The organism is Burkholderia sola (assembly GCF_905400185.1).
In the GTDB taxonomy this organism is placed as follows: domain Bacteria; phylum Pseudomonadota; class Gammaproteobacteria; order Burkholderiales; family Burkholderiaceae; genus Burkholderia; species Burkholderia sola.
This window is the reverse complement of the sequence record NZ_FR989675.1, coordinates 56,206-113,323: the sequence shown is the minus strand read 5'-3', so window position 1 is coordinate 113,323 and position 57,118 is coordinate 56,206. Positions and strand designations below refer to the sequence as shown.

Here is a 57,118-nt window from a genome sequence, read left to right as displayed (position 1 = left end):
ATGATCGGACGCTCATATCGAACGAAACGAAGGAGGAGACGATGAAGACACTCGCCACGCTTGCCGCGCTCGCCACTGCCACCGCGTTTTGCTGCGCTGCCGCGCACGCGCAGGGAGCGGCCACGGCCACGGCCGCGCCCGCGGGCGCTGCGACCGCCGGCTCGCGGCTCGACGACGTGCTCGCGCGCGGCACGCTGCGCGTGTGCACGACGGGCGATTACAAGCCGTATTCGTACTACCGCGCGGACGGCCGCTTCGAGGGCATCGACATCGATATGGCGGAGTCGCTCGCGAAATCGCTCGGCGTGAAGGCGGACTACGTGAAGACGAGCTGGCCGAACCTCACCCACGACTTCGTCGCGAAGTGCGACATCGCGGTGGGCGGCGTGTCGACGACGCTCGAGCGCCAGAAGCGCGTGTTCTTCACGCAGCCGTACGTGGTCGACGGCAAGACGCCGATCGTGCGCTGCGCGGATGCCGACAAGTACCAGACCGTCGCGCAGATCGACCGGCCCGATACGCGCGTGATCGTGAATCCGGGCGGGACCAACGAGCGCTTCGCGAAGCAGTTCTTCGCGCATGCGAACCTGAGCGTCTATCCGGACAACGTGACGATCTTCAAGCAGATCCTCGCGGGCAAGGCTGACGTGATGGTGACGGATGCGTCCGAGACGCTGCTGCAGCAAAAGCTGAATCCGGGCCTCTGCTCGGTGCATCCGGACAAACCGTTCCAGTTCGGCGAGAAGGCGTATATGGTGCCGCGCGGCGACGTCGTGTTCCAGCAATACGTCGACCAGTGGCTGCATCTCGCGCTGTCCACCGGTGAATACCAGGCAATTGCGGACAAGTGGCTGAAGTAGTCGCGAGCGCGTGCGGCCTCGGCGGCCAATAATGGAAATCGTCCCCGTTGTTGCCGCCGACGAAGACTGAAAGCGGTGTGTTCTGCAGCCGGGCCGGCGCCCCGCCGTTACAGATTGCGGTGACGCCGACCGGCGTAAAACCGCGAAAATTGGCCGAATGGCCGACTACCACGTGCGCCGATCACGTTTCAAAATCTTTCTGACGAATGAATCGTCATGCGCGGTATCTATCGCGCGATGCACATTCACGCGTGCAAATGGGCAATTCACTGACGCGAAAACGCAGGAAAAACGCGTGATGCGCATACGATGAAAACTCTGCGGAAAAGACGGGTAAATATGACCTTTTTCAGGACCCCGAAAACAGCAAAAAATCCCGGAAAGCCTTATCTGGCGGGCGTTACAACCTGAAACACTTTGTTACCGCCACGGGTCATTAATTCGCCCACAATGGGCCTCAACGGTTTCAACACGGATGCGGTCTCGTGTGCCAAGTGTGAGCGGACGCGAAGCGCTGCGAGCCAGTCGGTCACGTACCGAAGCCCTTCCGAGGGGCATCCCTGTTGGAGTCGTTTCCGGCCCCCGCCGGATCCGGTTTCATCTTTGGTCTCCTCGCGCTAACCCCGTAGCGTGTGGTTTTTAGCGGGCTAATAAGCCCGCTTTTTTTCGTCCATCGAAAACGTAGCGACCTACAGGCCGCCACGTTTTTTCGCACCGTCTCCCTTCAAGCAGTCTTCTGCACGTCGAGCTTCAGTTCGTCGATCATCCGCTCGCGCATCACGAACTTCTGCACCTTGCCCGTCACCGTCATCGGCAGTTCGTCGACGAAGCGGATATAGCGCGGAATCTTGTAGTGCGCGATCTGCCCGTTGCAGAACGCGCGCACGTCGTCCTCGGTCATCTGCTCGTCCGCGCGCAGCACGATCCACGCGCACAGCTCCTCGCCGTACTTCGCATCGGGCACGCCGAATACCTGCGCGCTCTGGATCTTCGGATGGCGGAACAGGAATTCCTCGATCTCACGCGGATAGACGTTCTCGCCGCCGCGAATCACCATGTCCTTCAGGCGGCCGACGATGTTGCAATAGCCGTCCTCGTCGAGCGTCGCGAGGTCGCCCGTATGCATCCAGCCGTCGACCAGCACCTCGCGCGTCTTCGCGTCGTCATCCCAGTAGCCGAGCATCACCGAATAGCCCTTCGTGCACAGCTCGCCCGTCGCGCCGACCGGCACGATGTTGCCGCTCGGATCGACGATCTTCACTTCGAGATGCGGCTGGATGCGGCCGACCGTCGTCGTGCGCTTTTCCAGCGGATCGTCGGTCGAGCTCTGGAACGACACGGGGCTCGTCTCCGTCATCCCGTACGCGATCGTGATCTCCGACAGATGCATCTGCGCCACCACGCGCTTCATCGTCTCGATCGGGCACGGCGAGCCGGCCATGATCCCGGTGCGCAGCGTCGACAAGTCGAATCTCGCGAATTCCGGATGATCGAGCTCCGCGATGAACATCGTCGGCACGCCATGCAGCGCGGTGCAGCGTTCTTCGGCCACTGCCGCGAGCGTCGCGACCGGATCGAACGCTTCGCCGGGAAACACCATCGCGGCGCCCGTCGACACGCAGGCGAGCACGGCCAGCACCATCCCGAAGCAGTGATAGAGCGGCACCGGGATGCAGAGCGAATCCTGTTCGGTGAAACGCATCGCCATCGCGATCGAGCGCGCGTTGTTGACGACGTTGCGGTGCGAGAGCGTCGCGCCCTTCGGGCTGCCGGTCGTGCCGCTCGTGAACTGGATGTTGATCGGATCGTTGGCCGCGAGCGTCGCGCCGATCGCATCGAGCAGCGCCGGATCGACGGCCCGGCGGCCGCGCGCCATCACGTCCGCGAAGCGGAACATGCCGGCGGGCGCCACCTCGCCCATCGACACGATCGTGCGCAGGCTCGGCACGCGCGCCGCATGCAGGTCGCCCGGCGTCGCGGTCGCGAGCTCCGGCGCGATGGTCTGCAGCATCTCGACGTACGCGGAACTCTTGAAGCGCTCGGCCGCGATCACGGCCTTGCAGCCGACCTTGTTCAGCGCGTATTCGAGCTCCGACAGCCGGTAGGCCGGATTGATGTTGACGAGCACCGCGCCAATCCGCGCGGTCGCGAACTGCGTGAGCAGCCATTCGCTGCGGTTCGGCGACCAGATGCCGACGCAGTCGCCCTTCACGATCCCGAGCGCGGCGAGCCCCGCGGCCAGCACGTCGACCTCGTGTGCGAATTCGCGCCAGGTCCAGCGCACCTGCTGCTCGCGGAACACGACGGCCGGACGGTCGGGAAAGCGGCCGGCCGTGTCGAGCAGGAACCGGCTGATCGTCGCGTCGGATAGCGGCACGTCGGTCGCGCCGCGCACGTAGGACAGTCCGTTTTCGGGCGCGATCAGCGCCCCCTTGCCAAGGTCTGCTGCCATCGATGTCTCCGTCCGTTTTTGTCTGATCGGCCCGCGCGCGTGCTGCGCCTGCCTGCTGCGCGCGCGCCTCCGCCGCGACGATCGCGACGGACGGCCTCAGCGCGGATGATGCCGCGCTCCGCTGACGACACTCTGACATCGAATCGCGGCGGGCGGGTGAAATAGCACGACCGGACGATACGATCCGGCCCGCAAAAAGACAGACGAAAAAGCCGGGCGAAAAAAAGCAGCCCGAAGGCTGCTTTCTTTCGCGGGATACGCGGCGCGGCTCAGTGCCGGCTGCGGATCTTCGCCAGACGCTGGATCGCCTCGAGCTGCGCCATCGCGGTCGCGAGCTCGGATTGCGCTTTCGCGAGGTCGAGATCCGACTTCGCGTTCTGCAGCGTTTCCTCGGCGCGCTTGCGCGCTTCCTCGGCTTTCGCCGCGTCGAGGTCCTTGCCGCGGATCGCGGTATCGGCGAGCACCGTCACGGCGCCCGGCTGCACTTCGAGAATGCCGCCCGCGACGAACACGAATTCGTCGTTGCCGCCCTCGACCTCGATGCGCACCGCACCCGGACGAATCCGCGTGATCAGCGGCGTGTGACCCGGCAGAATACCCAGCTCACCCGTTTCGCCCGGCAGCGCGACGAATTTCGCCTCGCCCGAGAAGATCTGCTCTTCCGCGCTGACGACGTCTACTTTGATGGTTGCCATATCGACTCCAATCTCATCCACAGGTTGAGCGTATTGCGGCCGACGCGGGCGGCCGGCATACAAGTCATCGCTGACTCATTGCTCCGGCCGGCACACGCCGGCTTGCGCCCCACTCAAGCCCTTACTGGATCTTCTTGGCCTTTTCGAAGGCTTCGTCGATCGTGCCGACCATGTAGAACGCCTGTTCCGGCAGGTGGTCGCACTCGCCGTCGACGATCATCTTGAAGCCACGGATCGTTTCCTTCAGCGGTACGTACTTGCCCGGCGAGCCCGTGAACACTTCAGCGACGTGGAACGGCTGCGACAGGAAACGCTGGATCTTACGTGCACGTGCGACCGACAGCTTGTCTTCCGGCGACAGTTCGTCCATGCCCAGAATCGCGATGATGTCGCGCAGTTCCTTGTAGCGCTGCAGCGTCTGCTGAACGCGACGGGTGATCGAGTAGTGCTCTTCACCGATCACGTTCGGGTCGATCTGGCGCGACGTCGAGTCGAGCGGGTCGACCGCCGGGTAGATGCCCAGCGAAGCGATGTCACGCGACAGAACGACGGTTGCGTCAAGGTGGCCGAAGGTGGTCGCCGGCGACGGGTCGGTCAAGTCGTCCGCAGGGACGTACACGGCCTGAACCGACGTAATCGAGCCCTTCTTGGTCGACGTGATGCGCTCTTGCAGCTTGCCCATTTCTTCAGCCAGCGTCGGCTGATAGCCCACTGCCGACGGCATACGGCCGAGCAGTGCCGACACTTCGGTACCGGCCAGCGTGAAACGGTAGATGTTGTCGACGAAGAACAGCACGTCGAGGCCTTCGTCACGGAAGTGCTCGGCCATCGTCAGGCCGGTCAGCGCGACGCGCAGACGGTTGCCCGGCGGCTCGTTCATCTGGCCGTACACCAGCGCGACCTTGTCGAGAACGTTCGAGTCCTTCATTTCGTGGTAGAAGTCGTTCCCTTCACGGGTACGCTCGCCCACGCCCGCGAACACGGAGTAACCGCCGTGTTCCTTCGCGATGTTGTTGATGAGCTCCATCATGTTGACGGTCTTGCCCACGCCGGCACCGCCGAACAGGCCAACCTTGCCGCCCTTCGCGAACGGGCAGATCAGGTCGATGACCTTGATACCCGTTTCGAGCAGTTCGGTCGACGGCGACAGTTCGTCGAACGCCGGCGCCTTCTGGTGGATCGAACGCGTCGTTTCGCTTTCGATCGGGCCGGCTTCGTCGATCGGACGGCCGAGCACGTCCATGATACGGCCGAGGGTCGGCTTGCCGACCGGCACCGAGATCGGCTTCGCCGTGTTCTTCACGGTCAGGCCGCGGCGCAGGCCGTCGGATGCACCCAGACAAATGGTACGGACCACGCCGTCGCCCAGCTGTTGCTGGACTTCGAGCGTCAGTTCCGAGCCATCGAGAATGAGCGCGTCGTAGATCTTCGGCATGCTGTCGCGCGGGAATTCCACGTCGATAACGGCGCCGATGCACTGTACGATCTTGCCTTCTACCAAAGCAGCAGTACTCATCGCTTTTCCTTTAAATACCTGATTCTTTACTCGCGCAAAGGCGCAGTTGTCGTCCCGGGCGCACGCTTAAACAGCGGCTGCGCCGCCGACGATCTCCGACAGTTCTTTCGTGATCGCGGCCTGACGGCTCTTGTTGTATACGAGCTGCAGTTCGCTGATCACCGTCTTCGCGTTGTCGGACGCGGCCTTCATCGCGACCATGCGCGCCGATTGCTCGGACGCCATGTTTTCCGCGACGGCCTGGTACACCAGCGCCTCGACGTAACGCACGAGCAGTTCGTCGACGACTGCCTGCGCGTCCGGCTCGTAGATGTAGTCCCACGACGTCGCCGGCGTACCGTCATCGGCTTCGAAGTGTTCCGACGACAGCGGCAGCAGCTGCTCGATCACGGCTTCCTGCTTCATCGTGTTGACGAAGCGCGTGTAAGCGATATAAACCGCCGACAGCTTGCCTTCCGAGTACAGATCGAGCTGCGTCTTCACGGCGCCGATCAGCTTGTCCAGGTGCGGGGTGTCGCCGAGGTGCACGACCTGCGACATCACCTTCGCGCCGAAGCGGTTCAGGAACCCGAGGCCCTTGCCGCCGATCGCGGTGGCTTCGACCTTCTGGCCCTTCTCTTCCAGCTCCTTGAACTTCTGCACCGTCGCACGCAGCACGTTGGTGTTCAGACCACCGCACAGACCCTTGTCCGTCGTGACGAGGATGATGCCGGCCGTCTGCGCGCCGTCGTTCGCCACCATGAACGGGTGGCGGTACTCGGGGTTCGCACGGCTCATGTGCGCGGCGATGGCACGGACCTTGTCTGCATACGGACGAGCAGCGCGCATGCGTTCCTGCGCGCGACGCATCTTCGATGCAGCCACCATCTCCATCGCCTTCGTGATCTTGCGCGTGTTCTGCACGCTCTTGATCTTGCCGCGAATTTCCTTCATTCCAGCCATAGCTTGCTCCTTTGCGCCCCGAGTTAGCGCTTGAGCGCTTTACTCGGGGCTCATGCCTCGCTCACCGAAGCGGCGCGGGCGCATCATGCGCGCCCGCGCGGCCTCGGTGTGTCACTCGCGGATCAATAGGCACCGGACTTCTTGAAGGATTCGATCGCCGCGCGCAGCGCGCCTTCGTCGTCCTTCGAGAGATCCTTGGTGTCTTCGATGCGCTTGATGAGGTCAGCGTGGCTGGTCTTCAGGTTGTCGCGCAGGCCCTTCTCGAACGACAGCACTTGCTTGACGTCGAGATCGTCGAGGTAGCCGTTGTTCGCGGCGTACAGCGACACGGCCAGTTCCCAGACCTGCAGCGGCTGGTACTGCGGTTGCTTCAGCAGTTCCGTCACGCGGCGGCCGCGCTCGAGCTGCTTGCGGGTCGCTTCGTCGAGGTCCGATGCGAACTGCGCGAATGCGGCCAGTTCACGGTACTGCGCGAGGTCGGTACGGATACCGCCCGACAGCTTCTTCACGACCTTCGTCTGAGCGGCGCCACCGACGCGCGACACCGACACGCCGGCGTTGATTGCCGGGCGGATACCTGCGTTGAACAGGTCGGTTTCCAGGAAGATCTGGCCGTCGGTAATCGAGATCACGTTCGTCGGAACGAACGCGGTCACGTCGCCAGCCTGCGTTTCGATGACCGGCAGTGCCGTCAGCGAGCCGCTCTTGCCCTTCACTTCGCCGTTCGTGAACTTCTCGACGTACTCTTCCGACACGCGAGCCGCACGCTCGAGCAGACGCGAGTGCAGATAGAACACGTCGCCCGGGTACGCTTCACGGCCCGGCGGGCGGCGCAGCAGCAGCGAGATCTGACGGTATGCCCAAGCCTGCTTGGTCAAGTCGTCATAGATGATCAGCGCGTCTTGGCCGCGGTCGCGGAAGTATTCGCCCATCGTGCAGCCGGCGTACGGCGCCAGGTACTGCATCGCAGCCGAATCCGATGCCGAAGCGGCGACGACGATCGTGTATTCCATCGCGCCCGTTTCTTCGAGCTTGCGAACCACGTTCATGATCGACGAAGCCTTCTGGCCGATCGCGACGTAGATACAGATCAGGTCCTTGCCCTTCTGGTTGATGATCGCGTCGAGCGCCACCGCGGTCTTGCCGCACTGACGGTCGCCGATGATCAGCTCGCGCTGGCCACGGCCGATCGGCACCATCGCGTCGATCGACTTGATGCCCGTCTGCACCGGCTGCGACACCGACTTACGCCAGATCACGCCCGGGGCGATCTTTTCGATCGCGTCGGTCAGCTTCGCGTTGACCGGGCCCTTGCCGTCGATCGGGTTGCCGAGCGCGTCGACCACGCGGCCGACGAGTTCCGGACCAACCGGGACTTCGAGAATGCGGCCCGTCGTCTTGACGATGTCGCCTTCCGAGATGTGTTCGTATTCGCCGAGAATCACCGCGCCGACCGAGTCGCGCTCGAGGTTCAGCGCGAGACCGAACGTGTTGCCCGGAAACTCGAGCATTTCGCCCTGCATCACGTCCGACAGGCCGTGGATACGCACGATACCGTCGGTCACGGAGATCACGGTGCCCTGGTTGCGAACGTCTGCGCTCGCTTCAAGGCCCTGGATCCGGCTCTTGATCAGCTCGCTGATCTCAGAGGGATTGAGTTGCATTATTCGCTCCTGATAGTCAATTCTGTTGCGTGCCGGCGTGGCGCTCAGGCGGTCAAGGCAGCCTGCATCGATGCGAGACGCGCGCGAACCGAGGTGTCGAGCACTTCGTCGCCGACCGTCACGCGCACGCCGCCGATCAGCGACGAATCGACTTCGACCGTCGGTTTCAGCTTGCGCTTGAACTTGCGTTCGAGGCCCGAGACGAGACTGTCGAGATCCGCGCCGTTCAGCGGGAACGCGCTCACGATCTCGGCGTCGGCTGCACCTTCACGTTCGTTCTTGAGCGCCTCGAACTGCTCGGCAATTTCCGGCAGCAGCGCGATGCGATGATTGTCGACCAGCATCTGCACGAAGTTCTTCGCTTCGGCGCCGGCCGCGACGGGCGACTTCACCGCAGCAAGCAGCAGCTCGGCTACTTGCGTGCGCGTCACCTTCGGGCTCGACGCGACCGACAGCACTTCCGGCAGACGCGCAACCTGGGCCAGCTCTTGCACGAGCGTGGACCAGGCGGCGATGTCACCGCCCTCGGCCACGCGGAACAGCGCTTCTGCGTAAGGGCGGGCGATGGTTGCAAGTTCGGCCATGATCAGAGCTCGGCTTTCAGTTGATTCAGCAGTTGGGCGTGGGCCGTTTGATCGACTTCGCGCTTCAGGATCTGCTCGGCGCCCTTCACGGCCAGCGCGGCGACTTCGCCACGCAGCGCTTCGCGCGCCTTCACGATTTGCTGTTCTGCTTCCGCCTTCGCCTGGGCGACGATGCGGGCGGCTTCAGCCTGGGCGTTGGCCTTGATTTCCTCGGCGACCGCCTGCGCACGCTTTTCAGCGTCGGCGATGCGCTGCTGGCCGTCGTTGCGGGCCTGCGCGAGTTCCTGGTCCACGCGCTTGTGCGCTGCGTCGAGTTCCGCCTTGCCCTTCTCCGCGGCGGCGAGGCCGTCGGCGATCTTCTTCGAACGTTCGTCGAGGGCGTTGATCAACGGCGGCCACACGAATTTCATCGTGAACCACGCGAGGACCAGGAACACGACCATTTGCGCAAACAGAGTTGCGTTGAGATTCACGGTGTTTCCTTATCTGCTATTCCGGAAAAATGAAACGGTAAGGCGCTCATCGAGTTGCATTCGATCAGCGCCCCAAGTCTCCGTTCCGCCCTGCGCCGGCTCGCGCCGGACGCATATTTCCGAGGAACCTTAGCCTGCGAGCTTCGACAGGAGCGGGTTCGCGAACGCGAACAGCATTGCGACACCAACGCCGATCAGGAATGCAGCGTCGATCAGACCAGCCAGCAGGAACATCTTCGTTTGCAGCGGGTTGATGAGTTCCGGCTGACGTGCGCAGGCTTCGATGTACTTGCCACCCATCAGCGCGATACCGATACAGGCGCCGATTGCACCCAGGCCGATGATGATGCCGATACCGATGGCGGTCAGACCCTGGATGTTGGCGATGTAAGCTTGCATGATCACTCCTTTGTGAAAAGACTTGGAACTGAGATTTAAAAAACTAAAACGAAGACTCTTTGTTGCACGCCGCGCTTAGTGCGTGTCGTGCGCCTGGCCGAGATACACCAGCGTCAGCATCATGAAAATGAATGCCTGCAACAGAACAATCAGGATGTGGAAGATTGCCCAGACGCTACCCGCGATCACATGACCAACGAAGCCGAGGAACGTTGCGTCGCCACCGAAGCTCCACATACTGCCGAGCAGGGCGATCAACAGGAACAACAGCTCACCCGCGTACATGTTGCCGAACAGCCGCATGCCGAGGGAGACGGTCTTTGCGAGGTATTCGACGATGTTCAACGCGAGGTTCGGAATCCACAGCAGCGGGTGGGCGCCGAACGGCGCCGACAGCAGCTCATGCACAAAGCCGCCCGCGCCCTTGATCTTGATGCTGTAGTAGATCATCAGGACGAACACGCCGAGCGCGATGCCGAGCGTGCCGTTCAGGTCGGCCGTCGGGACGATGCGATGGTGGGAAATCACGTCCGACAGACCGAGCAGGCCGATCACGCGGCCCGGCAGGTCGACCGGGAGGAAGTCGAGGGAGTTCATCAGCGCGACCCACACGAACACCGTGAGGGCGAGCGGCGCGATGAAGGTGCGATTGCCGTGGACGATGGCCTTCGACTGGTCTTCGACCATTTCGACGAGCATCTCGATCGCGCACTGGAAACGGCCCGGCACGCCCGACGTCGCCTTGCGGGCGGCCAGACGCAGCAGGAGGATCGTCACGATGCCGCATACGATCGACCAGAACAGCGTGTCGATATTCCAGACGTGAATATCGAAAATCGACGTCTGATGCGAGGTGGAGAAATTCTGCAAGTGGTGCGCAATGTACTCGGACGGATCCGGACCGCGCGTGCCTTCGCTAGCTGCCATATCGTTAATGCCACCCAAATTGTCGAAAATCGTTTTGCCCCGTTCCGCAACACGCTATTGCGGGAACGGGCCGGTACGGTTCGTTGTCGAAACCGCACGCTGCTTGTTCTTTACCGCCAGGCCAGCGCGATCCAGTACGTCTTCAGCACGACGAGGTACGTGACGAGGAACGGCACCCAGTGCACGCCGGCCCAGCCGAACGCCACCGCGGTGAACATCCCGATCGTCAGAGCGAGTTTCAGGGCTTCGCCCATCACCCAGCTCATCACGGTGGCCGAGCCACCTGCCTTCAGTCGTGCCACGAATACCGCACTGGGCACCCAGCCGATCGCTCCGCCCAGAAACGCGGATTGCGCAGCGGCGCCCGGCGACTTCGAAAACAGCCACCACGCCAGCGTTGCAACCAGGGACAGGACCACTTGCGCGAACACCACCTTGTAGGGGGTCACGCGCGAGGGCTTGCTCACGTTCGGGCCAAACAGCCTTTCGGCCTCGGCCCGCGTCAGCGGAACGATGTTGTTATCTTGCTGCTCGACATCCCAGTCGTCGTCGGATTCACGCCGCTCGCCGGCCGCCGAAGCGGTGCGTTGCGTGCGCTGATCATCGTGCCTGTCGTCCGGCGCCTGACCCGCCATCGCAATCTTCCGCTGAAATCCTTGAACCCGACCCCAAGCTTTCTGAAAGCTTTCAGGGGTGCCTAGCTAACAAATCCGGGCGATTGTAAGCGATAGTTGCAAGTGATTCAAGGCTTTAGACGCGACAAAAACCTGCATAAAACGACGCCTCATGATGTGAAAAAACGCCCGATTCGACGACGTACGATGACAGTTGTAAGGTCGGTTTCCTGCACCGGTATTTCGTGCGCAAAAAACTCCGGTGACGGGGGTAAATGGCGGGGAAACGATGCGCGGGGCGGGTCAGGCGGAAGCGGTGCGATCGCCGCACGGAATTCGCTGCAATGCAGCCATTGGAAACGACTCGGCGCGACGCGCCCGAATCAGCCACGCGCGAGAACCGAACAGCGCGCGCGACGCGAGAAATTCGACCGGATGTTCGCGCATCGATTCATCCAGTCAGTTGTCGCGCCGCCACAGATGTTCGACTGTGGATTGCAACACTTATCCACAATGCTCGATCACGATGGACGCTGTGCGCCCTGCCCGCGACCCGAACGGCACACCTGCGCCGCACGCACCGGCCTCGCTCAACCGTGCATGAGCAGCCACGCGCCGAGCGCCGCGCTCACCAGCGCGAACGGAATAGACACGACGTGGAACGGCAGCCACATGCGCGGCTCCTTCGCGAGACGCACCGCGATCAGGTTCGCGAGCGAACCGATCGCGAAACCGAAGCCACCGACCGATACGCCGAAGGCAAGCGCGCGCCAGTCGCGCGTGAACTCCGAGAGCAGGATCGCGGCCGGCACGTTGCTGATCACCTGCGACAGCACGGCGCCAGCGGCATAGACGCGCAGCGGCGAATCGAGTTGCGCGTGCGCGATCGCGTCGTGCACGACGGGCAGCGCGGCCGCGCTGCGCAGCACGACGAACATCAGCACGAAGATCAGCAGCAGCAGCCAGTCGATCTTCAGGACTGCGTCGCGTTTGACGGCGAGCAGCACGATCGCGACCCCGACGAGGCCCGGCAGCGGATGGTGCGCATCGGCGAGCAGCACGAATGCGGCGAACAGCACCGCCGCGATCAGCGCGTGCATGCGTTGTACGGGAAAGGCCGCGGCGTCGCCGGACAGGTCGAGCGGCTTCGCGCGGAACATCAACGCGGTCAGCACGAGCAGCAGCGCCATTAGCGCGACGGCGAGCGGCCCGAGCGTGACCACGAAGCGGCCGAACGACACGCCGCTCAATTGCCACAGGAAAAGATTCTGCGGATTGCCGAGCGGCGTCGCGACGGACCCCGCATTGACCGCCAGCGCGACGACGATCACGAGCCGCCGGAACGGCAGCGGCGTCAGCGCGCGCAGCGACACCATCAACGGCACGACGACGAACAGCGCGACGTCGTTGGTGAGCCACATCGACAATACCGCGGCGAAGCCGACGAGCAGCATCGCGAGCCCGCGCTCGGAATGCACGTGATGCACGATGCGATGCGCGAGCCACATCAGGCAGCCGGACAGCTCGAGCGCCTTCGTCAACATCAGCAGGCCCGCGAGCGTCGCGACCGTCTGCCAGTCGACGCGATCGGCGAGTACCGAAAATGGTTGCGGACGCACCCATTGCAGCACGATCAGCCCCAGCGCGAGCACCGATAGTACCGGTTCCTGCGCAAGCCAGCCGAGCCACCGGCGCGGCGGCGGTGCGCCCGTTTCCTGCATACCTGCCCCGTTATTCTTCTGTTGCGACGTTGCCGCGCAGTCGCGCGAGAATGCCCTCGAGTGCATCGAGGTTGCCGAAGTCGATCAGCACCTGCCCTCGCCCGCGGCGGCCGAGCTTGATCTTCACCGTCGACGCGAGCAGGTCCGACAACTCCTCTTCGAGGCGACGCGTATCGCGACCGCCATCGTCCTTCGCACGCGCCTTCACGGCGGGGGCTTCCTTCGTCGTGTGCGAGACGAGCTTCTCGGTCTCGCGCACCGACATGCGCTTGTTGACCACCTGATGCGCGAGCGTGATCTGCGTGGCCGCATCGACCGCGAGCAGCGCCCGTGCGTGCCCCATGTCGAGATCGCCGGCCAGCAGCATCGTCTGCACCGGCGACGCGAGGTTCAGCAGGCGCAACAGGTTCGACACCGCGCTGCGCGAACGGCCGACCGATTCGGCCGCCTGTTCGTGCGTGAAACCGAACTCGTCGAGCAGACGCTGGATGCCGTGCGCCTCTTCGAGCGGATTCAGGTCCTCGCGCTGGATGTTCTCGATCAGCGCCATCGCGGCGGCGGCCTGATCGGATACGTCCTTCACGAGCACCGGCACTTCATCGAGGCCGGCCAGGCGCGCCGCGCGGAACCGCCGCTCGCCCGCGATGATCTCGTATTTGTCTGACGAAATGGGCCGTACCAGGATCGGCTGCATCACGCCCTGCGCGCGAATGCTTGCCGCGAGTTCCTGCAGGCTGCCCTCGTCCATCCGCGTGCGCGGCTGGTACTTGCCGGCTTGCAGCTTGCCGAGCGCGAGCGTGTTCGGTGCGCCTTCGATCTTCACCGCTTCGGTGATATCGGCGCTGCCGCCGAGCAGCGCTTCGAGGCCACGTCCCAAGCCCTTCTTCTTTGGTACCGCGTTCATGTCTTTCTTCCTCGCTTCGCTCATGTCCGGATCACGACACCTCGAACGCGCGCACGCGCTCGATCATCTCGGCACCGAACTGGATATACGCCTGCGCACCACGCGAGCTGCGATCGAACACGACGCCCGGCAACCCGTAACTCGGCGCTTCGGCGAGGCGCACGTTGCGCGGAATCACCGCGTCGAACACCTTGTCGCCGAAGTGCGCTTTCAGTTGATCGGAGACTTGCTGCTGCAGCGTGATGCGCGGATCGAACATCACGCGCAGCAAGCCGATGATCTTCAGGTCGCGGTTCATGTTCGCGTGAACCTGCTTGATCGTGTTGACGAGGTCCGACAACCCTTCCAGCGCAAAGTACTCGCACTGCATCGGAATCACGACGCCATGCGCCGCGCACAGGCCGTTCAGCGTCAGCAGCGACAGCGTCGGCGGGCAATCGATCAGCACGAAATCGTAGTCGTCGGCCACGTGCTCGAGCGCGGCCTTCAGGCGACGCTCGCGGTTGTCGATGCTGATCAGTTCGATCTCGGCGCCGGACAGCTCGCGGTTCGCGGGAAGCACGTCGTAGGTGACGCCTTCCGGACGCACGCGCGCGTCGGTGACCGACACGCCGTCGACCAGCACTTCGTACACGGTCGCTTCGCAGGCGGCCTTGTCGATCCCGCTGCCCATCGTCGCGTTGCCCTGCGGGTCGAGATCGATCAACAGGACTCGTTGCTCCTGCGCTGCAAGGCTTGCGGCGAGATTGACCGATGTCGTCGTCTTGCCGACGCCCCCCTTCTGGTTCGCAACGCAGAAGATCTTTGCCATCGTTGGTGTGTTCCCTTTACCTTCAAACAAACGGCGCGCTACCGCGCGCCTTCAATTCGCGTCGTCGACGGCCACTTCGAACAGATGCCGCTCCGCATCGAGCATCGGCACCGCCAGCCGGATCGTCTGCTTCACGCGGCTGCCTTCCGGCAACCGCGCAATCTCGTCGTCCGGATGAACGCCCTTCATCGCCCAGATCGATCCGCCCGGCGCAACCAGATGTCGAGCAAGTTTAACGAAGTCGGACAGGTCCGCGAAAGCGCGGGATACGATCATGTCGAATTTTTCCGGGACTTCGACACCCGGCTGCAGCGATTCGACCCGGCCGGTCACGACCGACAGGTTCGCGAGCTTCAGTTCCGCGCGCATCTGCGTCTGGAACGCCGATTTCTTCTGCACGATGTCGTTCAGCGTGACCTGCCAGCCCGGCTCGACGATCGCCAGCACGATACCGGGCAGCCCGCCGCCCGAGCCGACGTCGAGCACGCGCGCCGACGTACGGCCGCGCAGATGCGGGACGATCGAAAGCGAATCGAGGATGTGCTGGATCAGCATCTGCTTCGGGTCGCGGATCGCGGTCAGGTTGTAGACCGCATTCCACTTGCCGAGTAGCGCGACGTAGTCCAGCAGCTGGTTGCGCTGCGTATCCGTCAGCGTGAGGTCGAGCGCCGCCGTGCCTTCGACGAGCATCCCCTCCAGTACGTCCCGATTAACCGCCGGCGCGCGACGCGCCGTCATTGTTGCGTCGGGACAGTGCCGTCCCCCTGCTCCGCGGCCGCGGCGGCCTCTGCGGCCGTACCATTACGGCGGCCCAGGCCGCGACGCTTCAGATGCACCATCAGCAGCGAGATTGCCGCCGGCGTGACGCCCGAGATGCGGGACGCCTGCCCGATCGTTTCCGGCCGGAACTCGTTGAGCTTCTGGCTCACCTCGAACGACAGGCCGCGAACCTCGCGGTAATCGATACCGTCCGGCAGGCGCGTGTTTTCGTTCGCGTCGTTGCGCTCGATCTCCGACGCCTGGCGCTCGATATAGCCCTGATACTTGATACCGATCTCGACCTGCTCCTTGATCTGCTCGAGCAGCACCGGATCGTCGGTCAACGGCTCTGCGGGGCCGCACTCGCCGCCCTTCAGCCCGCACACGCCGTCGTAGCTCACGCCGGGGCGGCGCAGCAGCTCGGCGAGGCTGTATTCGTGGTCGATCGCCTTGCCGAGCAGCGCGGTCGCCTCTTCGGCAGGCAGCGTCTTCGGCGTAACCCACGTCGACTTCAGGCGTTCGGTTTCACGTGAAACAGCGTCGCGCTTCCGGCTGAAGGCATCCCAACGTGCATCGTCCACCAGCCCAAGCTCGCGGCCGATCTCGGTCAGGCGCATGTCGGCGTTGTCTTCGCGCAGGCTCAGGCGATACTCGGCCCGGCTCGTGAACATCCGGTACGGCTCCGCCACGCCGCGCGTGACGAGATCGTCGACCAGCACGCCCAGATATGCCTGGTCGCGACGCGGGCACCACGCATCCTTTTCCTGCACGTAGCGGCCCGCATTGAGACCAGCCAGCAGACCCTGCGCAGCCGCTTCTTCGTAGCCGGTCGTCCCGTTGATCTGACCCGCAAAGAACAGTCCGTTGATCGCCTTCGTCTCGAGCGACGCTTTCAACGCACGCGGGTCGAAATAGTCGTACTCGATCGCGTAACCGGGGCGCAGGATGTGCGCATTCTCGAGGCCGCGCATCGAATGCACGAGCTCGAGCTGCACGTCGAACGGCAGGCTCGTCGAAATCCCGTTCGGGTAGAACTCGTTAGTCGTCAGCCCTTCCGGCTCGAGGAAGATCTGGTGCGATTCCTTCGATGCGAACCGGTGGATCTTGTCCTCGATCGACGGGCAATAGCGCGGCCCGACGCCTTCGATCACGCCTGTATACATAGGCGAACGGTCGAGACCGCCGCGAATGATGTCGTGCGTGCGCTCGTTCGTGTGCGTGACCCAGCACGGCAGCTGCTGCGGATGCTGCTCCGCGCGGCCCAGGAACGAGAACACGGGAATCGGATCGAGGTCGCCCGGCTGCTCGTCGAGCTTCGAGAAGTCGATCGTGCGGCCGTCGATACGCGGCGGCGTACCGGTCTTCAGCCGGCCCTGCGGCAGCTTCAGCTCCTTCAGGCGCGACGACAGCGACACGGCCGCCGGATCGCCCGCGCGACCGCCCGTGTAGTTGTTCAGGCCGACGTGGATCTTGCCGTCGAGGAACGTACCGGCCGTCAGCACGACCGCGCGAGCGCGGAAGCGGATGCCGATCTGCGTGACGGCGCCGACCACGCGGTCGCCTTCGACCATCAGATCGTCGACGGCCTGCTGGAACAGCCACAGGTTCGGCTGATTTTCGAGCCGGTGGCGGATCGCGGCCTTGTACAGGATGCGATCGGCCTGCGCACGCGTCGCGCGCACAGCCGGCCCCTTCGACGAATTGAGGATCCGGAACTGAATACCGCTTTCGTCCGTCGCGGCGGCCATTGCGCCGCCCAACGCGTCGACTTCCTTGACCAGATGGCCCTTGCCAATGCCGCCGATCGACGGATTGCAGCTCATCTGCCCAAGCGTTTCGATGTTGTGGGTCAGCAGCAGTGTCTTTGCGCCCATACGGGCGGACGCCAGCGCGGCTTCCGTGCCGGCATGGCCGCCACCGACGACGATGACGTCAAATTCTGTGGGAAAAAGCATGGTGGATTCCGTACGCGGAACTGCGTACGAACCTATCTGAGAAATGTATGGGCCGAATTATAGCGGGTTCGCTTTTCGCCCGAAGGCCGTCCGAATGGTAGGGTCTGTGCATTTCGGCGATTTTTTAGTCGGGAACACGCAAATTTGCCGCGCCGGGGCTGTCTCAGCGTTGTCGGTGAGCGATTCAACGCACATCTTCGGGCCTGTGCAAAGCATGTACGGAACCCCGAACTCCCCGATGTCTGTGGCCAGCGCAACACTTCGAACCCGTGGCCGTGCGCCCTCCGCCACACAGCATTTCCGCCGGTTGTCCCGGCACTTGTCCACTGAAGTGCAGCATGGTCGACCTGTGGAACCAGCCTGCGCGGCACCGCACAGCGCTTCCCACTGTTCCCGCACGACTTATCCCCGGCCTTGAACCGTGGACGCGAAAACTGCACCCGGCTCACAAACAAAAACGGCGTGTTTCACGTGAAACACGCCGCCCGTTTCCCGTCCACCGCACCGGCAATCAAGCCGTCTTCTTCGCCAACCCAAGATACGTCTCGATCACACGCGGATTCTGCGCAAGCTCGGCCGCCGGCCCTTCCAGCGCAAACTCGCCCGTCTCCAGCACATAGCCATAGTCGGAGATCTGCAGCGCCGCCCGTGCATTCTGCTCGATCAGCAGCGTCGCCACGCCGGTGCCGCGCAACGCGCTGATGATATGAAAGATCTCCTTCACGATCAGCGGCGCCAGCCCGAGGCTCGGTTCGTCGAGCATCAGCAGGTCGGGCTTGCCCATCAGCGCGCGGCCGACTGCCAGCATCTGCCGCTCGCCGCCGGACAGCGTGCCGGCCGCCTGCCGGCGCCGCTCCTTCAGCCGCGGAAACAGCGCGAACACGTGATCGAGCTGATCGAGGAAGTTCGATTCCCCCGCCTGCTTGCGCCGATACGCGCCGAGCACGAGGTTGTCCTCGACCGTCATCGTGCTGAACAGCTCGCGCTTTTCCGGTACGAGGCACATTCCACGCGCGACGCGCTGCTCGACCGGCAACACGCTGACGTCGGTACCGCGATACACGACCGCGCCCGACGCGTGCCCCGTTACCGGGAGCGCCCCCATGATCGCGTTCAGCAGCGTCGATTTACCGGCGCCGTTCGGGCCAATCACGCTGACGATCTGCCCCGCCCCCACCTTGATTGCCGCACCGTGCAGCGCCTCCACCTTCCCGTACCGCACCGCCAGCCCGCGTACGTCGAGAATCGGCATCGTCGTGTCCGTCATCACTCCACCCCGCCCAGATACGCTTCGAGCACGGCCGGGTCCTGCTGCACGTCCTGCGGCAGCCCTTCCGCGATCCGCGTGCCGAATTCCATCACCACCAACCGGTCGGTGAGGTTCATCACGAAATCCATGTCATGTTCCACGAGCAACACGCTCATTCCTTCCGCCTTCAGCCGCCGCAGCAGGTCGGCGAGTTGCTGCTTCTCCTGGTAACGCAGCCCCGCCGCCGGCTCGTCGAGCAACAGCAGCGTCGGATCGCAGCACAGCGCCCGCGCGATTTCGAGAATCCGCTGCTGACCAAGCGCGAGGCTCCCCGCGTCGTCGTACATGTGCGCTTCGAGCCCGACACGCCGGATCTGGCGCGCGGCTTCGGCCAGCAACTGCGCTTCCTCGTGCGCATTGAGCCGCGCAATGCTGCGCCACACGCCGGTATGACCGCGCAGATGCGCGCCGATCGCGACGTTCTCGAGCACCGTCATCGTCGGCAGCAGCTTCACGTGCTGGAACGTGCGACCGATGCCGCGGCGGACGATCTGGCGCGACGTCAGCCCGTCGATGCGCTCGCCGCGGAACGTGATCGCGCCGCCGGTCGGCTTCAGCACGCCGGTCACGAGGTTGAACGTGGTCGACTTGCCCGCGCCGTTCGGGCCGATCAACCCGATGATCTGCCCCGCTTTCACGTCGAAGCTGACGTCGTTCACGGCCACGAGCCCGCCGAACTGCTTGCGTGCGGTGTCGACGACGAGCAGCGGCTCGCCGGCCACGGGCTTCGCGCGCTGCGGCAGCGGATCGGCCTGCTCGGGCACGTGCGCACGGGGCCCGCGCGGGAACAGTCTCGCGACGAACGGCCATACGCCCTGGCGCGCGTACTGCAGCAGCAGCACCATCAGCACGCCGAACACGATGATCTCGAAGTTGCCTTCCGAGCCGAGCAGTTTCGGCAGCAGCGTCTGCAGATAGTCCTGCAGCACGGTCAGGATCGCCGCGCCGAGCACCGCGCCCCATACGTGCGACACGCCGCCCACCACAGCCATGAACAGGAATTCGATCCCGTGGTTCAGACCGAACGGCGTCGGGTTCACCGCGCGCTGCAGGTGTGCGTACAGGAAGCCCGATACCGCCGCGAGCACGGCCGCGTAGACGAAGATCACGACGCGCATCCACGCGGTGTTCACGCCCATCGCCTCGGCCATCACGCCGCCGCCGCGCAGCGCGCGGATCGCGCGGCCGGGCCGGCTGTTGAGCAGGTTCTGCACCGACACGATCGCGGCCAGCACCACGGCCCAGATCAGGAAGTACAGGCTGCGGCCGCTGTCGAGCACGATGCCGAACAGGTTCAGCGCCGGAATCCCGTTGATCCCGTCGTACTTGCCGAGCAGTTCGAGGTTGCCGAACAGGTAGAACAGCGCGAGGCCCCACGCGATCGTGCCGAGCGGCAGGAAGTGCCCGGACAGCCGCATCGTCACCGCGCCGAGCACGAGCGCGACGAGCGCCGTCAGCACAACGCCGACGATCAGCGCGAGCCACGGCGATACGCCGTAGCGCGTCGTCAGGAACGCGGTCGCATACGCGCCGATGCCGACGAACGCGGCCTGTCCGAAGCTCGTCATCCCGCCGACGCCCGTCAGCAGCACGAGCCCGATCGCGACGATCGCATACAGGCCGATGTAGTTCAGCAGCGTGATCCAGTATTCGGGCACCTGCAGCGCGCCGGGCAGCACCGGCAGCGCGAACAGCACCACGAGAAACAGCCAGAAGGTCTTGTTGCGTACCATCGTCTTCATCGCGTCACTCCTCTTCCTCTTCCGCATGCGGCGTCGCGAAGCTCCGCCACAGCAGCACCGGAATGATCAGCGTGAACACGATCACCTCCTTGTAGGCGCTCGCCCAGAACGACGAATACGATTCGAGCACGCCGACGAGCAGCGAGCCGGCGGCCGCGAGCGGATAGCTGACGAGCCCGCCGATGATCGCGCCGACGAAGCCCTTCAGCCCGATCAGGAAGCCCGAGTCGTAGTAGATCGTCGTCAGCGGGCCGACGAGGATCCCGGACAACACGCCGAGCCCCGCCGCGAACGTGAACGCGAGCCGCCCGGCTTCGGTCGTGCCGATGCCGACGAGCCGCGCACCGAGCCGGTTCACCGACGTCGCGCGCAGCGCCTTGCCGGCGATCGTGCGCCCGAAGTACACATACAGCGCGCCGATCAGCACGAGCGCCGTGACGACGACCAGGATGCTCTGCACCGACACCGTCATGCTGCCGATCGCGAGCGACGCGTCCGAGAACCCGTTGGTACGCGAGCCTTCCGCGCCGAACATCACGAGGCCGAGGCCGACCATCGCGAAATGGACGGCGACCGACACGATCAGCAGCAGCAGCGTCGTGCCTTCGGCGATCGGCTGGTACACGAGCCGGTAGACGAACGGCCCCATCGGCACGACGATCGCGAGCGTCAGCGCGATCTGCGCGAGCATCGGCATCGGCTGCGCGGCGAAGCTGCGCGTGATTGCGAACACCGCGAGCGGCAGCAGGATGTAGCGGCTGCCGAGCGTCGCGAGCGTGCGGCCGAGCTGATGGCGGCGTTCGCGATGCCGGATCAGGCCGCCGGCTTCGAGCAGGAAGCATGCGACGCCCATCACGAACAGCAGCCAGCAGGTGGCGGGAAATTTCTGCGCCTGCAACGCGGCCAGCGTCAGCGCACCGTAGGCGACGAATTCGCCCTGGGGAATGAAGATCACCCGCGTGACGGAAAACACCAGCACGAGCGCCAGCGACAACAATGCATAAATGGCGCCGGTCGTGATGCCGTCTTGCGCGAGGATCGCCGCAATCGAGAGATCCATACGTTTCGTGTATCGAGAGAATGCTGCGGAGAAACGAAAGGCGGAAACGGCCGGGGCGCACGGCGGGCCCCGGCCGTTCCAGGCGGCACGGATGCGGCCGTGACGCGCGCCGCCCTGCCGACGGCGTGCGCGGCGCCGTTCGCGCCGCGCACGCCGGTTTCACGTGACGCTTACTCGGCCTGCAACTTCCACTTGCCGTCGACGATCTGCACCATCACGCGCGCACGTGTGTCGAAGCCGTTGTGATCCGTCGCCGTCATGTTGATCACGCCGTGCGAGACGGGCAGGTCCTTCACGCTTTCGAGCGACGCGCGCAGCGCTTCGCGGAACGCCTCGGTGCCCGGCTGGCCCTTCTTCAGCGCGTCCGGGATCGCGCGCTGCAGCAGCAGGCCCGCATCCCACGCATGGCCGCCGAAAGTCGACAGCGAACCCGCGCCGTAAGCCTTCTCGTACGCGGCCTTGTAGCCGAGCGCCGGCTTCTTCACCGGATTCGAATCGGGCAGCTGGTCGGTCACGAGCACCGGGCCGGCCGGCAGGATCTCGCCTTCGCAATCCTTGCCGCACACGCGCAGGAAATCGTTATTCGCGACGCCGTGCGTCTGGTAGACCTTGCCCTTGTAGCCGCGCTCCTTCAGCGTCTTGGCCGGCAGCGCCGCCGGCGTGCCGGAGCCGGCGATCAGCACCGCATCCGGGTTCGAGCCCAGCAGCTTCAGCACCTGCCCCATCACCGACGCGTCGGTCCGGTTATAGCGTTCGCTCGACACGAGCTTCAGCCCGTTCTTCGCGGCCGCCGCGTCGAACGTCTTGTACCAGCTGTCGCCGTACGCGTCGGCGAAGCCGATGAAGCCGACCGTCTTCACGCCATGCTTCGCCATGTAGCCGGCGATCGCGTCGGCCATCAACTGGTCGTTCTGCGGCACCTTGAACATCCACGCGCGCTTCGCGTCCATCGGCGCGATGATCTGCGCGCTCGCCGCGAGCGAGATCGTCGGCGTCTTGCCCTGCGACACCGGATCGAGCATCGCGAGCGAGTTCGGCGTGACGGACGAGCCGATGATCGCGTCGACGTGGTCCTCGTCGATCAGCTTGCGCACGTTCTGCACCGCACGGCTCGTGTCGGACGCGTCGTCCAGCACGATGTACTGCACGCTCTTGCCCGCGATCTCCTTCGGCAGCAGCGCGATCGTGTTCTTTTCCGGAATCCCGAGCGACGCGGCGGGCCCGGTGGCCGACAGCGTCACGCCGATCTTCACCTGCGCCGACGCCGTGGCCGCCGCACACACGAGGCCCGCGGCAAGCAGGGCCTCCATCCATCGATTCATCTTCATTTACGTTGTCTCCAAACGCTGCTCGAAAAAACCACGGTTGCTCGGGCGGCTCCCGGTCCCCAAACAAGTTAATATCTTAATTATCCCACCCGTCCGCGCCCATGCTCGTTTTCCCGCGACACGCCGCCACGCGCCGCGCGCCGATTGAAACGGCCGTCCGACCGTCACGATGCGCAGCAGCGGTGTCGTCAGGATGAAGAAAGCGAAGAAATGCGGGAGCGTGCGCAAGCTCGTTGCGCGCGCATCGATGGTCGGCACGCACGGCAAGCGATGAAACCTCGGAAAGCCCGCCGCTCATGCGATTGCGCATACGGATGCAGAGACGGATGCGAGCGCAACGACCCGCGCCGGCGCCGGGACGCGCATACAGGCCGCGGAACGGCTCGGAAATGCCCTGATGACCCATCGGGCACCCCATGACGAACGAACGGCGTCCGCCGCGTCTCCTGCCCCGAACCACCGTGCTGCGCTGCTCATCCAACCGTACTCCCTGTTCTGCATTGTGCTTGTAGGAGAACTGCCGACCGATTTTCCCGACCGCACGGTCGGCGAAAGCCGAGTGTAACGGACGCCTTTCGCGCCCGCCAACCGGGTAAGCCCGAAGCGCCTGTGCAGGATTGCGCATCGTCGGCGAACGGATCGCGGGAAACGGAAAAACGGGCAACGCGGCAAAGCGCGGAAAAGACGCGGTGCGAACGCAAACGCGGAAAGCGGCGCCATCGGCTGGCGTGCGGGCCGATGCACCATCGAGGGAATTCGTGCACGCAAATGAAAAAGCGCTGTTGGATTCCGTCCAACAGCGCTTTGGGGTCCGGGCACTTTGTGCCTCGATTGTCTCCTCGTTCTCCACCTGCAAATTCGTTTCGCGGTGCATCAGAACTGAAGTGAATCTTAAAGAGGCTTAAGCACCACGACAACTTAGCATTTACCCCTATGGTGCATTGCCGCACGAAAATGGGGCACCAGCCGGCCGCGCGGCGACGGCCCGAGCCCGCGGTGACGCCCTTCCCGGCCGAGCCGGATGGTGCTTCGCATCAACGCGGGCGACGCGCACCGCATGCTCACGACGACGCCCTGAGCGGCTTGATACGCGCGACCATCTCACCGACGATGCCGCGCCGGAACGCCAGCACGCATGCGATGAAGATCAGCCCAGTGACGATCGTCGTCGATTCGCCGAGCGAATGGAACCACGCGACGCCCGTCGTCGACGCGAGCCATTCGCCGATGTCGCCGAGCCGGTCTTCCAGCGCGACGATCAGCGCGGCGCCGAGCAGCGGCCCGAACAGCGTGCCCATCCCGCCGACGAGCGTCATCAGCACGACGAGGCCCGACATCGTCCAGTACGCATCCGACAGCGTCTCGAAGCCGAGCACGAGCACCTTCAGCGAGCCGGCCAGCCCCGCGAGCGCGGCCGACAGGATGAACGCGAGCAGCTTGAAGCGATCGGTGTCGTAGCCGAGCGAGATCGCGCGCGCTTCGTTCTCCTTGATCGCGACGAGCACCTGGCCGAACGGCGAATGGACGACCCGCACGATGAACGCGCACGCGGCCACGACCGCCGCCAGCACGACGTAGTACAGCGTGACGTCGTTCGACAGGTCGAGCAGCCCGAACAGATGGCCGCGCGGCACGCCCTGCAGGCCGTCCTCGCCGTGCGTGAACGGCGCCTGCAGATAGATGAAGTAGACCATCTGCGCGAACGCGAGCGTGATCATCGCGAAGTAGATGCCTTGCCGGCGGATCGCGAACAGCCCGACGACGAGCCCGAGCAGCGTCGCGGCGACGGTGCCGGTCAGCACGCCGAGCTCCGGCGTGAAACCGAGCGTCTGCATCGAATAGCCGGTCGCATAGCCGGCCGTCGCGAGGAACATCGCATGGCCGAACGACAGCAGCCCCGTATAGCCGATCAGCAGGTTGAACGCGGCCGCGAACAGCGCGAACGCGAGCACCTTCATCACGAACACCGGATACGCGCCGATGAACGGCGCGGCGAGCAGTGCGGCGAGCAGCACGCCGTAGAGCACTTTTCTCTGCATCATTTTTCCTTGCCGAAGAGGCCCGCCGGGCGGAACAGCAGCACGATCGCCATGATCACGAACACGACGGTGGCCGACGCTTCGGGATAGAACACGCGCGTGAAGCCCTCGATCACGCCGAGCAGCAGGCCCGTGACGATCGAGCCGAGGATCGAGCCCATCCCGCCGATCACGACCACCGCGAACACGGTGATGATCATCGGCTGGCCCATCAGCGGCGACACCTGGATCACCGGCGCGGCCAGCACGCCCGCGAACGCGGCGAGCGCGACGCCGAAGCCGTAGGTGAGCGTGATCATCATCGGCACGTTCACGCCGAACGCCTCGACGAGCTTCGGGTTCTCGGTGCCCGCGCGCAGGTACGCGCCGAGGCGCGTCTTCTCGATCACGAACCACGTCGCGAGGCACACCGCGAGCGACGCGACGACGACCCACGCGCGATAGTTCGGCAGGAACATGAAGCCGAGGTTGGTCGCGCCGGACAGCTGCGACGGCACGTCGTACGGTTGGCCGGATGCGCCGTAGATCGAGCGGAACACGCCTTCGACGACGAGCGTGAGGCCGAACGTGAGCAGCAGCCCGTACAGGTGATCGAGCTTGTACAGCCAGCGCAGCATCGAGCGTTCGATCGCGATCCCGAACGCGCCGACGATCAATGGCGCCAGCACGAGCATCGCCCAGTACGGCAGCGCGAAATACGACAGCCCCATCCACGCGAGCATCGCGCCCAGCATGAACAGCGCGCCGTGCGCGAAGTTGATCACGTTGAGCAGCCCGAAGATCACTGCGAGCCCGAGGCTCAGGATCGCATAGAACGAGCCGTTGACGAGCCCGAGCAGCAACTGGCTCAGCATCGCCGGCAACGGAATGCCAAAGATTTCCATCGACTTAGCCGTCAGAATGAGTTTCGTTGCGTACGCAACTTTGCAGCCGCGCGCACGCGGGCGGCGCAGCGGGCACGTCGCTGCCACCGCCACCGTGCGGCGCGCCCGTGCGCGCCGCTATCCGATGCTTACTTCCACAGCGCGCAGCGCGTTTCCTGCTTGGTGCCGAACGCCTGTTCGCCCGGAATCGTCGCGAGCACCTTGTAGTAGTCCCACGGCTCCTTCGATTCCGACGGCTTCTTCACTTCCATCAGGTACATGTCGTGGATCATGCTGCCGTCCTGACGGATGTAGCCCTTCGCGTAGAAGTCGCTGATCTTGATCTTCTTCAGCTCGGCCATCACCTTGTCGGAATCGGTCGTCCCGGCGGCCTGCACGGCCTTCAGGTAGGTCGTCACCGACGAGTAGTCGGCCGCCTGCAGGCTCGACGGCATCTTCTTCATCTTGCCGAAGTAGCGCTGCGCCCACTGGCGCGACGCCGCGTCGCGGTTCCAGTACCAGCTGTCGGTCAGCACGAGGCCCTGCGTCGTCTCGAGGCCGAGGCTGTGCACGTCGTTGATGAACATCAGCAGCCCGGCGAGCTTCATCGTCTTCGTGATGCCGAATTCCTTCGCGGCCTTGATCGAGTTGATCGTGTCGCCGCCCGCGTTCGCGAGACCGAGGATCTGCGCCTTCGACGATTGCGCCTGCAGCAGGAACGACGAGAAATCCGACGCGGACAGCGGATGCCGCACCGCCCCCAGCACCTGTCCGCCGCTCGCCTTCACGACGTCCGACGTGTTCTTCTCGAGCGCCTTGCCGAACGCGTAGTCGGCGGTCAGGAAGAACCACGTCTTGCCGCCCTGCTTCACCACCGCCGAGCCGGTGCCTTTCGCGAGCGCCATCGTGTCGTACGCATAGTGCACCGTGTACGGCGTGCACTCCTCGTTCGTCAGCGTGTCCGCGCCCGCGCCGATGTTGATGTAGACCTTCTTCTTCTCCGCGGCCAGCTTGGCCATCGCCAGCGCCGTCCCCGAATTCGTGCCGCCGACGAGCAGGTCGAGCCCGCCGCGGTCGATCCATTCGCGCGCCTTCGACGCGGCGATGTCCGCCTTGTTCTGGTGATCCGCGTACACGACCTCGATCGGCTTGCCGAGCACCTTGCCGCCGAAGTCGGCGACCGCCATGCGGATCGCCTCGAGACCGCCCTGGCCGTCGATGTCCGCATACAGCCCCGACATGTCGGTGACGAAACCGATCTTCACGCTATCCGCGGCATGCGCGGCGCCAGCGGTGAGTGCGGCGGTCGCGAGCGCGAGACAGGCCTGTGCGAGGGTCTTCATTTTCATTGACGTCTCCTGTTGTTCTGATGCGTTGTGGTTATTCGAGGGCCGCCACGGCTAGCGGCAACGGAAACGAGGCGGCGTCATACTCCGAGCAGGTCGTGCAGGGTCGGCATCTTGCCTTCCAGTTCGGACGCGCGGAAATGCTCGACGATGCTGCCGTGCTCCATCACGTAGAAGCGGTCGGCGAGCGGCGCGGCGAAGCGGAAATTCTGTTCGACCATCACGATCGTGTAGCCGCGCGCCTTCAGCGCGACGATCATCCGCGCGAGCGCCTGGACGATCACCGGCGCGAGGCCTTCGGAGATCTCGTCGAGCAGCAGCAGGTTCGCGCCGGTGCGCAAAATTCGCGCGACCGCGAGCATCTGCTGCTCGCCGCCGGACAGCCGCGTGCCTTGGCTCTGCCGGCGCGACGCGAGGTTCGGGAACATCGCGTAGATCTCGTCGAGCGACATCGAATGCTCGCGCGGCCCGATCAGCGGCGGCAGCATCAGGTTCTCCTCGCACGACAGGCTCGAGAAGATCCCGCGCTCCTCCGGGCAATAGCCGATGCCGTAATGCGCGATGCGATGCGTCGCGAGGCCGATCGTCTCGTGGCCGGCGACCTTGATCGACCCGCTGCGGCGGCCCGTGAGGCCCATGATCGCGCGCAGCGTCGTCGTGCGGCCCGCGCCGTTGCGGCCGAGCAGCGTGACGACCTCGCCGCGATGCACGGTCAGGTCGACGCCGTGCAATATGTGGGATTCCCCGTACCAGGCCTCCAGGCCCGTGATTTCCAGCGCAGGCGTACCGCTCTCGACGCCGCTCAATTCGCGTTCCTCCCGTTCGCTGTGCTTCATGCGTGCGCCCCCGCGAGCGCCGCGTCGGCGCTGCCCATGTAGGCTTCGATGACGAGCGGATTCTTCGACACTTCCGCGTACGAGCCTTCGGCCAGCACCTCGCCGCGTTGCAGGACGGTGATCGTGTCGGAGATCCCCGCGATCACGTTCATGTTGTGCTCGACCATCAGGATCGTGCGGCCGCTCGCGACCTTCTTGATCAGCGCGGTCACGCGGTCGACGTCCTCGTGGCCCATCCCCTGCGTGGGCTCGTCGAGCAGCATCAGTTCGGGCTCCATCGCGAGCGTCGTCGCGATCTCGAGCGCGCGCTTGCGGCCGTAGGCCAGCTCGACGGTCGGCACGTGCGCGAAATCGGTGAGGCCGACCTGCGTGAGCAGGTCCATCGCGCGATCGTCGAGCCGCTTCAGCGTGCGTTCGCTGCGCCAGAAATGGAATTCGGTGCCGAGCGCGCGTTGCAGGCCGATGCGCACGTTCTGCAGCGCGGTCAGGTGCGGGAACACGGCCGATATCTGGAACGAGCGGATGATGCCGCGCCGCGCGACCTGCGCGGGCCGCTCGTCGGTGATGTCGATGCCGTTGAAGACGATCTGGCCGGCCGTCGGCGTCAGAAATTTGGTGAGGAGGTTGAAACAGGTGGTCTTGCCCGCGCCGTTCGGCCCGATCAATGCGTGGATCGCGCCGCGGCGCACACGCAGGTTGACGCCGTTCACGGCGGTGAAGCCCCTGAATTCCTTCGTCAGTCCGCGTGTTTCCAGAATCGTGTCGCCGAGAATCATGTTCCCTTCCGTACGAAGTCAGGCGAAGCACCGGGAAGCCTGGCGCAAGCGGCCGCGAACAGGTCAGCGGATCAGCGGGCTGCCCCCGGGCGCCGTGGTACGCCTCGAGGGTTGGTCTCCCGCGCCGACGCGTATGCACATTACAGAACATTGTCGCGCCGTTGGTGCAGTGCAATCATCGGGATTTGCACTTATAGGGGTGGCCGCCATATCGGATGCGACGGCGCACGGTTATTCACCACGCTTTTTTGACACGTGCATCATCACGCGTTGACCTGCCGCAGGATCTGGCACGCGCGCGCCCGATAAAAAACCGCGCGACGGCGCGGCTTGCACGGATCTTGCCGTTAGAGCGGACGCGCCGGCAGCTTGTTTCGCATAGCGAATCAGCGGGCGTTCGCATGACGGCCCGCTGGCGCGCGGGTCAGCGAGCCTTCATGCCGCCGTCACCGCGGCCTCGGTGCGCACCGACGTCGTTTCGCGCGCCGCACGGCGGTCGGCACGAATCATGTCGCTCGCGCGCTCGGCGATCATCAGCGTCGGCGAATTGGTGTTGCCCGACGTGATGAACGGCATCACCGACGCGTCGACGATCCGCAACCCCGCGATGCCGCGCACGCGCAGCCGGCTGTCGACCACCGCGCGCGCGTCGTCCGCACGCCCCATCCGGCACGTGCCGACCGGATGGAAGATCGTCGTGCCGACGACGCCGGCCGCGTCGATCAGTTCGGCCTCGGTCTGGTACCGCGGGCCCGGCAGGATTTCCTCGGGGCGATAGCGCGCGAGCGCCGGCGCGGACGCGATCCGGCGCGTGAGGCGCAGCGCGTTCGCGGCGACGTGACGATCGTGATCGGTCGACAGATAGTTCGGCGCGATCGTCGGTGCGCTGCCCGGATCGGCGCTCGTGACGTGCACGCTGCCGCGCGAGGTCGGCCGCAAATGGCAGACCGACGCCGTAAACGCGTTGAAGCCGTGCAGCGGCTCGCCGAAGCGTTCGAGCGACAGCGGCTGCACGTGGTATTGGAGATCGGGACGCGTGAGCGCGGGATCGTCCGGATCCGATTTCGCGAACGCGCCGAGCTGCGACGGCGCCATCGACATCGGCCCGCGCTGCAGCAGCGCATATTCGGCGCCGATCATCAGCTTGCCCCACCAATGCGCGGACAGCGTGTTGAGCGTACGCACGCCGTCGACGCGAAACGCCATCCGCAATTGCAGATGATCCTGCAGGTTTTCGCCGACGCCCGGCAGATCCTGCACGACGTCAATGCCGAGCGCCTGCAGCCGCCGGCCATCGCCGACACCCGACAGTTCGAGCAGTTGCGGCGAATTCACCGCACCCGACGTCAGCAGCACTTCCGCGCGCGCCCGCGCGACGTAGTCGGTGCCGCCGCCGTGATATTCGACGCCGACCGTGCGCCGACCGTCGAAGATCACGCGCTGCGCATGCGCGCCGGTGATCACGGTCAGGTTCGGGCGCGCCATCGCGGGCCGCAGGAACGCCTTCGACGTATTCCAGCGCACGCCGCGCTTCTGGTTCACTTCGAAATAGCCGACCCCGGCATTGTCGCCGCGGTTGAAATCGTCGGTGGCGGGAATGCCCGTCTGCTGCGCGGCCTGCGCGAACGATTCGAGGATCTCCCAGCGCAGCCGCTGTTTCTCGACGCGCCAGTAGCCACCCGCGCCGTGCGCATCGCTCGTGCCCGCATGGTGATCCTCGCTGCGCTTGAAGATCGGCAGCACGCTGTCCCACGACCAGCCGGCGTCGCCGGTTTCCTGCGCCCAGTTGTCGTAATCCTCGCGCTGGCCGCGCATGTAGATCATCCCGTTGATCGACGAGCAGCCGCCGAGCACGCGGCCGCGCGGATACGACAGCGCGCGGCCGTTCAGCGCCGCTTCGGGCTGCGTCTTGTACAGCCAGTCGGTGCGCGGGTTGCCGATGCAGTACAGATAGCCGACCGGGATATGGATCCAGTGATAGTCGTCCTTGCCGCCCGCCTCGAGCAGCAGCACGCTGATGTCGGGATCCTCGGTCAGGCGGTTCGCGAGCACGCAACCCGCGGTGCCCGCGCCGACGATCACGTAGTCGAATTCGCCCTCGAGCGTGCGTTGAGTACTCACGGCGTGTCTCCTTCCTGCTTGTTGTGTACCGCGCGGCGCGATGCCGCGCGCATGTTCAGCATAGTGCGTCGCGCCGCGCCTGCGGCCCCGCGCCACGATCCGATGAAGCGTACTCCCGCGCCCGGCCGCCGATCCAATGAGTTATGCTGAACTGCGTTATAAGCCACGCTCATATCACAACGATGGATCTCACCCTGCTTCGCGCGTTCGCGACGGTCGCCCGCGAAGGCAACCTGACGCGCGCCGCCGTGCAGCTACATTTGACGCAGCCCGCCGTCAGCCTGCAGATCAAGCATCTGCAGGAAACGCTCGGGGTCGTGCTGTTCACGCGCACGTCGCGCGGGCTCGCGCTCACGCGCGACGGGCAGACGCTGCTGCCGCACGCGGAGCGCGCGCTCGCCGCCGCCGCCGACGTGCAGCGCGCCGCTGCCGCGCTGCGGCACGAGGTGCGCGGCCGGCTGCGAATCGGCACGATCCTCGATCCGGGGTTCCTGCGGCTCGGTGGCTTCCTGCGCGCGCTGGTCGAGACCCATCCGCAGATCGAAACGGCGCTGCGGCACGGGATGTCGGGCTGGGTGATCGAACAGGTGCGCGCGCAGGCGCTCGACGTCGGCTACACCATCGGCCGGCCCGAAGAGGACGCGCCGCGCGACGGCGCGCTGTTCCACACCGTCACGCTCACGCGCTTCGAATACCGCGTGCTCGCGCCGGCCGGCTGGAAGGAGCGCGTGCAGCGCGCGCACGACTGGCGTGCGCTGGCCGCGCTGCCGTGGATCTGGACGCCGCCCGCGTCCGCGCATCACCGGCTGCTGTCGCGCCTCTTCGCGGCGGCCGGCGCGCAGCCGGTGAAGGTCGCCGAGGTCGACCAGGAGCAATCGATGCTCGATCTCGTCAAATCGGGGATCGGGTTGACGCTCGCGCGCGATTCGATCGCGCTGGCCGAGGCGCACGCGCATGCGCTGACGATCGTCGAACGCATGACGGTGCCGACCGAGCTGACGTTCGTGACGCTCGCCGAGCGGCGCGACGAGCCGGCGATCGCGGCTGCGCTGCGGTTGATCGACGCGCAGTGGGCGACATGAGCGCGGCTGATATCGACGCGGCCCGTTACGCATCGAGTTTCGGCGCCTGACGCATGCCGTGGATCGAATCGCGTGCCCCGCGTCGTGTCGCCGCGGCCGGTCCGCGCGTCACGCCACCATCGCAGGCTTTTTGCTAGATTGTGCGTTCGCACACCGCGAGACCCCGATTGAAGGAGACCCGCATGGCCCGCAACATCGAGATCAAAGCCCGCGCCCGCGAATTCGACCGGCTGCGCGAACGGGCGGCCCAGCTCGCGACCGAAGCGCCGCTCTTCTACCGCCAGCAGGATTTCTTCTATGACGTGCCGCGCGGCCGGCTCAAGCTGCGCCGCTTCGAGGATGGCACGCCGGCCGAGCTGATCTTCTACCAGCGCGACGATCGCGACGGCCCGAAGGCGTCGTACTACACGCGCAGCCCGGTGACGAATCCCGACGCGATGCATTCGCTGCTCGCGACCGCGCTGACCACGCGCGGGATCGTGACGAAGGAGCGGCACGTGTACCTCGCCGGCCGCACGCGCATCCACCTCGACCGCGTCGACGGCCTCGGCGATTTCATCGAGCTCGAAGTCGTGCTGGGCCCCGACGACGACGAAGCGGGCGGCGAAGCCGAAGCGCACGAGGTGTTCGCGAAACTCGGCGTCGCGCAGGACGATCTCGTCGCGGTCGCGTACGTCGATCTGCTGAACGCCGACACCCAGCCCGAAACGGCCTGATCCGGCCCCAGCGAAGGCGGTACGGCGCGTGCCGCCTTCAGCGCCGATGCCGCGGCCGCGTCCCCGTCACGCGGCGCCCGGCGCGAGATGCGCGAGCGGCAATGCACCGTTGCGCTTGAAGGTCGTCAGCACGATGTTCGAGCGCACGCTGTCGACGCCCGGCACCCGCATCAGCTTCTTCATCACGAACTGCGACAGCGCGTTGAGATCCGGCGCGACGATCCGCAGCAGGTAGTCGGCATCGCCCACCACCGCATGACATTCGAGCACTTCGGGCAGCACGTCGATCTGCTGCTGGAACTGCTCGATGATCGAATCGCCGTGATGCTTGAGCTTCAGGCTCGTGAACGCGGTCACGCCGAGCCCGAGCTTTTCGGGTCGCAGCATCACGCGGTAGCCTTCGATCACGCCGGCCGCCTCCAGCCGCTGCAGCCGCCGGCCGATCTGCGACGGCGACAGCGGCACCTGCTCGCCCAGCTGCTGATGCGTCGCGCGACCGAAGCGCTGCAGCACGTCCAGCAACGCGAGATCGAAGTGATCGAGTTCCAGCATGAGCATTCTCCGCATTGATTCGTTATTTGATGCGCAATTATCGCATCACTAAGCGAATTGACGCCAACTATGCGCCCAATCCGCGCGTCGCCCGCTCTACACTTGCATGATCCCAACCCCAGCGTGCAGAGCCTGATCATGTCCACCGTCGTCACCGCGAAACTGCAGGAGCAGTTCGATGCGGGCCTCGAAACCCGCGCCGATTTCACCATCGACCAGCCGCTGCAGCGCTACGGCCAGGTCGACCACGCGGTGTGGCAGCAGCTCTATGCGCGCCAGTCGGCGCTGCTGCGCGGCCGCGCGTGCGACCCGTTCGTCGCCGGGCTCGGCAAGATCGCGCTGCCGGCCGATCGCGTGCCGTCGTTCGCCGACGTGAACCGTCAGCTGAAGCCCGCGACCGGCTGGGAAATCGTCGCGGTGCCCGGCCTCGTGCCCGACCGCGTGTTCTTCGCGCATCTCGCGAACCGGCGTTTCCCGGTCACCTGGTGGATGCGCCGTCCCGACCAGCTCGACTACCTGCAGGAACCCGACTGCTTCCACGACCTGTTCGGCCACGTGCCGCTGCTGATCGACCCGGTGTTCGCCGACTACATGCAGGCGTACGGCCGCACCGCGCTCGCGGTCGCCGACGACGAAGCGGCGCTGGCGCGGCTCGCGCGCCTCTATTGGTATACGGTGGAATTCGGGCTGATCCGCGATCCGCGCGGCACGAACGGGCTGTCGATCTACGGCGCCGGGATCGTGTCGAGCAAGGGCGAAAGCCTGTACAGCCTCGAAAGCGCGGCGCCGAACCGGCTCGGGTTCGACCTCGAGCGCGTGATGCGCACGAAGTACCGGATCGACACGTTCCAGAAGACCTACTTCGTGATCGACGATTTCGCGCAGCTGTTCGCGCTCGCCGACGTCGATGGCCGCGCGCTGGCCGACCGGCTCGCGGGGCTGCCCGAATTCGCGGCCGGCGCGGTGCTCGACACCGATCGCGTGCTGCATCGCGGCACGGGCGAAGGCTGGCCCGACGACGCCGACGCGTGACGCGCCGGGCGTCGGCCGTCGGCCGTCGGTTGCCGGCCGCCCGTCGTCCTTTCCGCAACTATGGAACAATGAACGATGCCGGCTTCGCCGCGCGGCGCAGCCGCGCGCGGGCGCCGTTACCGAACGAGAGGTGCAAGATGATCCACAAGCTCACATCCGAAGAACGCAAGACCCGGCTCGAAGGCCTGCCGCAGTGGACGGCCGTGCCGGGCCGCGACGCGATCCAGCGCCGCCTGCGCTTCGCCGATTTCAACGAGGCATTCGGCTTCATGACGCGCGTCGCGATCAAGGCGCAGGAAATGAACCACCATCCGGAATGGTTCAACGTGTACAACCGCGTCGACGTCACGCTGTCGACCCACGACGCCGACGGCCTGACCGAACGCGACATCGAACTCGCGCGGTTCATCGACGGCGCCGCCGCGCACGCGCAACCGGGCGCCTGAATCCCGTCTCCGCCGCCGCGCGCTTTCCGTGCGCGGCGCGTCAACTTTTCATTTCGCTGAACGTTTTCTAGGATGTACTCAGCGAAAGCCTTCAGCTTTCCAAGCCATCCTTAAGGCGCACGTAAGTCTCGTACGCTTTCCGCGCCTTGGGGTCCAAACCTTCCAGTTGCAGCGCGCTTTCGCGCTGTACAATCAGCAGCGCATACGGCTTGGAGAGCGCGCTGGCCTCTTCGCAGAGTTTGAGTTCGTCGCCGCTCGACGGCGAGCGGGCGCGCCAGAAATTGATCGCGGCTTCGAGGTCGTGGATCGAAATATCGGACATGATTGGATTTAATCGTTCGCTGGCCGCCATGCTTGATGTCAGGCGATGCGGCGTTCCTGTGGAAACGGCTTCGTGCTGTCCGCGTGCCTGAACCGCCAACCCATTGTACTTGAGCGAACTTCATGCGACTCCTTCTGATCGAAGACGACCGCCCCATCGCACGCGGTATCCAGAGCAGCCTCGAGCAGGCTGGCTTCACCGTCGACATGGTGCATGACGGCATCTTTGCCGAACAGGCGCTGGCACAGAACCGCCACGAACTCGTGATCCTCGACCTCGGCCTGCCGGGCATCGACGGCATGACGCTGCTCACGCGCTTTCGCCAGACCAACCGCCACACGCCGGTGATCGTGCTGACCGCCCGCGACGAGCTGAACGACCGGATCCAGGGCCTGAACTCCGGCGCCGACGATTACATGCTCAAGCCGTTCGAGCCGGCCGAGCTCGAAGCGCGTATCCGCGCGGTGATGCGCCGCAGCGGCCCGCACAGCGACATGCCGCGTCCCGAAGTGTCGCTCGGCGGCGTCCGCCTGTCGGGCGTCGACCGCCGCATCTTCAACGACGACAAGCCGCTCGAACTGTCGCCGCGCGAATTCGCGGTACTGGAAATGCTGCTGCTGCGGCACGGCCGCGTCGTCAGCAAGGCGCAGTTGCAGGATCACCTCACGCACTTCGGCGGCGATCTCGGCGACACCGCGATCGAAGTCTACGTGCACCGCGTCCGCAAGAAACTCGAGCAGTGCCGGGTCGAAATCGTCACGGTGCGCGGCTTCGGCTACCTGCTGCAGGAAATCCGCCAGACGGCGAGTGTCTGAGCGACGCCGCGCGCCGGCCGGCCGCGTGCCGCCGGCGCACGCGTGCTGCTCTGCGTCGCCGTTCCCGGCGCACGACCGCGCCGCTCCCCGTGAGCGGCGCTTATCCTTTTGCCCGTCGAAATGTCTTCTGATCCGGCTGTGACCACCAGCCTGCGCCGCTCGCTGCTCCGGCGCCTCGCCGCCCCGCTGTCGATGCTCGCGCTGATGAGCGGCCTGATCGCCTACTGGCTCGCGTGGCAATACACGCAGCACGTGATCGACCGCTCGCTCGCCGATCTCGCGACCGCGATCTCCAAGCAGATCCAGATCGCCGGCCCCGACGCGCCGTTCACGGTGCCGCCGCTCGCGCAGGCGATGTTCTCCGATCCAGCCGAAGCGCTGATCTACCGGATCAGCGACGGCGAGGAGGAACTCGCCGGCGATCCGAAGCTGCCGCTGCAGGGCATCAACGTGCGCCGCATGCATCACGCGTACGTGTTCGAGGCCGAATACGACAATCGCGCGGTCCGGGTCGCGCAGGTGCGCGTCGACAACGTCGAGGGCGGCCGGCCGATGGTCGTCGAAGTCGCGCAGCCGGTGCGGCACCGCTACCGGATCGCGGCCGAATTCCTCGTCGCGATCATGATGCCGCTGCTGTTGCTGCTGCTCGCGGGCTGGGGCATCGTATGGCGCGTCGTGAACCAGCAGTTGGGCCCGCTCACGCATCTCGCCGATTCGCTGAACCGGCAAACCCATACGTCGCTGGAACCGGTCGACGAAACCGACGTGCCGCTGGAGATCCGGCCGCTGACCAGCGCGATGAACGCGCTGCTCGGCCGCCTGAAGACCGCGCTCGACGCGCAGCGCAAGTTCATCGCCGATGCTGCCCACCAGTTGCGCACGCCGCTCACCGCGGTGAAGCTGCATGCCGAGCAGGCGGCCGTCGCGCGCGACCCGCACCAGACCTTCGCCGCGGTGCGCGAGCTGCGCGCGGCCGCCGACCGCGCGGTACGGCTGTCCAATCAGTTGCTGTCGCTCGCGCGGGCCGAGCCGGGCGAACAGGCCGCGCGCTTCGTCGACGTCGATCTCGCGGCGATGGCGTTCGAGACCGGCGCCGAATGGGTGCCGCGCGCGCTCGCGTCGCACGTCGACCTCGGCTTCCAGCGCAGCGACGAGCCGGGCGACGACGAGAAGCTGATCGTGCGCGGCAACCCGGTGCTGCTGCGCGAGGTGATCGCGAACCTGCTCGACAATGCACTGAAGTACGTGCCGCTCGCGCGGCCGGACGGCGCGCGGATCACGGTGAACGTCGCGCGCGCCGCGCTCGAGGACAGCCAGCCGGCCGCCGAGATCGTCGTCGAGGACAACGGCCCCGGCGTGCCCGCGAACCAGCAGGCCGACCTGTTCAAGCGCTTCTTCCGCGGCGACGCGCAAAGCGGCAACGGTGTCGAAACCGGCGCCGGGCTCGGGCTCGCGATCGTGCACGACATCATCGCGATGCACGGCGGCACCGTGTCGTACGAGGATGCATCGGAAGGCGGCTCGCGCTTCGTGGTGCGGGTGCCGCTCGCGACGCGGACGGAAAAACCGGCCAGCGAAACGCCGGCCGCGGCGCCGACGCACTGAGCGATCACCAGCGAGTCGCGGCGGGCAACCGCTGGCCCGTCGACCGGGCGGCCCGCCGGAAAAGGAAAGCGAACGCCGGGCCGCCACGACGCGGCAGCCGCGGGCTGAAACGACCGCGGCAGCGCGCGATGCGCTGCCGCCTGCATCACTTCCTGTTCTTCTTGTCCTTCGAACCGGACGCAGGCTTGCCGTCCTTCTTGTCCTTCTTCTTTTTCTTCTTCCCGCCTTCGTCGGACGTCGCGAGCAACGTGCCGCGGCACGATTCCGCACCGCAGTGGCACGCGTATTCGCGCTTGAGCTTCTTCGTCAGCTTCGCGTCGATCACGAGGCCGTAGTCGTAGAACAGCTCCTCTTCCGGGCCGATATCGCGCAGCGCGTGGATATACACGCGGCCTTTGACTTCCTCGGCTTCGCAGTTCGGCGCGCACGAATGATTGATCCAGCGCGCGCTGTTGCCGTCGACCTTGCCGTCGATCACGCCGCCTTCGTCGAGTGCGAAGTAGAACGTATGATTCGGCTCGCTCGGGTCGTGCGGATGACGGCGCAGCGCTTCCTTCCACGAGATTCGCTCGCCCTTGTATTCCACTACGCGTTCGCCGGCCTTGATCGGCGCCACGGCGAACACGCCCTTGCCGTGTACTCCCGAGCGGCGCACCGCGATCCTGCGTGAACTCATCGAACCAATCCTTGTGAAGACGACTTGAACGGAAGCGACCGCGATCGCGGCCGGGCGCCGCGCCAAACGAAAACGCGGCACCGGTCGGTGCCGCGTCGGGGCATGCGGCGAATCATCCGCATCCTACACGTTCGATATTGCTTCGTTCAACATCGCGCGCAATATTGCGCGATGCGCTCAGCGCTGGCCGAACGCGACGTCGCCGAACAGCGCCTTGTGCTCGCGCGGCTGCGAGCGCCAGTACTGCGGCGGCGCCGTCACCTGCGCGCCGAGCTCGGCCGCCGCATGCCACGGCCAGCGCGGGTCGTACAGCATCGCGCGCGCCATCGCGACGAAATCGGCATCGCCGGCCTCGATCAGCCGGTTCGCATGCTCGGGTTCGTTGATCAGGCCGACCGCGATCGTCGGCATGCCGACCGCCCGCTTCACGGCCTGCGCGAACGGCACCTGATAGCCGGGCGACAGCGGAATCTTCTGCAGCGGCGACACGCCGCCGGACGACACGTCGATCCAGTCGCAGCCGCGGCGCTGCAGTTCGTGCGCGAACGCGATCGTATCGTCGAGTTCCCAGCCGCCTTCGACCCAGTCGGTCGCGGACACGCGCACGCCGACCGGCCGATCGTCCGGAAACGCGGCGCGCACGATCTCGAAGATCTCGAGCGGAAACCGCATCCGGTTTTCGCGCGAGCCGCCGTATTCGTCGGTGCGCCGGTTCGCGAGCGGCGACAGGAACTGATGCAGCAGGTAGCCGTGCGCCGCGTGCACTTCGATCGCATCGATGCCGAGCCGCGCGGCCCGCCGGGCCGACGCCGCGAACGCTTCGCGGATGCGGTTCAGGCCCGCCGCATCGAGCGCGAGCGGCGGCGTCTCGCCGTCCTTGTGCGGAACGGCCGACGGGCCATGCGGCAGCCAGCCGCCGTCGGCGACCGGCACGAGCTGGCCCCCCTCCCACGGCGCCGCACTCGACGCCTTGCGCCCCGCATGCGACAACTGCATCGCGATGCGGATCGGCGAATGCTTGCGGATCGCGGCCAGCACCGGCTTCAGCGCGGCTTCGGTCACGTCGTCCCACAGGCCGAGGTCGCCATGGGTGATGCGTCCGTCGGGTTCCACCGCGGTCGCTTCGATGCACAGCAGCCCGGCGCCCGACAGCGCGAGATGGCCGAGGTGAATCATGTGCCAGTCGGTCGCTTCGCCGCGTTCGGCCGAGTACTGGCACATCGGGGAGATCACGATCCGGTTCGGAAGGGTCACGCCGCGCAGCGTGAACGGAGAAAACAGCGCAGTCATGGAAGCCGCTCGCCAGGAAAGGGAAAGAGCGGACGAGCGTAGCACGCACGCCTGAAGCGTGCAGACAGCGCGCTCCGCAGTAAGCGGATGGTCAGGTATGGCCGGCCGGACGCCGGCGGGGCGTGGAACAAACGGAATAGGCGATGTAAGGCGATGCGCCGGCCCTCAACGGATGCAGGCCGGGCCAATCCTTTCCGGCGGACGGGACCGCCCGCGACGTCAGAGCCCGACGCTACCGAGCCACTCCGCGAACATATGCCGTGCGGCCGTCTCGAGCGCGGGGCCGTGCTGCGCGGTATCGGCGCGCAACTGACGCGCGTCGATGCCGGGCGTCGCGGCGATTTCGCCGGCGTTCGCGATCAGCCACGGTTCGAAGCGATCGGTACGGATCTCGGGATGACATTGCAGCGCCAGCACGTGCTGCCCCCATGCGAATGCCTGGTGGTGGCAGGCCGGCGTCGACGCGAGATGGATCGCACCGCCCGGCAGGTCGAACGTATCGCCATGCCAGTGCAGCATCGATGTCGTCGCGCCGTCGAGATGGCGCAGCGGCGACGCGCGGCCGGCATCGGTGAGCGTCAGCGGCGCCCAGCCGAGCTCGTGCTGCGCGGCCGGATAGACGCGCGCCCCGAGCGCCCGCGCGATGAACTGCGCGCCGAGGCAGATGCCGAGGATCGGCAGCCCCGCGTCGATGCGCTGGCGCACGAGCGCCAGCAGCGGCGCGATCGTCGGATACTGCGCGTCGTCGTACACGCTGAGCGGCCCGCCGAGCACGACGAGCAGCGACGGCTCGAGCACGTCGAGCACCTCGACCCGCGACGATCCGACATCGACATAGCGCACCCGTCGACCGCGTTCGCCGAGCACCTGCTCGAAGCTCCCGAGATCCTCGAAATGCACGTGGCGGATCGCCACGACTTCAGCGTTCATCATCGGCCTCCCGGTCGATCGACGGACGTCAGCCTGCGAAAATCTTCCAGGTCTTCTTCTGCGTCGCCGCGTCGGCTTCTTCCTGCACCGAGCAGTCGAGACGCAGATCGCTGTCGGACATGTCGAGGTCGAGCGTCGCGCAGTGATGCACCGTCTTCTTCGACGGTTTGCCCGGCTGAAAATACGTGCACGTGAGGCACATGCGCTGCGGCGGCGTCGCACCGGCCACCTGCAGCTCGCGCAGCGTCTTCAGCAGCGCGCGGTACAACGTGCCCTGCTCGTCCGCGCCGAGCTTGCCGACTGCTTTCGTCAGGAATTCAGGCCATTGCAGCGCCTTCTTCGCGGCCGTGCGGCCACGCGCCGACAGGCGTACGGCCAATGCCCGGCCGTCGTCCAGCGCACGACGCTTCTCGACGAGCCCCTTCGTCTCGAGCGTGCTGACCGCATCGCTCGTGGTGGCCGCGGTCAGCTGCGTCTCGCGCGCGATCTCGCCGAGCCGCATCGGGCCCTTGCGCTGCAGCAGCAGCACGAGAATCTCGCCTTGCGTCGGCGTCAGGCCAGCGCCTTCCGCCCAATCCCATGCCTCGCTCCGCATGGCCGTGCTCAACCGCAGCAGGCTGTGGGTCACACGTCCCGCAGCCTGGTTCCCGTAAACGCCTTCGCTCATAGTCTTTTCGCTTTGCCGCCGCCCGGATGGCCGAGCGGCCGTAGTGTGGAGATCGAATCCATCTCAAAACAGACGCCCTCTCTCGAGTGCGTCAGCACGGCCGTCGCGAGGCACACGCGGCGGTCGCGTTCGCGGCGACCGGAGAGACACGCATCGTTCCGGTGTCCGCAAAGCCGACATTCTAAGCGAGAGCGGAAAATCGCACAGCTAAGTTATCCCCTGCATGCTGTGGAAAATCGCTGGATAACCGGATTTTTTCGTTGTGCGCGCGATGTCGCGCGCCCGCGAAACGGGGCGCGCCGGCATTTTCCTGTTCGGATCGGCCATCGGCCGCGCGGTCATGATCCACCGGGTTATCCCACCCACAGAGCATTGACTTTGCAGCGGAATATCGGGTTATCCACAGATTGCGACGGTGCCCGTCGACGATTTCGGCGCGACAGGGCGCCGATAACCGTTCAGCGAATCGCGGCGCGGTCGATTCTGCAATCTGCAAAACATATTTTCACTCGCGCCAACGTAAGCACTGCTGCCGGACCGTCTCGTTCAGCGATTTTTCCTGTTTGAAAACGGTTCTCAACCACGATGCATCGTTCACGCGCGCCTTTGCGAGCGCACCGATCTCGTCGAGCGCCGCGCGCGAACCGAGCGCGGCCGCATGCGGCGCGATCCGGTCGAGCGTGTCGAGGATGTCTTCCGCGATCGTGCGGCGCTCGCCCGTCTGAGGATTCACGCAGGTGCCCTCGAGCCCGAAGCGGCACGCTTCGAAACGATTGAACGTGTAGACCAGGTAATCGTCCTCCGACAGCTTCAGCGGCCGGTCGGTCAGCAGGTAGCGTGCGAGCGTCTGGATGTAGCAGGCGATCGCCGCCGCGCGGTCGACCGACAGCGGCGTGTCCATCACGCGCACTTCGATCGTGCCGTAGCCGGGCTTCGGCCGGATGTCCCAGTAGAAGTCCTTCATCGAGTTGACGACGCCCGTGTTCACCATCTTCGTGAAGTACTCCTCGAACGAGTCCCAGGTCAGCACGAACGGCGCGCGGCCCGACAGCGGGAACGCGAATACCGAATTCAGGCGTGCCGAATGGAAGCCCGTGTCGACGTTCTGCACGAACGGCGACGACGCGGACAGCGCGATGAAGTGCGGAATGAAGCGCGACATCGAGTGCAGCAGGAACAGCGCGCTGTCGGGATCGGGGCAGCCGATGTGCACGTGCTGGCCGAACACGGTGAACTGCTTCGCGAGATAGCCGTACAGCTCGGAGATGTACTGGAAGCGCGGCGCATCGTAGATCTGCCGGTCGCTCCATTGCTGGAACGCATGCGTGCCGCCGCCGGCCAGCCCGACGTTGAGCTGGTCGGCCGCCTTCACGAGCACGTCGCGGATCGCATGCAGCTCGCTGACGGCCTGCTCGTGCGAATGGCAGATGCCGGTCGACAGCTCGATCATGCTTTCGGTGATTTCCGGCGTGATGTTGCCGGGAAAGGTCTCGCCCTGGATCAGGCGCATCAGGTCGGACGCCGCTTTGGTCAGGTCGTAGTTGTGCGTGTTGACGACCTGGATCTCCAGTTCGACGCCGAACGTGAACGGTTCGGAATTGACGAAGGTTTCGAGTGCCATGGCAGGTTCCGGAATCAGTTGCCGTCGCTGCGTTCGCCGACCGCCGACAGGCAGCGATAGACGACGAACGGACTGACGAGCTGCAGGATCACGATCGAGCACATCACGATCGCGCGCAGGTGCGGGTCGAAATTGGGATAAAGCTGGTAGGTATCGTCGACGAGCAGGTACGACAGCGCGGACATCGGCGTGAGCGCGATGCCGAGCGCGATGCCCTGCTTCATCCCGAGGCCGCTCGGCTTCGCGAACGCGACGACGCCGGCCAGCTTCGCGGCGAGCCGCGTGACGATCAGCACGATCGCGAGCAGCCCGCCGAGCGCGATGTCGCCCCACGTGAACGACGTGAGCGTCAGCACGAACAGCACCACCGTCAGCAGCCAGCCGGCCGTGCCGAAGTGCTCGGGCCACAGCTGCGGCCGCGCTTCGAGGTTCTTCACGATGATGCCGGCGAGCAGCAGCGTGAGCAGCGTCGACAGCTTCAACGCCTGCGCGACGGCGATCGCGAGCATCACGAGCCCGAACAGCGCGACGAACGAATGCTCGTCGCGCATCGTCGCGGTCATGTGACGGAACAGGTAGTTGCACGAACGCGCGACGAGATACGCGACGATGAACGAACCGGCTAGCAGGTAGAGCGGTTGCAGGATCGTCGCGAAAACGTTGCCGTACGCTTCCTGGTGCAGCCAGCTCGTCACGAGCTTGGTCAGCACGATCGCGTACACGCTGTTGAGCGCGGTGAGCGTGATCAGGCGTTGCGACACCTGCCCTTCCGCACGCAGTTCGGTCTTGAGCTGGATCACCATCGACGGCGACGTCGCGATCGCGATCGCCGACAGCACCAGCGCGACCATCCCCGATACGCCGAGCGCGAGCATCACGAACAGCACGAGCACGAACGTGAGCGTGGCCTCCGCGAGACTCGACGCGACGAGCCACGGATTGCGCCGGACCCAGCGCAGGTCGAGGCGGCTGCCGAGTTCGAACAGCAGCAGGCCGAGCGCGACGTCCATCAGGAGCCGCGAGGTTTCGTCGGTGCTGGTGTCGATCACGCCGAATCCGAACGAACCGGCGATCAGGCCGATCACGGCATAGCCGGTGATGCGCGGCAGGCGCCACGCGCGATAGCACAGCTCGCCGCACAGGCCGGCTGCGAACAGCGCGAGCCCGGCCCAGAACACGGCATCCGGCGCGAGCGGCCAGTTGGGCAGGAATGAGAACGCCGACTTCATCGTGGTGACTTCTCCTTTGGAAGCAACCGCCAGCGACGCGGGGTCAAGCGACAGGAATGGATGCGCGCCGGCTGGGTATTGCCCCGAATGTGATTGTTGTGCTCGACGATGGCGGTACATGGGGTCCGCCTGTTCCGCCACAAGGCGGAACGTCGTTCAGGTTGCCGATCTGGATTGTCGGCCTGGTGTGTGAACGGACTGCGCAGTCTCGAAGATTCAGATTCGAAATCGTGCCGACCGTTCCATTGAAGCATGTCCGGCGCTTGGCCGAACGAACGCGAAGGAAACCGATTGTGCCACAGGTTTTTCGCTCCGGAACCGATTGAATCGACGCGCGGGGCTGTGCGCCGCCGCAGGTCTTTGGTTTCAAAGGTTTACTTGTATATATACGTAGTAGAAGTTAACAAAGGACGCACAGTTCTGTGGATAACTCCGGTTTACGCTGACAGATCAAGGTGTTGGCGAAACCATAACCGGTTGCACAGGCTGTTCGCGCACAGCAGTTTGAGTTGAGCAACTTTCGGGCCGCATCACAGCTGTGCCGAGTTGCCCAGTTTACGTCCACTGTGATTGCACACGGAGTGCACGCGGATTCCGCGCGGTTATCCACAGCGTCGCGTGGATAACCTTGCGCGGAAAAATCGGGAAACTGTGACGGCTGCGGGCGGCCAGTCAGCCGGCCGAACCGACGCGGCGGGCGCGCAGTGCGCGGATCAGGAAGCGGGCGGGATCGATCGCATCGGCGAGTTCGCGCTCGAGCGGCCACGGCTCGCCTTCGAGTTGCGACGCGATCAGTTCGGCGCCGAGCGCAGCCCATACGAGGCCGCGCGAACCGAAGCCGAATGCGCCGTAGAGGCCCGGCGTGCGCGGCAGGTCGCGCGCCTGCGCACCGCCCAGCGCGCGTGCGTTCGCGGTGGCCTGCGCCTCGTCGGCGAGCGGGCCGACGAGCGGCAGACGGTCGCCGACGACCCAGCGGAACGCCACGCGGCCGTGCAGCGTGGCCGGATCTGGCAGTTCGCCGATCAGGCCCGGCAGCAGGCGCCGCACGCGGTCGAGGTTTTCGGCGTGGCCGGCCGCGCGCATCGCGGGATCGGTGTCGTCGGGTTCGAACGTGGCGCCGATCAGCAGCGTGCCGTCGTCGAGCGGCACCGCGTAACCGTCGCCGATCGCCGGGCACGGCAGCGGCGCCGTCGTGCCCGGCGGCAGCAGCGTGAGCTGGCCGCGTACCGGTTGCAGCGCGACATGCTTGAGCCCGGCAAGACGCGCGGCGTCGCCCGCGTTCGCGAGCACGACGACAGGTGCATCGGCGAGCGTGGCGCCCGTATCGTCGAGCGCATGCCACGCGTCGCCCCGCCGTTCGAGCCGTGCGACGCCGGTGGACGCGAGCAGGCGCACGCGCTCGCCGGCCGCCGCATATTGCGCGGCGCACAGCCCGGCCGGCCAGACGGCGCCGCCGTGCGGGAACAGCAGGCCGCCGTGCGCGACCGGCAGATTCAGATGTGCGCGTGCGGCATCGGCATCGAGCAGCGTCACGTAGTCGGACGGCGCGCCGAACGCATCGAAGGCGTCGCGCATCCGCGCGAAATCGTCGGCCGATTCGGCAAGATGGATCATCCCGTGCGTGCTGCGTGCGAATGCATGCCCTGCGTGTTCGAGCGCACGCCAGCGTGCGAGCGCGTGCAGGAAGCCGCCGCGCGTGAGGCGGCTCGCGACGTTGTCGTCGCGCGTCATCAACGGGTGGAACACCCCGGCCGGATTGCCCGACGCTTCGCTCGCGATCCGTTCGTGCCGCTCGATCAGCGTGACGTCCCAGCCGCGCACGGCCAGACGTTCGACGACCGCGCAGCCGGCGAGGCCCGCGCCGATCACGATCGCACGGCGTGCTGCAACGGGCAGCGCACGCGGCGGCTCGTGCCGGCGCGCGCGCCAGCGCGGCGCATAGTCGCCGACGAGACGATCGTCGACTTCGCGGAACGTGAAACCTGTTTCGCCGAGCGCGTACTTCACGTCGTCGGACTTTGCATGGGTCGCAAACGTCGCGTGTTCGCCGGCGAGTTTCGCGAGTGCGCGGATCCCGTCGCTCGACGCCGCGGCGCCGTCGAGAAAAAACGCATCGGCGCGCGCGACGAGCTTCTTCAGCAGGTCGATCGGATCGCCGAACGCGAGCGTGAGCACGACGCGTCCTTCGTCGAATTCGAGCCGGTGCACGCCCGGCACGAGCATCTGCCATGCGTCGATCAATGCATCGGTGTCTGCCGATATGGTTGTGTCCGCAACCATATGCGAAACCGCGCGGCGCAGGTCGTCGCGCGAGAACGGATGCGACTCGACTGCAACGACATGCAACCGTTCGCAGCGCGCGGGATCGTCGCGCCACGCGGCCCACGCCGCGAGGAAGCCGGCGCCCGCGCCGAATTCGGTCGCGACGATCGTAAACGTCCGGCGGCGCTGCCAGCGCGTGGGCAGCCCGTTGCCGGAGACGAACGCGCGATGTGCGTGCGCGAGCGTGCCGGATGCGCCGCGATGAAGCTCGCCGAACTCGGGCGAGACGAGCGTGCCGTCGTCGCGAAGCGCGAGCGAGGCGTAAACAAGTCGGTCGGGCATGCGAAACAAAAAACGTGGCAGCCAAGCCTGGCAAGGGATTGCGGCAGGCCGTCCGATCGGCCGTTGGAAAAGGGCAACGGGGCGACGGGCGGGCGGACCACGCTGCGTATCCTGTCCGGTTGGCGCAGGTCAAAAAACGGGCAATCGACGATTCATTCGGCGAAATACCGATGAAAATCTTTGAAACCCTTGTCGTTATTGGGTTTGCGCTGCGCTATCATAGCAACGCCGTACCGCGGGGTGGCCGCCGGCAAGCCGGAGGGCGCGTCGCGCGGGCCAGGATTCGGCGCTGTGTCGTCGGAGTCTGACTCTCGACGGCACGGTTCGCGCACGTATAATCGGCGCGTTCGCGCTGTTCGTGTCAACCTAACCTGATAAAGGAACCTTAATGAACAAACAGGAACTGATCGACGCCGTCGCCGCCCAAACGGGCGCCAGCAAGGCTCAAACCGGCGAAACGCTGGACACGCTGCTCGAAGTCATCAAGAAGGCCGTGTCGAAGGGTGATGCGGTTCAGCTGATCGGCTTCGGCAGCTTCGGTTCGGGCAAGCGCGCAGCACGTACGGGCCGCAACCCGAAGACGGGCGAAACCATCAAGATCCCGGCAGCCAAGACGGTCAAGTTCACGGCTGGCAAGGCGTTCAAGGATGCCGTCAACAAGCGTTAAACCCGCGCCTGTTCCAGAAAAAACCCGCCTCTCGGCGGGTTTTTTGTTGGGCGCGCGCGGCATTTTCGCCACAGTTCGCGCCGCCCTTGCAAAAGTTAACGGTTGTTTTTACAAGCCGTTACCACGCGATCACGCGTGCACGATCTGCGTGTCGCCGTGATCGTCGTCGTCGTGCGAATCGACGTCCCACGCCGGGAACGGATCGTCGAACGCGGCCCATCCCGCCGCGCCGAGTGCGAACTCCGCATCCGTCAGCAGACACGCGTCGAGTTTCGTGCGCCACGCATCGGCGTCGAGCGCGATGCCGATCAGCACGAGTTCCTGCCGGCGATCTCCGACCGTGCGATCGTCGAGATCGCCGAGCCATTCGGTGCGGATTTCAGCGAGCAGCTCGTCGTCGTCGGGCCATTCAGCGCGATCCTGCGCCGCCCACCACAAACCCGCCGGCCCGTGCCGGCATACGCCGCCCGCCTGCGACAGCGAGCCCGCGATGTCGTTGCGCGTCGCGAGCCAGAAGAAACCCTTGCTGCGCAGCACGCCCGGCCACTCCTGATGCAGCAGCGCCCACAGCCGTGCCGGGTGAAACGGCCGGCGCGCGCGGTAAACGAAATTGCCGATCCCGAATTCGTCGGCTTCGCCGTGCACGTGCGCATGATGGTCGTCATGGCAGTCGGGGTCGTCGCAATGCGTGTGATCGTGGTCGAGCGATGCGAGCCAGCCCGGTGCGTTCGCGGCTTCGTCGAAATCGAAGCGGCCGGTGTTCAGCACTTCGTCGAGCGGCACGTTGCCGAACGTCGATACGACCTGATGCGCGCGCGGATTGAGACGCGCGAGGATGTGCTGCAGGCGTGCGAGATCGTCCGCGCCGACCAGATCGGCCTTGTTGATCACCAGCACGTCGCAGAATTCGATCTGCTCGATCAGCAGCTCGACGAGCGTGCGGTCGTCGTCTTCCGACGCGGCGATGCCGCGCGTCGCGAGCGCATCGTCGGAGCCGTAGTCGCGCAGGAAGTTGTACGCGTCGACCACGGTGACGAGCGTGTCGAGCCGCGCGATCGACGACAGCGACGCGCCGTCGTCGTCGACGAACGTGAACGTTTCGGCGATCGGCATCGGCTCCGCGATACCGGTCGATTCGATCATGATCGCGTCGAAGCGGCCTTCGGACGCGAGGTTGCGGATTTCGACGAGCAGATCGTCGCGCAGCGTGCAGCAGATGCAGCCGTTCGACATCTCGACGAGGCGTTCCTCGACGTGCGACAGCGCCTGCGCGTCGCGCACGAGCGACGCGTCGATGTTGACCGCCGCGAGATCGTTGACGATCACCGCGACTTTCAGGCCCGCGCGGTTCGCGAGCACGTGGTTGAGCAGCGTGGTCTTGCCGGCGCCGAGGAAACCGGACAGCACGGTGACGGGCAACGGCTGTTTCATTGCCGGATTCATGATGATATGCACCAACGGAAAAGATGAAAAAGCGGCCGCGGCGCCCTGCCGGGGCGCGATCGGCCCGCACGCGGGCGAAACGGCGGCGTCAGCCCGCATTGTGCATCAAACGCGCGCGGCCGGCCCTGCGTCAACCGGCGACGCGGCGCCGAATCACTGAGCGGGCTGCGCTGGCTGCGCGGCCTGGGCAGTCTGCGCGGACGGCAGCAGCTTCCATTGCGTCAGGATGCCGGCGATCTGCCGCGCGTACTTGTCGCGCAGCGACGGCGTTTCCGAATGATAGGCGCCGACCGCCTGCCACGTGTTGCCGTAGCGGTTCATCTTCTGTTTGAGATGCCACGCGGCGATGTACACGTTCTTGCACGGCTCCATCAGCGTGTCGCGGCCGATCCCGTAACGCGACAGCGTGGGCAGGTGGATCGAATTGATCTGCATCAGGCCGTAGTCGACCGAGCCGTTCGTATTCTTGTTCAGCGCACCGGGCCGGTTGCGCGATTCCTGCCATGCGATCGCGCGCAGGATCAGCGGATTGACCTGCTGATATTTGGCCGCTTCGTCGAAACAATCCGCGCGTGCGTTGCCGCTGGCGAACCACGCGCCGGCGGCGATCAACGCGATCGAAGCGAACCGTCTGTTCATCGTGCGGAAACGGAAAGGAATTGCGCGAAGCTCGGGAAAACCCGTGCCTGTTATTAATGCGACGAGAAACGCGCCGCCCGTATCATACCGGCAGACCGTCCAATTGCGACAGGCAGGAATACGGCAGCCCGGTTATACCGCATTTCCGTGTCGATTCATCTCGAGATCGGGGCGACGGCCGGCATGCGGAGGGTGACGCCGATCCTTACATATCGCATACGATTCGCCGGACACATGTCGTATGTGAGACAGTCTTCGGATCAATGTGATATTTCGGACATGAAAAACTGCTAATGTCGCCTCTTTCGGACTTGGATCCCAGCACTACCGCCGGAAGTGGCCTGAGCCGGCATCGACCCATTCATCCATGACAAGAAATCGCTTCGTTATGCGGCGTATCGCCACGACCCTGCTCGTGGCCGGCATCATCGTCTCGCAGGCTGCCTACGCTCAGGTCACGCTCAACTTCGTGAATGCGGACATCGACCAGGTCGCGAAAGCGATCGGCGCCGCGACCGGCAAGACCATCATCGTCGACCCCCGCGTGAAGGGGCAGCTCAATCTCGTCGCCGAACGGCCGGTGCCGGAAGACCAGGCGTTGAAGACGCTGCAGTCCGCGCTGCGCATGCAGGGCTTCGCGCTCGTGCAGGATCACGGCGTGCTGAAGGTCGTGCCGGAAGCCGACGCGAAGCTGCAGGGCGTGCCGACCTACGTCGGCAATGCGCCGCAGGCGCGCGGCGACCAGGTGATCACGCAGGTGTTCGAGCTGCACAACGAATCGGCGAACAACCTGCTGCCCGTGCTGCGGCCGCTGATCTCGCCGAACAACACGGTGACGGCCTACCCGGCGAACAACACGATCGTCGTGACCGACTATGCGGACAACGTGCGCCGCATCGCGCAGATCATCTCCGGTATCGACAGCGCCGCGGGCGCGCAGGTGCAGGTCGTGACGCTGCGCAACGCGAACGCGATCGACCTCGCCGCGCAGATGCAGAAGATGCTCGACCCGGGTGCGATCGGCAACAGCGACGCGACGTTGAAGGTGTCGGTCACGGCCGACCCGCGCACCAACTCGCTGCTGCTGCGCGCATCGAACGGCTCGCGCCTCGCGGCCGCGAAACGCCTCGCGCTGCAGCTCGACGCGCCGAGCGCGGTGCCCGGCAACATGCACGTCGTGCCGCTGCGCAACGCCGATGCGGTGAAGCTCGCGAAGACGCTGCGCGGGATGCTCGGCAAGGGCGGCGGCAATGACAGCGGCGCGTCGGCGTCGTCCAACGATGCGAACAGCTTCAACCAGAACGGCGGTTCGTCGGCGAGCGGCAACTTCTCGACCGGCACGTCGGGCACCCCGCCGCTGCCGTCGGGCGGCCTCGGCGGTTCGTCGTCCTCGTCCGGGTATGGCGGCGGCTCGTCCGGCGGTGGCCTCGGTACGGGCGGCCTGCTCGGCGGCGACAAGGACAAGAGCGGTGACGACAACCAGCCGGGCGGGATGATCCAGGCCGACTCGGCGACCAACTCGCTGATCATCACCGCGTCCGATCCGGTTTACCGGAACCTGCGCTCGGTGATCGACCAGCTCGACGCGCGGCGCGCGCAGGTCTATATCGAAGCGCTGATCGTCGAGCTGAACTCGACGACGCAGGGCAACCTGGGCATCCAGTGGCAGGTCGCGAGCGGCCAGTTTCTCGGCGGCACGAACCTGAACCCCGGGCTGGGGCTCGGCAACAGCATCATCAACCTGACGGCGGGCGGCTTGACCAACGCGGCCGGCGGGGTCACCGGCGGCGGGCTGGCGTCCAATCTCGGGCAGTTGTCCCAGGGCCTCAACATCGGCTGGCTGCATAACATGTTCGGCGTGCAGGGGCTCGGCGCGTTGCTGCAGTATTTCTCGGGCGTGAGCGACGCGAACGTGCTGTCGACGCCGAACCTGATCACGCTCGACAACGAGGAAGCGAAGATCGTCGTCGGCCAGAACGTGCCGATCGCGACCGGTTCATACTCGAACCTGACGAGCGGCACGACGAGCAATGCGTTCAATACCTACGATCGCCGCGACGTCGGCCTGACGCTGCACGTGAAGCCGCAGATCACCGACGGCGGGATCCTGAAGCTGCAGCTCTACACGGAGGATTCGGCGGTCGTCAGCGGGACCACGAACGCGCAGACCGGCCCGACCTTCACGAAACGCTCGATCCAGTCGACGATCCTGGCCGACAACGGCGAGATCATCGTGCTCGGCGGCCTGATGCAGGACAACTACCAGGTGTCGAACAGCAAGGTGCCGCTGCTCGGCGACATCCCGTGGATCGGCCAGCTGTTCCGTTCGGAATCGAAGCAGCGCGCGAAAACCAACCTGATGGTGTTCCTGCGTCCGGTGATCATTTCCGATCGCAGCACCGCGCAGGAAGTCACCGCGAACCGCTACGACTACATCCAGGGCGTGACGGGCGCCTACAAGTCGGACAACAACGTGATCCGCGACAAGGACGACCCGGTCGTCCCGCCGATGCCGCTGGGTCCGAGCCAGGGCGGCACGCCGGCCGGCAACCTGTTCGATCTCGACAAGATGCGCCGCCAGCAGTTGCAGCGCCAGGTCGCGCCGGTACCGGCCCAGCCGCTGCCGGAAGCAACGCCCGCGCAGCCGCAGAGCGTGCCGCAGCAGGCGGTGCCGCAACAGCCGCTGACCACCGCGCCGGGAGCGTCGCAGTGAGCGACGTGCTCGCGTCATCCGCCCACGACGGCGCGCCGGGCGAGCGCCAGCCGCCGTCGCCGCTCGCCGCTCGCCTGCTGCCGTACGGTTTCGCGAAGAGCGGCCAGGTGCTGATCGCGCATCAGCTCGACGACACGCTCGAGGTGTGGATCAGCGAACGCACGAGCGACGCCGCGCTCGCGGAAATCGCGCGCAACTTCGGTTCGATTTCCGTGCATCGCGTGCCGGCCGACGAGCTCGCGCAGGCGATCAACCAGGCCTACGCACGCCAGGACGGCAGCGCCGCGCAGGTGGTCGGCGAGGTCGAAGGCGAAGTCGACCTGTCGCGGCTGATGCAGGACATCCCCGAAGTCGAGGATCTGCTCGAATCGGAAGACGACGCGCCGATCATCCGGATGATCAACGCGCTGCTCACGCAAGCGGCGCGCGAACAGGCGTCGGACATCCACATCGAGCCGTTCGAGAATGCGTCGGTCGTGCGCTTTCGCGTCGACGGCACGCTGCGCGACGTCGTGCGCCCGAAGAAGGCGCTGCACGGCGCGCTGATCTCGCGGATCAAGATCATGGCGCAGCTCGACATCGCCGAGAAACGGCTGCCGCAGGACGGCCGCATCACGCTGCGCGTCGGCGGCCGGCCGGTCGACGTGCGGGTGTCGACGCTGCCGACCGGGCATGGCGAGCGCGCGGTGCTGCGTCTCCTGGAAAAGGACGCGCAGCGGCTGAACCTCGAAGCGCTCGGGATGGGTCGCGACACGCTCGTCCAGTTCGACAAGCTGATCGCCCGTCCGCACGGCATCGTGCTCGTCACCGGCCCGACCGGTTCCGGCAAGACGACCACGCTGTACGCGTCGATGTCGCGGCTCGAAACCGCGACGACCAATATCATGACCGTCGAGGATCCGATCGAATACGACCTGTCCGGCATCGGCCAGACGCAGGTGAACGAGCGGATCGGGATGACCTTCGCCCGCGCGCTGCGCTCGATCCTGCGCCAGGACCCGGACGTGATCATGATCGGCGAAATCCGCGACCTCGAAACCGCGCAGATCGCGGTGCAGGCGTCGCTGACGGGCCACCTCGTGCTCGCGACGCTGCACACGAACGATGCGGCGTCCGCCGTCACCCGTCTGACCGACATGGGTGTCGAGCCGTACCTGCTCGCGTCGTCGCTGCTCGGCGTGCTCGCGCAGCGCCTCGTGCGCCAGCTCTGCCCCGTCTGCAAGGAAGAGCGGCACGAGGACGGCCGCACCGTGTGGCATCCGGTCGGCTGCGACAAGTGCGGGCATTCGGGCTATGCGGGCCGGCGCGGCGTGTACGAACTGCTGCTCGTCGACGAGTCGATCCGCACGCTGATCCACCGCAACGCGGCCGATGCCGAGATCCTGGCCGCCGGCCGCGCGGAAGGGATGCGCACATTGCGCGACGACGCGGAGCGCTGGCTCGCGTCCGGCGCAACGTCGCTCGAGGAAGTGCTGCGCGTGACGGGAGGCGCATAGCGCGATGCCGGCATTCCGTTTCGAAGCAATCGATTCGGCGGGGCGCGCGCAGAAAGGCGTGATCGATGCCGACAGCGCGCGAGCCGCGCGCGGCCAGCTGCGCACGCAGGGGCTGACGCCGCTCGTCGTCGAGCCGGCCGCCAGCGCGACGCGCGGCGCGCGTTCGCAGCGGCTCGCGTTCGGCCGCAAGCTGTCGCAGCGCGAACAGGCGATCCTCACGCGCCAGCTTGCGAGCCTGCTGATCGCGGGGCTGCCGCTCGACGAGGCGCTCGGCGTGCTGACCGAGCAGGCCGAACGCGACTACATCCGCGAACTGATGGCCGCGATCCGCGCGGAAGTGCTCGGCGGCCATTCGCTCGCGAATGCGCTGGGCCAGCATCCGCGCGATTTTCCGGAAATCTACCGCGCACTCGTTGCCGCGGGCGAGCACACCGGCAAGCTCGGCATCGTGCTGTCGCGCCTCGCCGACTACATCGAGCAAAGCAATGCGCTGAAGCAGAAGATCCTGCTGGCGTTCACGTATCCGGGCATCGTCACGCTGATCGCGTTCGGCATCGTCACGTTCCTGCTGAGCTACGTCGTGCCGCAGGTCGTCAACGTGTTCGCGAGCACGAAGCAGCAGTTGCCGATCCTCACGGTCGTGATGATGGCGCTGTCGGAATTCGTGCGGCACTGGTGGTGGGCGATCCTGATCGCGGTCGCGCTCGTCGTGTGGTTCGTGAAGGCGACGCTGTCGCGCGCCGGGCCCAGGCTCGCGTTCGATCGCTGGGTGCTGACCGCGCCGCTCGCCGGCAAGCTCGTGCGCGGCTACAACACGGTGCGCTTCGCGAGCACGCTCGGGATTCTCACCGCGGCCGGCGTGCCGATCCTGCGCGCGCTGCAGGCGGCCGGCGAGACGCTGTCGAACCGCGCGATGCGCGCGAACATCGACGATGCGATCGTGCGCGTGCGCGAAGGCTCCGCGCTGTCGCGCGCGCTGAACAACGTGAAGACGTTTCCGCCGGTGCTCGTGCACCTGATTCGTTCGGGCGAGGCGACGGGCGACGTGACGACGATGCTGGATCGCGCGGCCGAAGGCGAAGCGCGCGAACTCGAGCGCCGCACGATGTTCCTGACGAGCCTGCTGGAGCCGCTGCTGATCCTCGCGATGGGCGGCATCGTGCTCGTGATCGTGCTGGCCGTGATGCTGCCGATCATCGAGCTGAACAACATGGTGCAGTGACGGTGCGGCCCGATTCCGACGGATGGGCCGCTACCGTTCAGCGCATGTAGATCGCGGGGGACGGCGTGTTCGCCGGGAGCTGGATTTCGGCGCGGGCGCCGTTGCGGTCGACGATGATCGAGCGCGGCCGGACTTCGGCGAGCTTCGCGCCGGACGCGACCTCCGCGCCGAGCGACACGGCGCGCGGCGGTTCGCCGCCGACGCCGACGATCGCGGCGCCGCGATGATCGAGCGCGAGAATGCCGAACAGGTGGATGTCCTGGACGGGATTCTTGTCGAGCTGGCCGCCGAAGAGCGCCGCGGCGTCCTCGGTGCGGATCGGCAGCCGCGCGGCGGCGGCGGGCAGCGGCGCTTCGCGGGCCGACAGCGTGACGACCCAGTAGGTGGCCGTCGCGCACAAACCCGCGAAGAGGGCGAGGGAAAGGATCCGGATCGAGAGCGCGTTCATGCGCGCTATTGTACGGATGTATATGAAATTTGCGTTGGGTGAAAGCCCTCGGCGATGCGCGCCTTACAATGCGTGCTCCGCGCCCGCCGGTCCGGAAGGTTGCTGTCAGGCAATCGTCCGGTGCGCCGGGTGCGTCACTCAATCGACGACATTTTTTGGAAAGAGGTAGTCAGTCATGCAAACGTGGATCACTCGCCGCAACGCGGCCGTGCGTCGTCAGCGCGGTTTCACGCTGATCGAGATCATGGTGGTGGTCGCGATCCTCGGGATCCTGGCGGCGCTGATTGTGCCGAAGATCATGAGCCGCCCCGACGAGGCGCGCCGCATCGCCGCGAAGCAGGACATCGGCACGATCATGCAGGCGCTCAAGCTGTACCGCCTGGACAACGGCCGCTATCCGACCCAGGAGCAGGGCCTGAACGCGCTGATCCAGAAGCCGACCAACGATCCGATCCCGAACAACTGGAAGGACGGCGGCTATCTCGAGCGCCTGCCGAACGATCCGTGGGGCAACGGGTACAAGTACCTGAACCCGGGCGTGCACGGCGAGATCGACGTGTTCAGCTACGGCGCCGACGGCAAGGAAGGCGGCGAAAGCAACGACTCCGACATCGGCTCGTGGCAGTAAGCCGGCGCTGATCGGCCCGACGTTTCATTCCGTTCTTCATGCTCGCCATTCGCACGACCTCCCGCTGCGGCCGCGATTGCCGCGTGCGTCGCGGTGCGGTGCCGTCCGTACCGGCAGGTGCCGATGGCGGCTTGATGAAGCCCCGCGCGGCGCGCCGTCGCGGGCGCGGCTTCACGCTGCTCGAAATGCTGGTCGTGCTCGTGATCGCCGGGTTGCTCGTGTCGCTCGCGTCGCTGTCGTTGACGCGCAATCCGCGCACCGACCTGCGCGAGGAAGCGCAGCGGATCGCGCTGCTGTTCGAGACGGCCGGCGACGAAGCGCAGGTGCGCGCGCGGCCGATCGCGTGGCAGCCAACCGCGCACGGTTTCCAGTTCGACGTGAGCTCGCCCGACGGCTGGCGCACGCTGCGCGACGACCTGCTGCGCCCGCGCGACTGGGACGGCGGCGTCACCGGCGCGGACATCGATTACCCGGGGTCGGACACGCGCGCGAACCGCGTCGTGTTCGGCACCGAGAGCATCGACACGCCGGTGCGCGTGACGCTGCATTCGGCCGCCGGCAGCGCGACGATCGTCGGCACCGGCAACGGTCGCTACGAGGTGCAATGACGATGCGTCGTCGCCTGCCCTTCCCCGTTTCCTCCGCCCGCGGCTTCACGATGATCGAGGTGCTGGTCGCGCTCGCGATCATCGCGGTCGCGCTCGCCGCGTCGATCCGCGCGGTCGGCACGATGGCGAGCAATGCGTCCGACCTGCATCGCCGGCTGCTCGCCGGCTGGAGCGCCGACAACGCGCTTGCGCAGCTGCGGCTCACGCATGCATGGCCGGAGGTCGGGGAGCAGAGCTTCGACTGCTCGCAAGGTAACGTACAGCTCGTCTGCACGCAGCGCGTGAGCACCACGCCGAACCCGGTGTTCCGGCGCGTGCGGATTTCGGTGAGCACGCCCGGCCGTGCCGGCGTGCTCGCGCAGATGGTGACGGTGGTCGCGAATGAAACCAGCCGTCCGCTCTGACGCGCCGATGCGACGCCCGTCCACCCGTGCCGCCCGCCTCGCCCGCGGCTTCACGCTGATCGAGCTGATGATCGCGATCGCGATTCTCGCGGTGGTCGCGATCCTCGCATGGCGCGGGCTCGACCAGATCATGCGCGGTCGCGACAAGGTCGCGGCCGCGATGGAAGACGAGCGCGTGTTCGCGCAGATGTTCGACCAGATGCGCATCGACGCGCGGCTCGCCGCGACCGACGACGAGGCCGGCCAGCCGGCGATCGGCGTCGCCGGCAATACGCTGCAGATCGTGCGCGAACTCGACGTGCCGGGCGTCGCGCCGCGGCTGCAGGTGGTCCGCTACCGGATCGCCGGCGGGCGCGTCGTGCGCTATGCATCGCCGCCGATCGACGACACGAACCGGCTGCGCACCCTGCTGAAGGACAGCAGCGTCGACGGTTGGAGCTGGGTCGCGCTGATGGGCGGCGTCGGCGCGATCGACGCGAAGCTGTACGTGCCGCGCGTGGGCTGGACCACCAACCTGCAGACGGCCGACGAAGCGCTCGCACAGAACAACGACGCGCTGAAGGTGCC

General features: G+C 65.9%; 53 protein-coding genes (1 of these 53 cut by a window edge). 15 read left to right on the top strand and 38 right to left on the bottom strand.

Features of this window, described 5'->3' with window-relative positions:
• The first annotated feature begins 41 nt into the window (after nt 1-41).
• A complete protein-coding gene (locus KR541_RS00530; RefSeq protein WP_050015836.1) occupies nt 42-860 on the top strand; it encodes a transporter substrate-binding domain-containing protein in 819 nt (272 codons plus the stop codon).
• 724 nt (nt 861-1,584) lie between these two features.
• Here the strand turns inward: KR541_RS00530 and KR541_RS00525 are convergent.
• From KR541_RS00525 to KR541_RS00400, 26 genes are all read right to left on the bottom strand, one after another.
• On the bottom strand, nt 1,585-3,312 hold the full coding sequence (locus KR541_RS00525) for an AMP-binding protein (RefSeq protein WP_216089308.1): 1,728 nt from the start codon (nt 3,310-3,312) through the stop codon (nt 1,585-1,587).
• 269 nt (nt 3,313-3,581) lie between these two features.
• A complete protein-coding gene (locus KR541_RS00520) occupies nt 3,582-4,007 on the bottom strand; it encodes a F0F1 ATP synthase subunit epsilon (protein WP_006477288.1) in 426 nt (141 codons plus the stop codon).
• 121 nt (nt 4,008-4,128) lie between these two features.
• Nucleotides 4,129-5,523 carry a F0F1 ATP synthase subunit beta gene (gene atpD / locus KR541_RS00515; RefSeq protein ID WP_031397079.1) on the bottom strand — a complete coding sequence of 465 codons (1,395 nt, stop codon included), beginning with the start codon at nt 5,521-5,523 and terminating at the stop codon, nt 4,129-4,131.
• A 66-nt stretch (nt 5,524-5,589) separates the two neighbouring features.
• Nucleotides 5,590-6,465, bottom strand: a complete 876-nt coding sequence (gene atpG, locus KR541_RS00510) for a F0F1 ATP synthase subunit gamma (protein ID WP_034209645.1) — start codon at nt 6,463-6,465, stop codon at nt 5,590-5,592.
• Between the two features lie 122 nt (nt 6,466-6,587).
• The gene (gene atpA / locus KR541_RS00505) at nt 6,588-8,129 is read right to left on the bottom strand and encodes a F0F1 ATP synthase subunit alpha (RefSeq protein WP_006756467.1); all 1,542 of its coding nucleotides are present in this window, start codon (nt 8,127-8,129) and stop codon (nt 6,588-6,590) included.
• Nucleotides 8,130-8,173: 44 nt separating this feature from the next.
• A complete protein-coding gene (locus KR541_RS00500) occupies nt 8,174-8,713 on the bottom strand; it encodes a F0F1 ATP synthase subunit delta (RefSeq protein WP_006477284.1) in 540 nt (179 codons plus the stop codon).
• Nucleotides 8,714-8,715: 2 nt separating this feature from the next.
• Complete coding sequence (locus tag KR541_RS00495; RefSeq protein ID WP_006477283.1) at nt 8,716-9,186, bottom strand: F0F1 ATP synthase subunit B; 471 nt, start codon at nt 9,184-9,186, stop codon at nt 8,716-8,718.
• Between the two features lie 129 nt (nt 9,187-9,315).
• The gene (gene atpE, locus KR541_RS00490) at nt 9,316-9,585 is read right to left on the bottom strand and encodes a F0F1 ATP synthase subunit C (RefSeq protein ID WP_006482730.1); all 270 of its coding nucleotides are present in this window, start codon (nt 9,583-9,585) and stop codon (nt 9,316-9,318) included.
• 75 nt (nt 9,586-9,660) lie between these two features.
• On the bottom strand, nt 9,661-10,512 hold the full coding sequence (gene atpB / locus KR541_RS00485) for a F0F1 ATP synthase subunit A (RefSeq protein ID WP_050015830.1): 852 nt from the start codon (nt 10,510-10,512) through the stop codon (nt 9,661-9,663).
• Between the two features lie 110 nt (nt 10,513-10,622).
• Nucleotides 10,623-11,147, bottom strand: a complete 525-nt coding sequence (locus KR541_RS00480) for an ATP synthase subunit I (RefSeq protein ID WP_050015828.1) — start codon at nt 11,145-11,147, stop codon at nt 10,623-10,625.
• Nucleotides 11,148-11,716: 569 nt separating this feature from the next.
• Nucleotides 11,717-12,847, bottom strand: coding sequence for an SLC13 family permease (locus KR541_RS00475; RefSeq protein ID WP_050015826.1), 1,131 nt, complete (start codon nt 12,845-12,847; stop codon nt 11,717-11,719).
• Nucleotides 12,848-12,857: 10 nt separating this feature from the next.
• Nucleotides 12,858-13,751: a ParB/RepB/Spo0J family partition protein gene (locus KR541_RS00470; protein WP_011546803.1), complete on the bottom strand. Its 894-nt coding sequence runs from the start codon at nt 13,749-13,751 to the stop codon at nt 12,858-12,860.
• 31 nt (nt 13,752-13,782) lie between these two features.
• The gene (locus KR541_RS00465; protein WP_050015824.1) at nt 13,783-14,562 is read right to left on the bottom strand and encodes a ParA family protein; all 780 of its coding nucleotides are present in this window, start codon (nt 14,560-14,562) and stop codon (nt 13,783-13,785) included.
• A 51-nt stretch (nt 14,563-14,613) separates the two neighbouring features.
• Nucleotides 14,614-15,300, bottom strand: a complete 687-nt coding sequence (gene rsmG, locus KR541_RS00460) for a 16S rRNA (guanine(527)-N(7))-methyltransferase RsmG (protein ID WP_050015822.1) — start codon at nt 15,298-15,300, stop codon at nt 14,614-14,616.
• Nucleotides 15,297-17,276, bottom strand: a complete 1,980-nt coding sequence (gene mnmG, locus KR541_RS00455; protein WP_050015820.1) for a tRNA uridine-5-carboxymethylaminomethyl(34) synthesis enzyme MnmG — start codon at nt 17,274-17,276, stop codon at nt 15,297-15,299. The genes rsmG and mnmG overlap by 4 nt, the downstream gene beginning before the upstream one ends.
• A gap of 511 nt (nt 17,277-17,787) precedes the next feature.
• Nucleotides 17,788-18,543, bottom strand: coding sequence for an ABC transporter ATP-binding protein (locus KR541_RS00450; protein WP_050015818.1), 756 nt, complete (start codon nt 18,541-18,543; stop codon nt 17,788-17,790).
• The gene (locus KR541_RS00445) at nt 18,543-20,327 is read right to left on the bottom strand and encodes a branched-chain amino acid ABC transporter ATP-binding protein/permease (protein WP_050015816.1); all 1,785 of its coding nucleotides are present in this window, start codon (nt 20,325-20,327) and stop codon (nt 18,543-18,545) included. The genes KR541_RS00450 and KR541_RS00445 overlap by 1 nt, the downstream gene beginning before the upstream one ends.
• Nucleotides 20,328-20,331: 4 nt before the next feature.
• The gene (locus KR541_RS00440; RefSeq protein ID WP_089488022.1) at nt 20,332-21,387 is read right to left on the bottom strand and encodes a branched-chain amino acid ABC transporter permease; all 1,056 of its coding nucleotides are present in this window, start codon (nt 21,385-21,387) and stop codon (nt 20,332-20,334) included.
• A gap of 170 nt (nt 21,388-21,557) precedes the next feature.
• Nucleotides 21,558-22,715 (bottom strand): ABC transporter substrate-binding protein, encoded by a 1,158-nt coding sequence (locus KR541_RS00435; RefSeq protein ID WP_050015812.1) that lies wholly within the window; start codon nt 22,713-22,715, stop codon nt 21,558-21,560.
• 76 nt (nt 22,716-22,791) lie between these two features.
• On the bottom strand, nt 22,792-23,565 hold the full coding sequence (locus KR541_RS00430; protein ID WP_216089307.1) for a hypothetical protein: 774 nt from the start codon (nt 23,563-23,565) through the stop codon (nt 22,792-22,794).
• Nucleotides 23,566-23,776: 211 nt separating this feature from the next.
• Entirely contained in the window at nt 23,777-24,754 is a 978-nt protein-coding gene (locus tag KR541_RS00425; protein ID WP_050015810.1) for a branched-chain amino acid ABC transporter permease, read from the bottom strand.
• Nucleotides 24,754-25,638, bottom strand: a complete 885-nt coding sequence (locus KR541_RS00420; protein WP_050015808.1) for a branched-chain amino acid ABC transporter permease — start codon at nt 25,636-25,638, stop codon at nt 24,754-24,756. Before KR541_RS00420 ends, KR541_RS00425 begins: the two co-directional genes overlap by 1 nt.
• A gap of 128 nt (nt 25,639-25,766) precedes the next feature.
• Complete coding sequence (locus tag KR541_RS00415; protein ID WP_050015806.1) at nt 25,767-26,966, bottom strand: ABC transporter substrate-binding protein; 1,200 nt, start codon at nt 26,964-26,966, stop codon at nt 25,767-25,769.
• Nucleotides 26,967-27,043: 77 nt separating this feature from the next.
• Nucleotides 27,044-27,799, bottom strand: coding sequence for an ABC transporter ATP-binding protein (locus KR541_RS00410; RefSeq protein WP_050015804.1), 756 nt, complete (start codon nt 27,797-27,799; stop codon nt 27,044-27,046).
• Complete coding sequence (locus tag KR541_RS00405) at nt 27,796-28,575, bottom strand: ABC transporter ATP-binding protein (protein WP_006477266.1); 780 nt, start codon at nt 28,573-28,575, stop codon at nt 27,796-27,798. Before KR541_RS00405 ends, KR541_RS00410 begins: the two co-directional genes overlap by 4 nt.
• A gap of 435 nt (nt 28,576-29,010) precedes the next feature.
• Nucleotides 29,011-30,696: a GMC family oxidoreductase gene (locus KR541_RS00400; RefSeq protein ID WP_216089306.1), complete on the bottom strand. Its 1,686-nt coding sequence runs from the start codon at nt 30,694-30,696 to the stop codon at nt 29,011-29,013.
• 182 nt (nt 30,697-30,878) lie between these two features.
• On the opposite strand from KR541_RS00400, the gene KR541_RS00395 reads away from it, so the two are divergent.
• Nucleotides 30,879-31,778, top strand: coding sequence for a LysR family transcriptional regulator (locus KR541_RS00395; RefSeq protein WP_089488019.1), 900 nt, complete (start codon nt 30,879-30,881; stop codon nt 31,776-31,778).
• Between the two features lie 182 nt (nt 31,779-31,960).
• Nucleotides 31,961-32,494: a class IV adenylate cyclase gene (locus KR541_RS00390; RefSeq protein WP_050015796.1), complete on the top strand. Its 534-nt coding sequence runs from the start codon at nt 31,961-31,963 to the stop codon at nt 32,492-32,494.
• Nucleotides 32,495-32,560: 66 nt separating this feature from the next.
• Here KR541_RS00390 and KR541_RS00385 read toward each other — a convergent pair whose 3' ends face one another.
• Nucleotides 32,561-33,046 carry an Lrp/AsnC family transcriptional regulator gene (locus KR541_RS00385; RefSeq protein WP_050016018.1) on the bottom strand — a complete coding sequence of 162 codons (486 nt, stop codon included), beginning with the start codon at nt 33,044-33,046 and terminating at the stop codon, nt 32,561-32,563.
• 138 nt (nt 33,047-33,184) lie between these two features.
• Between KR541_RS00385 and phhA the strand changes: the two genes are divergently transcribed.
• Nucleotides 33,185-34,078 (top strand): phenylalanine 4-monooxygenase, encoded by an 894-nt coding sequence (gene phhA / locus KR541_RS00380; protein WP_050016016.1) that lies wholly within the window; start codon nt 33,185-33,187, stop codon nt 34,076-34,078.
• 68 nt (nt 34,079-34,146) lie between these two features.
• On the top strand, nt 34,147-34,524 hold the full coding sequence (locus KR541_RS00375; RefSeq protein WP_256122001.1) for a 4a-hydroxytetrahydrobiopterin dehydratase: 378 nt from the start codon (nt 34,147-34,149) through the stop codon (nt 34,522-34,524).
• A gap of 91 nt (nt 34,525-34,615) precedes the next feature.
• On the opposite strand, the gene KR541_RS00370 is transcribed toward KR541_RS00375, so the two are convergent.
• Entirely contained in the window at nt 34,616-34,846 is a 231-nt protein-coding gene (locus KR541_RS00370) for a DUF3717 domain-containing protein (protein WP_006401493.1), read from the bottom strand.
• A 122-nt stretch (nt 34,847-34,968) separates the two neighbouring features.
• Between KR541_RS00370 and KR541_RS00365 the strand changes: the two genes are divergently transcribed.
• Complete coding sequence (locus tag KR541_RS00365) at nt 34,969-35,661, top strand: response regulator (protein WP_006401494.1); 693 nt, start codon at nt 34,969-34,971, stop codon at nt 35,659-35,661.
• A gap of 120 nt (nt 35,662-35,781) precedes the next feature.
• Nucleotides 35,782-37,266, top strand: a complete 1,485-nt coding sequence (locus KR541_RS00360) for a sensor histidine kinase (protein WP_089488017.1) — start codon at nt 35,782-35,784, stop codon at nt 37,264-37,266.
• 145 nt (nt 37,267-37,411) lie between these two features.
• Here KR541_RS00360 and KR541_RS00355 read toward each other — a convergent pair whose 3' ends face one another.
• From KR541_RS00355 to mnmC, 7 genes are all read right to left on the bottom strand, one after another.
• The gene (locus tag KR541_RS00355) at nt 37,412-37,942 is read right to left on the bottom strand and encodes an SET domain-containing protein (RefSeq protein WP_050015789.1); all 531 of its coding nucleotides are present in this window, start codon (nt 37,940-37,942) and stop codon (nt 37,412-37,414) included.
• A 177-nt stretch (nt 37,943-38,119) separates the two neighbouring features.
• Nucleotides 38,120-39,232, bottom strand: coding sequence for an NADH:flavin oxidoreductase/NADH oxidase (locus KR541_RS00350; RefSeq protein ID WP_089488016.1), 1,113 nt, complete (start codon nt 39,230-39,232; stop codon nt 38,120-38,122).
• A gap of 219 nt (nt 39,233-39,451) precedes the next feature.
• The gene (locus KR541_RS00345; RefSeq protein WP_050016013.1) at nt 39,452-40,162 is read right to left on the bottom strand and encodes a glutamine amidotransferase; all 711 of its coding nucleotides are present in this window, start codon (nt 40,160-40,162) and stop codon (nt 39,452-39,454) included.
• A gap of 28 nt (nt 40,163-40,190) precedes the next feature.
• Nucleotides 40,191-40,829, bottom strand: coding sequence for a MarR family winged helix-turn-helix transcriptional regulator (locus tag KR541_RS00340; RefSeq protein ID WP_050015785.1), 639 nt, complete (start codon nt 40,827-40,829; stop codon nt 40,191-40,193).
• A 505-nt stretch (nt 40,830-41,334) separates the two neighbouring features.
• A complete protein-coding gene (locus KR541_RS00335; protein ID WP_006490006.1) occupies nt 41,335-42,450 on the bottom strand; it encodes a YbdK family carboxylate-amine ligase in 1,116 nt (371 codons plus the stop codon).
• A gap of 14 nt (nt 42,451-42,464) precedes the next feature.
• Nucleotides 42,465-43,679: a cation:proton antiporter gene (locus KR541_RS00330; protein ID WP_216089305.1), complete on the bottom strand. Its 1,215-nt coding sequence runs from the start codon at nt 43,677-43,679 to the stop codon at nt 42,465-42,467.
• A 672-nt stretch (nt 43,680-44,351) separates the two neighbouring features.
• Complete coding sequence (gene mnmC / locus KR541_RS00325) at nt 44,352-46,283, bottom strand: bifunctional tRNA (5-methylaminomethyl-2-thiouridine)(34)-methyltransferase MnmC2/FAD-dependent 5-carboxymethylaminomethyl-2-thiouridine(34) oxidoreductase MnmC1 (protein WP_050015782.1); 1,932 nt, start codon at nt 46,281-46,283, stop codon at nt 44,352-44,354.
• Between the two features lie 388 nt (nt 46,284-46,671).
• On the opposite strand from mnmC, the gene KR541_RS00320 reads away from it, so the two are divergent.
• Nucleotides 46,672-46,950 (top strand): HU family DNA-binding protein, encoded by a 279-nt coding sequence (locus KR541_RS00320; RefSeq protein WP_006401505.1) that lies wholly within the window; start codon nt 46,672-46,674, stop codon nt 46,948-46,950.
• A gap of 129 nt (nt 46,951-47,079) precedes the next feature.
• Here the strand turns inward: KR541_RS00320 and KR541_RS00315 are convergent, their stop codons facing one another.
• Nucleotides 47,080-48,393 (bottom strand): GTP-binding protein, encoded by a 1,314-nt coding sequence (locus KR541_RS00315; protein WP_050016011.1) that lies wholly within the window; start codon nt 48,391-48,393, stop codon nt 47,080-47,082.
• 153 nt (nt 48,394-48,546) lie between these two features.
• Nucleotides 48,547-49,032, bottom strand: a complete 486-nt coding sequence (locus tag KR541_RS00310; protein ID WP_050015778.1) for a lytic transglycosylase domain-containing protein — start codon at nt 49,030-49,032, stop codon at nt 48,547-48,549.
• A 367-nt stretch (nt 49,033-49,399) separates the two neighbouring features.
• On the opposite strand from KR541_RS00310, the gene gspD reads away from it, so the two are divergent.
• The 3 genes from gspD to gspF are packed head-to-tail and all read left to right on the top strand — an operon-like array spanning nt 49,400 to nt 54,463.
• On the top strand, nt 49,400-51,745 hold the full coding sequence (gspD, locus tag KR541_RS00305) for a type II secretion system secretin GspD (protein WP_050015777.1): 2,346 nt from the start codon (nt 49,400-49,402) through the stop codon (nt 51,743-51,745).
• Nucleotides 51,742-53,241, top strand: coding sequence for a type II secretion system ATPase GspE (gene gspE / locus KR541_RS00300; RefSeq protein WP_050015776.1), 1,500 nt, complete (start codon nt 51,742-51,744; stop codon nt 53,239-53,241). Before gspD ends, gspE begins: the two co-directional genes overlap by 4 nt.
• A 4-nt stretch (nt 53,242-53,245) precedes the next feature.
• Entirely contained in the window at nt 53,246-54,463 is a 1,218-nt protein-coding gene (gspF, locus tag KR541_RS00295) for a type II secretion system inner membrane protein GspF (protein ID WP_050015775.1), read from the top strand.
• A 37-nt stretch (nt 54,464-54,500) separates the two neighbouring features.
• Here gspF and KR541_RS00290 read toward each other — a convergent pair whose 3' ends face one another.
• Nucleotides 54,501-54,911, bottom strand: a complete 411-nt coding sequence (locus KR541_RS00290; RefSeq protein WP_216089304.1) for a type II secretion system protein N — start codon at nt 54,909-54,911, stop codon at nt 54,501-54,503.
• A gap of 175 nt (nt 54,912-55,086) precedes the next feature.
• Here KR541_RS00290 and gspG point away from each other — a divergent pair, with 175 nt between their 5' ends.
• The 4 genes in view from gspG to KR541_RS00270 are tightly spaced (at most 38 nt apart) and all read left to right on the top strand, a layout consistent with a single transcriptional unit that may run on beyond the window.
• On the top strand, nt 55,087-55,539 hold the full coding sequence (gene gspG / locus KR541_RS00285; RefSeq protein WP_012492990.1) for a type II secretion system major pseudopilin GspG: 453 nt from the start codon (nt 55,087-55,089) through the stop codon (nt 55,537-55,539).
• Nucleotides 55,540-55,577: 38 nt separating this feature from the next.
• On the top strand, nt 55,578-56,147 hold the full coding sequence (locus tag KR541_RS00280) for a GspH/FimT family pseudopilin (protein ID WP_050015773.1): 570 nt from the start codon (nt 55,578-55,580) through the stop codon (nt 56,145-56,147).
• A complete protein-coding gene (gene gspI, locus KR541_RS00275) occupies nt 56,144-56,551 on the top strand; it encodes a type II secretion system minor pseudopilin GspI (RefSeq protein WP_050015771.1) in 408 nt (135 codons plus the stop codon). Before KR541_RS00280 ends, gspI begins: the two co-directional genes overlap by 4 nt.
• Nucleotides 56,529-57,118 carry the 5' portion of a PulJ/GspJ family protein gene (locus KR541_RS00270; protein WP_089488015.1) on the top strand. Its footprint extends 109 nt past the window's final position, so 590 of the gene's 699 nt are visible here — the first part of the coding sequence; it begins with the start codon at nt 56,529-56,531; the stop codon falls past the right edge of the window. Before gspI ends, KR541_RS00270 begins: the two co-directional genes overlap by 23 nt.

Coding starts and splice junctions, on each gene's coding strand:
- gspF (WP_050015775.1), top strand. CDS start 53,246: ATGCCGGCATTCCGTTTCGAAGCAATCGATTCGGCGGGGCGCGCGCAG.
- mnmC (WP_050015782.1), bottom strand. CDS start 46,283: ATGCCCGACCGACTTGTTTACGCCTCGCTCGCGCTTCGCGACGACGGC.
- KR541_RS00340 (WP_050015785.1), bottom strand. CDS start 40,829: ATGAGCGAAGGCGTTTACGGGAACCAGGCTGCGGGACGTGTGACCCAC.
- KR541_RS00365 (WP_006401494.1), top strand. CDS start 34,969: ATGCGACTCCTTCTGATCGAAGACGACCGCCCCATCGCACGCGGTATC.
- KR541_RS00500 (WP_006477284.1), bottom strand. CDS start 8,713: ATGGCCGAACTTGCAACCATCGCCCGCCCTTACGCAGAAGCGCTGTTC.
- KR541_RS00435 (WP_050015812.1), bottom strand. CDS start 22,715: ATGAAGATGAATCGATGGATGGAGGCCCTGCTTGCCGCGGGCCTCGTG.
- atpE (WP_006482730.1), bottom strand. CDS start 9,585: ATGCAAGCTTACATCGCCAACATCCAGGGTCTGACCGCCATCGGTATC.
- phhA (WP_050016016.1), top strand. CDS start 33,185: ATGTCCACCGTCGTCACCGCGAAACTGCAGGAGCAGTTCGATGCGGGC.
- KR541_RS00465 (WP_050015824.1), bottom strand. CDS start 14,562: ATGGCAAAGATCTTCTGCGTTGCGAACCAGAAGGGGGGCGTCGGCAAG.
- KR541_RS00315 (WP_050016011.1), bottom strand. CDS start 48,393: ATGAATCCGGCAATGAAACAGCCGTTGCCCGTCACCGTGCTGTCCGGT.
- gspD (WP_050015777.1), top strand. CDS start 49,400: ATGACAAGAAATCGCTTCGTTATGCGGCGTATCGCCACGACCCTGCTC.
- KR541_RS00395 (WP_089488019.1), top strand. CDS start 30,879: ATGGATCTCACCCTGCTTCGCGCGTTCGCGACGGTCGCCCGCGAAGGC.
- KR541_RS00440 (WP_089488022.1), bottom strand. CDS start 21,387: ATGGATCTCTCGATTGCGGCGATCCTCGCGCAAGACGGCATCACGACC.
- KR541_RS00390 (WP_050015796.1), top strand. CDS start 31,961: ATGGCCCGCAACATCGAGATCAAAGCCCGCGCCCGCGAATTCGACCGG.
- KR541_RS00370 (WP_006401493.1), bottom strand. CDS start 34,846: ATGTCCGATATTTCGATCCACGACCTCGAAGCCGCGATCAATTTCTGG.
- KR541_RS00280 (WP_050015773.1), top strand. CDS start 55,578: ATGCTCGCCATTCGCACGACCTCCCGCTGCGGCCGCGATTGCCGCGTG.
- KR541_RS00525 (WP_216089308.1), bottom strand. CDS start 3,312: ATGGCAGCAGACCTTGGCAAGGGGGCGCTGATCGCGCCCGAAAACGGA.
- KR541_RS00475 (WP_050015826.1), bottom strand. CDS start 12,847: ATGCAGGAAACGGGCGCACCGCCGCCGCGCCGGTGGCTCGGCTGGCTT.
- KR541_RS00360 (WP_089488017.1), top strand. CDS start 35,782: ATGTCTTCTGATCCGGCTGTGACCACCAGCCTGCGCCGCTCGCTGCTC.
- KR541_RS00450 (WP_050015818.1), bottom strand. CDS start 18,543: ATGACGGACACGACGATGCCGATTCTCGACGTACGCGGGCTGGCGGTG.
- KR541_RS00405 (WP_006477266.1), bottom strand. CDS start 28,575: ATGATTCTCGGCGACACGATTCTGGAAACACGCGGACTGACGAAGGAA.
- KR541_RS00355 (WP_050015789.1), bottom strand. CDS start 37,942: ATGAGTTCACGCAGGATCGCGGTGCGCCGCTCGGGAGTACACGGCAAG.
- KR541_RS00445 (WP_050015816.1), bottom strand. CDS start 20,327: ATGAAGACGATGGTACGCAACAAGACCTTCTGGCTGTTTCTCGTGGTG.
- KR541_RS00420 (WP_050015808.1), bottom strand. CDS start 25,638: ATGGAAATCTTTGGCATTCCGTTGCCGGCGATGCTGAGCCAGTTGCTG.
- KR541_RS00520 (WP_006477288.1), bottom strand. CDS start 4,007: ATGGCAACCATCAAAGTAGACGTCGTCAGCGCGGAAGAGCAGATCTTC.
- KR541_RS00335 (WP_006490006.1), bottom strand. CDS start 42,450: ATGGCACTCGAAACCTTCGTCAATTCCGAACCGTTCACGTTCGGCGTC.
- KR541_RS00425 (WP_050015810.1), bottom strand. CDS start 24,754: ATGCAGAGAAAAGTGCTCTACGGCGTGCTGCTCGCCGCACTGCTCGCC.
- gspI (WP_050015771.1), top strand. CDS start 56,144: ATGACGATGCGTCGTCGCCTGCCCTTCCCCGTTTCCTCCGCCCGCGGC.
- KR541_RS00410 (WP_050015804.1), bottom strand. CDS start 27,799: ATGAAGCACAGCGAACGGGAGGAACGCGAATTGAGCGGCGTCGAGAGC.
- gspG (WP_012492990.1), top strand. CDS start 55,087: ATGCAAACGTGGATCACTCGCCGCAACGCGGCCGTGCGTCGTCAGCGC.
- KR541_RS00290 (WP_216089304.1), bottom strand. CDS start 54,911: ATGAACGCGCTCTCGATCCGGATCCTTTCCCTCGCCCTCTTCGCGGGT.
- KR541_RS00350 (WP_089488016.1), bottom strand. CDS start 39,232: ATGACTGCGCTGTTTTCTCCGTTCACGCTGCGCGGCGTGACCCTTCCG.
- KR541_RS00470 (WP_011546803.1), bottom strand. CDS start 13,751: ATGAACGCGGTACCAAAGAAGAAGGGCTTGGGACGTGGCCTCGAAGCG.
- atpB (WP_050015830.1), bottom strand. CDS start 10,512: ATGGCAGCTAGCGAAGGCACGCGCGGTCCGGATCCGTCCGAGTACATT.
- KR541_RS00310 (WP_050015778.1), bottom strand. CDS start 49,032: ATGAACAGACGGTTCGCTTCGATCGCGTTGATCGCCGCCGGCGCGTGG.
- KR541_RS00530 (WP_050015836.1), top strand. CDS start 42: ATGAAGACACTCGCCACGCTTGCCGCGCTCGCCACTGCCACCGCGTTT.
- KR541_RS00320 (WP_006401505.1), top strand. CDS start 46,672: ATGAACAAACAGGAACTGATCGACGCCGTCGCCGCCCAAACGGGCGCC.
- atpG (WP_034209645.1), bottom strand. CDS start 6,465: ATGGCTGGAATGAAGGAAATTCGCGGCAAGATCAAGAGCGTGCAGAAC.
- KR541_RS00330 (WP_216089305.1), bottom strand. CDS start 43,679: ATGAAGTCGGCGTTCTCATTCCTGCCCAACTGGCCGCTCGCGCCGGAT.
- rsmG (WP_050015822.1), bottom strand. CDS start 15,300: ATGACGGCGCGTCGCGCGCCGGCGGTTAATCGGGACGTACTGGAGGGG.
- KR541_RS00415 (WP_050015806.1), bottom strand. CDS start 26,966: ATGAAAATGAAGACCCTCGCACAGGCCTGTCTCGCGCTCGCGACCGCC.
- mnmG (WP_050015820.1), bottom strand. CDS start 17,276: ATGCTTTTTCCCACAGAATTTGACGTCATCGTCGTCGGTGGCGGCCAT.
- KR541_RS00375 (WP_256122001.1), top strand. CDS start 34,147: ATGAACGATGCCGGCTTCGCCGCGCGGCGCAGCCGCGCGCGGGCGCCG.
- KR541_RS00345 (WP_050016013.1), bottom strand. CDS start 40,162: ATGAACGCTGAAGTCGTGGCGATCCGCCACGTGCATTTCGAGGATCTC.
- atpA (WP_006756467.1), bottom strand. CDS start 8,129: ATGCAACTCAATCCCTCTGAGATCAGCGAGCTGATCAAGAGCCGGATC.
- KR541_RS00385 (WP_050016018.1), bottom strand. CDS start 33,046: ATGCTGGAACTCGATCACTTCGATCTCGCGTTGCTGGACGTGCTGCAG.
- atpD (WP_031397079.1), bottom strand. CDS start 5,523: ATGAGTACTGCTGCTTTGGTAGAAGGCAAGATCGTACAGTGCATCGGC.
- KR541_RS00480 (WP_050015828.1), bottom strand. CDS start 11,147: ATGGCGGGTCAGGCGCCGGACGACAGGCACGATGATCAGCGCACGCAA.